Below are 57,671 nucleotides of genomic sequence, written 5' to 3'. Positions count from 1 at the left end.
TTGACAGAGCCTAACGCCGGGTCAGATGCAGGAGGGACACAAACGAGGGCGGTTCTGACTGGTGATGAATATGTAATTAACGGAGAGAAGTGCTGGATTACGAACGCAGAGTATGCCGGGACTGTTATTGTAACCGCTGACAGCGGTGTAGACGAACGAGGGAAAAAACGGATTTCCGCCTTTATTGTGCCCACGGATAGCAAAGGATTAAAGATCTCAAGTCCGTACGACAAAATGGGAGTTCGCGCTTCTAATACTTGCGAAATTATTCTCGACAATGTACATGTGCCGAAGGAAAACATACTGGGAGATCCGTTAAAGGGCTTTAACCAATTTTTGTATACACTAGATGGCGGACGTATTTCAATTGCCGCATTGGCCGTCGGTATTGCGCAGTCTTCTTTTGATAGGGCACTTCAATATTCGAAGGAGCGAAAACAGTTCGGAAAAAGCATTTCAACATTTCAAGCGATTCAGTTTAAGCTGGCGGACATGGCAATGGAGATTGAACTTGCACGGAATATGGTATATAAGGCAGCTTGGCTGAAGGACCATAATAAGCCGTTTGGAAAAGAAGCGGCAATGGCGAAGCTTTTTGCATCAGAAACTGCAAGCCGGGCTGCGAATCAAGCGGTGCAAATTCATGGAGGATATGGCTACATGAAGGAATATGAGGTAGAACGCCATATGCGCGATGCTAAGCTATTGGAAATTGGAGAAGGGACGTCGGAAATTCAACGCTTGGTTATTGCAAGGCATCTCGGGTGTCGATAGGAGGGATGGAGATGTTTTCTAAGCTTCTCATTGCGAATCGGGGTGAAATTGCTGTTCGGATTATCAAAACATGCAAGCGTCTTGGGATTACCACCGTGGCTGTGTATTCAGAAGCAGATGTATCCGCTATGCATGTGAAGCTGGCAGATGAAGCGTATGAAGTTGGAGGGGCGCGTGTACATGAGAGTTATTTAAATCTGGAAAAAATCATTGAGATTGCCAAAAAAACGAGGGCCGAGGCGATTCACCCTGGTTATGGATTACTGTCGGAAAATCCAATCTTAGCCGAGCGCTGTGAGGAAGAGGGAATCGTCTTTATTGGTCCTGCTGCTGATGTGATAGCACAGATGGGAAGCAAAATTGAATCACGTAAAACGATGATACAGGCGGGCGTTCCTGTCGTACCAGGTATCGTTGCTCCTATTCCTACAGCGGAGGAAGCGAAAGAAATTGCAAAATCGATAGGGTATCCCCTTATGCTAAAGGCATCTGCCGGCGGGGGAGGGATTGGAATGCAGGTTGTAGACAATGAACAAATGCTTATCCAAGCGTTTAGAAATAATCAAACACGCGCAAAAAATTTCTTTGGAAACGATGAAATGTACATGGAAAAGCTTGTGACAAATGCGCATCATATTGAGATACAGGTGTTAGCAGATTCATTTGGAAATACTGTATACCTATGGGAGCGCGAATGCTCGGTGCAACGCCGGAACCAAAAGGTGATAGAGGAAGCTCCATCTCCGTTTGTCAGCGAGCAAACGCGGCGTAAGATGGGAGAGATCGCTGTCAAGGCCGCAAAGGCAATCGGCTATAAAAATGCAGGAACAATTGAATTTTTAGTCGATGAGCAGGAAAACTTTTATTTTCTTGAGATGAATACGCGTCTGCAGGTGGAGCACCCCGTTACGGAAGCAATTACAGGTTTAGATCTTGTGGAGCATCAGCTTCGCGTTGCATATGGAGAAGCCTTATCCTTTACGCAGGGGGAAGTAGACAGAAACGGTCATGCGATTGAGGCGCGCATATATGCGGAGGATCCAAAGACGTTTTTTCCTTCACCTGGTGAAATTCAGTTTCTTCAACTGCCGTCATCCCTTCGTATTGACCATTTCCTAGAAGAAGGACTAAGAATTACACCATTTTACGACCCGATGATGGCGAAAGTGATTGCACATGGCGCAAATCGAGAAGAGGCAATGCAGCAGCTGCGAGCGGCTCTTGAAGAAATAAAAATAGAAGGAATTAAAACAAATATTCCGATGCTTTTGCAAGTCTTGCAGGACGAGGTGTTTAAAAGCGGAATATATACAACAAGCTTTGTTTCGAAGCGACTTATCCAAAAATGAATCTATTGAACCGCCCCATTGATAGATGGGGTGGTAAAGCCTATTTTGATTTGAAGAGGGGGTACAGTATGGCAAAGGTATATGCACCAATGGCAGGGAGTGTATGGAAAATTGTTGTAAGTATCGGAGATAGGGTCGAAGAAGGTGAGGATATTGTCATTCTGGAATCTATGAAAATGGAAATCCCGATTACTGCGGAGCAATCTGGCAGATTGGTTACATTATTTGTAGCCGAAGGGGATTTTGTGAATGAAGGCGATGTGTTAGCAGAGCTCGAATAGGCAGGTGATAGAATGCTTGGATGGCAGAATATTCGTTTAGACTACATTGCGCCGCATATCGCAACGATTACTCTGAACCGGCCGCAACAGGCAAATGCGTTGTCGATCTCCCTGCTAGAAGAACTGCAGGCTGCCTTGGGACAGGTGAAAGAAGAACGGAAAATTCGTGCTGTTATTATAACAGGGGCCGGAGAGAAGGTATTTTGTGCCGGCGCAGATTTAAAAGAAAGAGCTAGAATGAATGAAGAACAGGTACGTCAGGCAGTTTCGATGATCCGCTCGTCTATTAATATGATAGCTTCGCTTCCGCAGCCTGTGATTTCGTCAATTAATGGGATTGCATTAGGCGGGGGATTGGAATTAAGCCTCGCGTGTGATATTCGCATTGCCTCCGACACTGCAATTCTCGGACTTACTGAAACTTCATTAGCCATTATTCCAGGAGCTGGGGGCACACAGCGTTTGCCGCGTTTAATCGGACTTGGCCGTGCAAAGGAGCTTATTTATACTGCAAGACGGATATCGGCAGAAGAAGCTTATCAATACGGATTAATAGAGCATGTTGTATCTTTGGCAGAACTCGAGCAGAAAGCAATGGAAATCGCCGAAAAAATTGTCATTAACGGCCCGATTGCTGTCAAAATGGCGAAACGTGCCATTTCCCAAGGAATCGAAACGGACTTACAATCTGGATTGGAGCTGGAGCGAGAGGCGTATGAAGAAGTAATTGGGACAAAAGATCGGGTAGAGGGACTGCGAGCGTTTAAAGAAAAGCGAAAACCGTTGTATAAGGGGGAGTAGCACATGCTAGAGCAGCAAAAACAGATGACGCTGAAAGAACGAATAGAGAAAACGAAGCAAGGCGGTGCAAGTAAGTACCATGAACAAAATAAGGAAAAGGGAAAACTATTTGTTCGTGATCGGCTTGTATTATTGTTTGATGATCAGGATTTTACAGAAGATGCGATGTTTGCAAACTGCGATAGTGAAGATCTTCCAGCGGACGGTGTTATTACGGCAATTGGAAAGATTCATGGTCGTACTGTTTGCGTAATGGCAAATGACTCTACTGTCAAGGCGGGTTCTTGGGGATCTCGTACAGTGGAAAAAATCTTGCGTATTCAAGAAACAGCAGAGAAGTTGCGTGTTCCTCTTCTTTATTTAGTTGATTCTGCTGGGGCGCGTATTACAGATCAAGTCGAAATGTTTCCAGGTCGACGAGGTGCAGGACGTATTTTCTATAACCAAGTAAAGTTATCAGGTAAAGTGCCGCAAGTTTGTTTGTTATTCGGCCCGTCTGCAGCAGGAGGCGCATATATCCCTGCGTTTTGCGATGTCGTCATGATGGTCGAGGGCAATGCATCAATGTACCTTGGATCTCCGCGTATGGCAGAGATGGTTATCGGCGAAAAAGTAACACTTGAAGAAATGGGAGGCGCACGTATGCATTGCTCCGTATCTGGTTGCGGTGATGTATTATGCAAAACGGAAGAAGAAGCGCTATCACTCGCCCGCCAGTATATTGCGTATTTCCCAAGTAATTATTTGGAAACAGCACCGTCAGTAGCTCCCCAAGATTCGAAAATATTTGAAAAAAACCTTGAGCAGATCATTCCACAAAATCAAAATGCTCCTTTCAATATGATGGACCTCATTCACCGTATTATAGATGAAGATACATTTTTTGAAATTAAAAAGCTGTTTGCGCAGGAACTTATTACAGGCTTAGCACGAATTGATGGAAAACCAATTGGAATTGTAGCGAATCAATCTCGCATAAAGGGTGGTGTACTGTTTCAAGATTCTGCGGATAAAGCTGCTAAATTTATTGCGCTTTGTGATGCATTTCATATCCCTCTTTTGTTTTTGGCTGATGTACCAGGATTTATGATTGGTACGAAAGTAGAGCGAGCGGGTATTATTCGACATGGTGCCAAAATGATTGCCGCTATGAGCGAGGCAACCGTGCCGAAGATCTCAATCATTGTCCGTAAAGCGTATGGAGCCGGGTTATATGCGATGGCCGGTCCTGCATTTGAGCCAGATTGCTGTTTAGCTCTTCCGACAGCATCGATTGCCGTGATGGGGCCAGAAGCAGCTGTAAACGCTGTGTATGCAAACAAAATTGCTGCTCTTGGAGAGGAAGAACGAGCAGCTTTTGTAAAGGAAAAACGAGAAGAATATAAAAAAGATATTGATATTTATCATCTTGCATCTGAGATGATTGTTGATGGCATTGTCCACCCCAACCAACTGCGAGAAGAGCTTATTCGCCGTTTTGATGTATATAGGAGCAAATATCAAATATTTACAGAACGTAAGCACCCAGTATATCCAGTATAAGCAAGTCCTCTCTCCGGACTTGCTTTTTCACACTATAGGAAAGTTTAAATTTCAAGCTAGAAGTCATTCGACATAGTCGGAAATTTTAGAAATACAGTGTAAGTGCGACTATGATCTAATGGCTCGCTAATTGGCAAGTTGTCTTTAAAGGAGATGGGGAAATATGAATAAGGCTGTTTGGTTTCCGACAGAAGAATACAAGTCATCCACTCGCTTACATCAATGGATGACATCACTTGGGTTTACTGATTATGAGACGTTTTATAAAAAATCGATTGAAGATATTTCTTGGTTTTGGGGGGAAGCGGAGCGAGCCATTGGTTATCGTTGGATGAAAGCATATACTGAAGTGCTGGAGTTAGAAAATGGTATTCCTTTTCCAAAATGGTATGTAAACGGTACGTGCAATGTTGTGGAATCCGCGCTAGACCGCTGGATAAAAGACAATGGAGTAAGAACAGAACCTGCACTCATTTGGGAAGGAGAAGGCGGAGTAAGTAGAACCTTTACCTATGAAGAGCTGGATGAGTGGGTGAGTCGTGTTGCTGGCGGCCTGCAGCAGCAAGGAATTCAAAAGGGTGACCGTATTACAATTTATATGCCGATGATTCCAGAAACGGCTGTTGTGATGCTGGCTGCTATGAAGATTGGAGCGATTGTGTCTCCCATCTTCTCGGGGTTTGCGGCAGCGGCAGCGGCAGCACGCGTACAGGCAGCAAAGTCAAAGATGATTGTAACAGTGGATGGCTTTATGCGCCGGGGAAAAGTAATACCATTAAAGGCTGAAGTGGATCGTGTTTGTGAGCAGTGCGCAACAGTAGAAAAGGTTGTTGTTGTCCGGTATGCAGGAAATGTGTGTCCGCCCAAAAAATATGATCTATTATGGAATCAATTAGAGAACGCAAAGCCCTTGCGCCAGTCACTTGAGATGAAAAGTGATGATCCGCTTATGCTGATTTATACATCCGGTACAACTGGGAAACCGAAGGGGACGGTGCATACACATACTGGCTTCCCTCTAAAGGCGTCCTTCGATGCTGCATTTGGCATGAACGTGCAAACAAGAGACCGTCTTATGTGGGTAACAGATATGGGATGGATGATGGGCCCTTTCCTGCTGTTTGGTGCGCTTATAAATGGAGCGACAATGGTGATGTATGATGGAGTGCCAGATGCTCCTGCAGACCGTCTGTGGGAAATGACGGATCGCCATCGAATTACGCATTTAGGCATTTCACCGACCTTAATCCGTTCTCTTATGGCAAAGGGAGATGAGTGGGTCATGAAGTATTCTCTAGCAAGCTTACAGGTAATTGCTTCTACCGGTGAACCGTGGAACTTGGATCCTTGGATTTGGTTATTTTCTACTGTTGGAAAAGGAAGACTTCCGATTTTTAATTACTCAGGTGGAACGGAAATCTCTGGTGGTATTTTCGGCAATGTTCTTGTAAAACCGATTGCACCGATGGGATTTAACTCACCACTCCCAGGAATGGCAGCTGTAGTATTAGATGGAGAGGGTCGCCCGCTTGTTGGCGAGGTAGGGGAGCTTTGTATTGAAAAGCCATGGGTGGGCATGACAAAGAGTTTTTGGGAGGATAATGAGCGGTACATCCACACGTATTGGTCCCGGTACAAAAATAAATGGGTGCACGGTGATTGGGTGAAATTTGACGGAGAACAGTACGTTATTACCGGTCGTTCTGATGATACGCTAAACATCGCTGGAAAGCGGATCGGACCAGCGGAATACGAATCTGTTCTCGTGCAGCATGCCGACGTAGTGGAGGCAGCGGCAATTGGGGTACCAGATGAAAGGAAGGGAGAGGTGAGTCATTGTTTTGTCGTACTGAGCGAAGGAGCCATTTATACAAAGAAGTTACAAGAAGAGCTGCTGTTTCTTGTCAGCACGCACATTGGTAAGGCGCTTTGTCCGAAGGTGATCCATTGCATTGCTGATCTGCCAAAAACACGCAATGGAAAAGTAATGCGCCGCGTTATTAAAGCAGCATTTTTAGGAGAGGCTCTTGGGGATTTGTCCGCCCTTGTGAACCCTGAAATTGTTATAGCTATTCAAGCTTTAGCAGTGCAAAGAAAGAAATAGCGGGCAAATGGGATAGCAATCCGGCATTTCTGGACTTTTGTATTCATAAATTTATCCAAAGATATTTGCAAAAAGATATTTCCGTCAGTGTAATGATATGAGATGATAAGAATAAGATAGGAGTAAGAAATAAGAGGGGGATTCTTAATTGGGACTTTGGGATAGGTGGTTTGGCAGTAGAATGTCTAACACCGTTATTGTGCACACGCTTCATCTTTGTCACGGGTATAAACAGCGGATTTGGGAAATTGGTAAGGACGTTGATGCAAACGCTATTAGCAGCAAGGCTGATAATAACGAGTTGTACGTGCTTTATTCCTATATAGACGGTGAAGAAGTGGAACACATTACAACAAAGGAATTATTTAAGGCCGCGCTCGATCAGTATGAAGAGATTGAACAAGGTGTGGAAGAATCGATTCAACAAGCTTTTCACTAAATAGATGCTGACCTTTGGAAATAAACCCTTGCATAAGCAGGGTTTTTTGTTTTGCACTGTAGGAAAGGATAAATTTCCAGCTAGAAGTGAATGTGCCGCAGATGGAAATTTTAGGAATGCAGTATAAGTGTAATTACGCCTTTGTCTTTGCCCAAGTGCAGGGCTCGCCAGTCAGCGAGTTTTCTTGAATGCTTACAAGCTGTAAAAAGCCTGTTGCAAACATTTGTACAAGCACCTAACAAATAGTGATTTTCTCTAAAGAAATAAGAATTTATTGTTTTTGCGCATGAATTGGATTTTATATGGAAACATATGTTGGTATGCATACGGTTTGGAACACTGTATCTTTCTGCTGTGAAAGGAGAATATTGTATGGAAAAAATTGAAGTAGGCGAAATTTTTACTCTTAGCGATGAGGATGATCAGGAGCAGGAATTTGAGGTTCTGGGAATTATGAATGTCGAAGGAATGGAATACGTGGCTGTTGGTCTTGTGGAAGACATTCAACAGGAAACAGGTGAAGACATTGATATCTTCTTTTTTAGAGTAGAAGAAGATGGGAATTTGTCACATATTGAGAGTGACGAGGAGTTTGAACAGGTGTCTGCTGCGTTTGAGGGGAGTATGGATGAGTAAGATGCCTACATGTTATACATTACACCTAAAAAACCTTGCTGCGTAGCAGCAAGGTTTTTTAGGTTATCTAATCAGGAACATTTGAATGACTTTCCCAATAAATCTCCTATTGTAGCACTCCGTCAAGGCTTCCTTGTTAGATAGAAATGTTAACTTATTGTATAATCCACCAACAAACGTCAACATAGAATCATTTTTGCTTTGAGAGTATGTAATTTTTTTAGGTTGATGGTCTAATTTTTAACTTAGCCTATAGGATTATCAAAGATTTTCTTATGAATTGCACTATGTAAAAGTTCATTTTTGTTGTAACACAAAAAAAATAAAATTAATTTATAAAAAAGTTAGCAAGAAGCTGACGATAAGTTTTTGGGAGGTGGCTATAGCAAGATGAGCAAGGAACAGGGGGATGCATCAGTGAACTTAATTGCACAGAATTATACTTCGTTATTTTGAGCAAGCAGAAGCTGAAAACAAGAAATTCCAATCAGCATAGTAAGCTTTTATAAAGTGAAATAATAGAGAATGGAAAGGTGTGTTTCTTTATATGCAAAGGATGAAAGCGTTATAAAAAATTACGTTGCCCTAAACCTATATATTACTCAGTATTTTGAAAATAGCTAAATTTGAAGAAGTATAAAGAGAGAATACTATATTATAAACTTTTCTTATATAATTTTTTGTTTCAGTTTATGAATAAATTACATTGTTTACAAATCGTAATGAACCCGGAGAAACATTGATATTAAGGTATTGTAAATCGTAATGAACATAATAGATAGAATATTGACAATATTTTTTACCTTTGCTAAATTATCCATGTGTTTAACGTTATGTCCCAGTAATGACACTATAAGGTACTGGTTTTTGGCATTCTCATATTGTTATAAAACTAATATCTTTTGGTTGTTATAATAAAATAATTAAAATCAAGGGGGACTTGTTATGAAAGAGGTTCGCACCGTATTAGAGAGCTTGAATAACGTTGGAATCGATTCGGTCAAGGCTGTAATTGGATCTGTTTCTGACGTATTTCAATGGGAGGAACAAAAAGTAAACGAAATGAAGGGTTACTTGCTGTCAGAGAACTTCAGATATCATTACGAACACAATGCGTATTATCGAATGCTTTGTGACGACAACAATATTACCCCAGCAGACATTCAAGACTTCAAAGACCTACATAAGATTCCTCTGATTCCAGTCACCAGTTTTAAAAGACCAGATTCTCATCTTTTATTATCTACTTCATTAACCAACATTGAATTTGAAATGCGCAGTACAGGCACAAGCGGTATTCCTAGTATTTCTCGCCGTGACCGTGAGACAGTTGACCGAAGTATATTCAGCCTCTATGCGATGTACAGGGACATCTTTATGTTTTCCAGGGGCGCTGCTTTATTTTTGTTCCCTTCACCAGAGGAAATGCCAGAGATGGGAATGGTGAAGGCTTTAAACATGCTTTCGGGTCTATTCGATGCGACAAAATGTCTAGTAAAGCGTGCTTCATTTAAGCCGCAAGAAGCTATTGAAGTACTGGAACGATGGGAGAATATGCATACCCGTCATATCATTGGCCCTCCTTTCCTTGTGTATAAACTTGTTAAGTATTTGAAGACAAATGCTATCCGCTTAAAGCTTGATAAAAGAACCATGGTAATAAATCTTGGAGGGTGGAAGAAGTTCTCTGGTATGGAAATTCCTCGTTCACAGTTTAATGAAGACTGTGCCGAGTATCTAGGCATCCCTAAGGAAAATGTCCGTGATATGTACGGTCTTGTTGAAGCCAACTTATTAGCAATTGAGTGTGATAAGCAATCTAAACATGTACCGCCATGGGTTCATTTTTCTCTTCGTGATCCAAAGGATTTAAGCAAAGAAGTTCCGCAAGGCCGACGCGGTGTTCTGGCAATTATGGATCCAACATCTTTGTCATATCCGGGGTTCATTCTAACGGAAGATCTCGTTTATTTAGAAAAAGAAAATACATGTGAGTGCGGTCGGAATGGACAAAAGGTTGTCTACATTACCCGTGTGCCAGGTGCTGAAATTGGTTGCTGTGCCATTAACCTAGAGAAGCACATGGATGAAGTAGAAGCTCAAAAAACTACAGTTGCACCTTAGGAGGTGAAAGAGGATGTATAACCCAACCATTGTAGCTCATTTCAGTAATCCTAAACATTCAGGTGAGTTGCCAAATGCGAACCAGGAATTAAAAATTGGCAATTCAGTTTGTGGAGATACGATTTTTTTAAAGTTACGCATTGTCCAGGAAAAAGTGAAGGATGCAAAATTCACTGCATACGGCTGTGCTACATCTCTTGCCACAGCAGATATTTTTGCTCATTATATCATCGGAAAGCAACTATCAGAGATTATAGCCACACCTATTGATATACGTGAAGCAATGCTAGGGGAACTAGAGCCTCCGCAAATGCATTGCCTGTACATTCTGCACGAATTGTTTACTCAACTTGAACAAGTGGCTGTGTAGGAGGCTCTCGTTATGATTGGCAAATACTTTGATTACAATGCCACCACTCCTCTTCGTGAGGAAGTGGTGGATGTTTTAAAAGAGCATATTGGTACATTTGGGAACCCCTCTAGCATTCATTCTCTTGGCCGAATAGCTAAAAGCAAAGTGCAAGAAGCGAAATTACAAGCTTGCAAGCTAATTGGTGCAGGGGAAGACAATCAAATTATTTTCACATCAAGTGGAACAGAGGCGGTTAACTTTGCTTTGAAGGGATATTTGCATGCTTTTGAAGAGGAAAATGTCCATATTATTACTACGCAAATTGAGCATCCAGCTACTTTAGAAGTGTGCCGCTTCTACGAGAATAGAGGAGTAGAGGTCACATATTTACCTGTTAACCAAGAAGGTATTGTTCAAATTGAAAGCTTGGAGCAAGCAATGCGTCCGAATACGGTGCTGGTCTCAGTTATGATGGCAAATAATGAAACGGGGACTATTCAACCTATTAAGCAAATGCTTCAAACGATAAAGGCTATCAATCCCCATGTTTTCTTTCATGTAGATGCGGTGCAAGCTGTTGGGAAAGTTCCTGTACATGTAACGGATTTAGGAGTTGATGCGCTATCCTTTTCTTCTCACAAGTTATATGGACCGAAGGGGGTCGGTGCTTTATATATGAAAGACTCGACATCCTTGCAGCCTTTAGTACATGGGGGAGGTCAGGAGAATGGCTGGCGTGGCGGAACGGAAAATGTGCTGGGGGCCATAGGATTTGGAGTTGCTTGCAGCTTAGCGTATGCGGAACTGCCTGTACAATACGATAAGATGATAGAATTGAAGGCTTATTTGTTGGAGAGGTTGCAGACGTCAATAGCAGATTTCGATGTAAATGGAACAATAGACACCGGCCATAGCTTACCAGGAACGTTGAATGTGGCATTTGCTCATATCCGTTCCGAAGCATTGGCGGCAATTTTGAATGAGATATACGGCATAGCAGTTTCTGTAGGATCCGCTTGCAGTTCAGAGAAAGTAAAGCTGTCCCATGTTTTGCAGGCATTAGGACATTCTGAAGATAGAATTAAATCATCGCTGCGAATCAGTTTTGGAAAGTACACAACACGAGAAGATATAGACTACCTAATTCGAAGTTTATCTCAGTCTGTATATACGCTGCGACAGATGCTTCCGCAAGTAAAGGAGAAGGTGTAGATGTTAGACCAATTAAAGCTTGTTGCGCCTGTACGATCCAAGTTTATGCTGCAGGAAATGTTAGAAGCTGGAGTTGATGAAATTTATGTCGGTGTTCGACATCCATTGCTCCAGCAGCTTTCTTTTGATAATCGTTTCCAAACCGTTGCTGGATATCCAGCGCACTTTGAAAACTGGGAATCGCTTCAAGAAGTGATGGATCTTGCCAAGAGGAAAAGCGTTCAGGTTATCTTTATGGCGAATGCATCCTATATTCCACGGGAACTTGAGCAGCTATACATAGGGCACGTGGCCCAAGCTGTTGAATTGGGAGTGGATTTTGTGACTGTCTCTTCGTTTCAAACGCTGGAACTTTTAAAGGGCTTTCAAAAGCGTGTAGCCTTCATTTCTGGATCAACGATTGCTCCCGTAAATAAGTACGCAGTCCGTATGCTTCGCGAAAAGGGGATTGCTCGTATTACAGTAGGGCATAGTACAACGCTTGAAGAAATAAAGCGCTGGAAACAAGAAGGTCTTGAGATGATGATAACCGGGAACTTTGGTACCGGCAGCGTGCCGGCAGCATGCCGGCTGTGGGAGAGTCCTAATAATGCTGAAATAGGCGAAGGGATACGATCTGGTTATCGTGTAGAGTTTCCAGACGGCAGTATAGTGAGTCAGATGACGTTACTTGATAGTGCAACAGACTGCAGTTTGTGCAATTTGGAAGAACTTGTGGAGGCTGGTGTACGCGCCATTAAATTTATAGGCAGAGAAGCCCCAAACCCTGTTTCTCTTTCTCTTGTAGTCGATGTATTCCGGCAATGGAAAGAGCTTGGACTTGAGAGCGTTTCTATTGCAGTCAAGAAGGAAATCATGGAGCAGGAACAATTAATGTGGGTTATGAAGTGGGTACCGAGGTTTTGTGAAAAGTGCCGCTGCACATATCTTCCTACGCGCACCAATCAAATGTATGTATAGGAGGGCGAAGCTTGAATACTTCCAAAAAAGAACTCAGAGTTCATCATGATCAGCTGTATACATTATCGAGTCTTTTCCTTGAGGATTATGACACTATTTGCTTGGGACATTCGGGTTGTATTCATAAGATGGCGGGATTGAACGAAGAGCATATTCAATATATTTTACAACAAGGGAAGAACGCTAAAATTGAACTCCCTATCTTGTTTGAAGCCCATTTTGGGCGTGTAATGGAAAAGGTTCAGCAACTCTTTCATCTTCCTCTTAACATTGTAGTCAATGACTGGGGAACACTTCATTATTTGGTGTCACAACAAAATCCGTCGCATGTTTCTTTTTCATTGGGAAGACAGCTTGTATATAGCTTTATAAATTGCCCATGGTACGAGGATATTTTACAAAACGAAACTGCTGACATTAGGCAAATGTATTTTCAAGTAAATGTGGACTCTGATTCAATTATAGTGTTGCTCCAGCAATATGGAGTGCAGGAAATTGATCTGGATATAGGACCGGGAATGCAGGAGTCTATTCAATCGCTTCGCAAGGAAGGCATTGCTGTTAATGCTTTTTTAGGCTATGCGATGGCATCGATGTCCCGTTCTTGTCATACAGCCCGCGCTTATAATGAAACTGTCGGAAATTGCGGTCATTTATGCAATGAAGCGATTTACATTGAGCCTCGTCAACGGTGGAATAGATTTGAAGATACTATGATACGAATTGCAAAAGAGAATCGCCAAAGGTTGGGTGAACTGATTGTATACGGCAATATCGTGGTACAAAACAAAGAATGGGCTGGAGAGGAGTCGTTTGAAGTTGACTCCATTTGCGATGATTTTCGCTTTTCTCCAAAACAAATTAGACAGGAGACCGTAAAGTGAAGACACAGGAATTGCAACAGTCACTCTCGGATATTCTGGAAAAAGTGGACGATGTTGTAGTGGATTACCTCATCCCTAATGCGAAAAAGTGGGATACGGAACGAGCATTTCCAAGAGAAAATCTGGCTGCGTTGGGAGAAGAGGGGCTTTTAGGTCTTATGATTCCAAAAGAGCTTGGAGGAATGGGAGGGACTCCTCGTATATACAAAGAAGTTGTAGTAAAGCTAGCACAAGCATGTGCATCGACAGCCCTTGTTTATGTGCAGCATACATCAGCCGCGTCTATCATGTTATATGGTAAGCAGCAGCTATATATATCAGAGCAGCTAGGGCTTATGGCACAAGGGAAACGTTTGGCAACCATCGCTTTAAGTGAAGCGGGTTCTGGATGTTATTTTTTCCTACCAGTCAGTCAGGCAGAAAAGATAGATAAGAATTTCCGGCTAAATACGAATAAAATAATGGTAACAAGTGCGGGAGAGGCTGATATATACGTAACGAATTCCAAAGCCACTTTCGCAAAGAATTCTATGCAAAGCAATTTTTATGTGATTCCTAAGGAACATCCTGGTATTACCTTAGGGGGAATTTGGGAAGGGATGGGATTGCGCGGAAATCAAAGTGCTCCGATGACTATTGATTGTCAGCTTGATGAAGAGATGCTCATTGGAAAAGAGGGAGAAGGATTTAAAATCGTAAGGGAATCTCTGCTTCCGATGGGACAAATCGGTATTTCTGCGTTAAACATCGGAATTGCGAAAGCGATTTATGAAGAGTCCGTATCCTATGTCAAGAAACGTTTTTATGCGCATATTAACACGAATCTATCAAATTTTCAAAGTATCCAGCAAATCGTGGGAGAAATGAAAATTATCTGTGATCAGGCGGAAAAAGCGTTAGATACAGTAGTGCTGAAATTAGAACTAAATCAATTGGATATGGTAAGTACATTGGAAATCAAGGTGATGGCTTGTCAAGCTGCCATGCAATTGGCTGATTTAGGGCTAAAGGTATGTGGTGGGTACGCGTACTCAGCGCACTCTCCGATTGAACGCTATATTAGGGACAGCAAAGCAGGTTCTGTAATGGGCCCTACACCTGAAGTGTTAAAGGAGCTTATCGGTAAGATTGTATTGGATGTTCCAACGCAATTGTAAAATGGAGGGGAAAGGCTATGACAAATCAACCGACAGTACAATACGGTGGTTTGAAACAGGTATTCGCAGTCAGTCTTGGCTTATTTCTTGTGTTCTTGGACAGCACAGTCGTAAATATAGCGTTGCCAACCATTATTGAAGATTATGGTATCACTCTAAGTGTGGCATCTTGGATCATCAATGCGTTTGTTCTTACATTAGCAGTTTTACTGGTTACCTTTGGGAAGCTTGCGGATATGTTTGGAAGGTCGCGTTTCTTTTTGATAGGGCTTGTCATTTTCACGATCAGTTCCTTTTTTTGCGGAATTGCACCAAACGAAGAAGTTTTAATTGTCGCCCGGGTGCTTCAGGGAATTGGAGGGGCTATGATAATTCCTGCTAGTATGATGCTTGTGCGTACAGCGGTGCCGCCAGAAAAAACAGGCTTGGCAATGGGGATTTGGGGAGCGGTAGGAGCATTGGCAGTCGCTGTTGGACCGAGTCTAGGCGGAGTAGTAACTGAATATATCAACTGGAGATGGGTTTTCTACATTAATGTTCCGGTTGTCGTTCTATCATATCCTTTCATACGGATAGCATTTAAGGGGCATCACGATGTGCGGACACCGTTTAGCCTTGATTTTTGGGGAATAGCGACACTTAGTGCAGGCTTATATTTTCTTACTTATGCGATTCTCCAAGGCGAAGAATTAGGATGGACTTCTCAAGTAATTTATCTGTATTTTGGGATAAGTTTAGTGTCGGCACTATTATTTGTATTAATAGAAAGAAAAGTGCGTCAGCCCCTGGTAGACTTCACGATTTTTCAAAATCGGCATTATGTCGGAGGAATTCTGTCTAACTTTTTGGGTGGTGTACTCTTGATGGGAACACTTATCCTGCTGCCAATTTATTTTACGCAAGTCAAAGGATACGACACTTTACAGTCTTCCTTTCTGATTACACCACTCTCGGCCGTTATGCTTGTGGTAGCACCTATGATTGGCCGTTTGATTGATCGTATTGGTTATTTTATGCCAATGGTTTTGGGATACATATTTACAGTTGCAGGCTTTGCATTGTTAGTTAATTTGGATGCGAATGTATCCCTGAAACATCTTGTTTTTGTAATGATAATGCTCGGTACTGGGTTAGGTATTATCATGGTTACGAGTGTGACAGTTTGTACGGCGTCTGTATCAGACAAACACGTATCGTTAGGTTCGGGCATTTTTGCAACATCACGAAATATGGGAGGCGCAATCGGGGTATCGTTATTTGTATCTCTCACCCTGAGCTTTTTAAATACTTACTCTTCTGAAATAGTAGATAAGGGGATAACACGTTTCCAAAAAGCAGAGTTACCTTCTCAAGTGACAGAGCAAGCCATTGCAAGACTGGAGAAACAAAGAAGCAACTTCTTTGAAGAAGCGAAAAAGCTGGGGGAATTTAAAATATCAGCTGAATTGCGTCAACAGACTATTGTAAAGAAAAAACAAGAAGTTCTGCAAACATTGCCACAAGGAGCTCAGCTGCCACCACAAGCGGAAAAGGAAATTGAAACAAAAGTGGACGCGGAGCTGCAGAGTACTGAAAAGGAAGTAAATGATATTCAAGGTGACATAAGAGATGATGCGGAAACATATTTAGTAAAAGCAATGACGAAGGCCTTTTGGAGCGGCTTAGTATTGGCTGTTGTATGCAGTGGAAGTTTGTTGTTTTTACGGAAGCGTGCTGTAGATGCAGCGCTAGATACAGCAGTAACAGAATAATCCATCAAAGATCGGTGAAAGCCGATCTTTTTTTACAGGATAAGAGAGTATAACTTTTCGGGGAGGTGTCTAGCTCCCAAGGCCCAAAATGGCAGCGTAGGACTGAACCTCCACAAAAGGCAAAAAGCGCCTTTTACTCCGGCCCACCCCTACGCTGCCATAAAAGGCGGACCTTGTCTTCTTTTCTTACACTTTAAGAAAGTATAAATTTCTAGCAGGAAGACAGTTCGGCGTAGTTAGAAATTTTAGGAACAAAGTATAAGTGCAACTACGCCTCTATCTTCGCCCAAGGGCAGGGCTCGCCAATCGGTGAGTTTTCTTTAGCGGTCTCGTACAGCTGCATTAGTTATTGAAACCCTAATTTTTGGTCGAAGGAAGTCCTTTTGAAGAAAATGAAGCTAGATAAGCGAGTTCGAGTATTCTGGGAACAGTGAAATTAAATGCATGTCACAAGTATCCCTCACATATATTGGGATAAGCATAGGATTAGGAGGATGTTATGGAAGATGTATACATAGGAATCATTGTATCTTCTATATGTACTATATTAGGGGCTGTTCCTGCCGTGTTTTTACAAAACATTTCGCATCGTCATAAAGATAACTTGCTAGCTTATACAGCTGGAATTATGGTGGCTGCCGCTACGTATGGATTAATTCCTTCTACACTAAAAATTTCTAATTTATTGGTACTTTCAATCGGGATTATTTTAGGAACACTAGTGTTGACACTTTTAGATTATTATCTTCCTCATATAGATTTAGATCACTCATCTACTGTATCATTTCAAACAAGTGCACCCTTGTTATTTATCGCCATAGCTCTTCATAACGTACCTGAGGGTCTTTCCGTTGGTGTAAGTTACGCCAGTGATTATCAAGATTTAGGGCCGGTTGTTTCCTTTGCAATTGCACTGCAAAACATTCCGGAAGGGTTTTTAATAGCTTTATTTCTTATATCAAATTATGAGAGTCGCTTTAAAGCCTTTTTATATACTGCTATCACCGGGTTAATTGAACTTATTTCGTCAATGATAGGCTTTCACTTTACTGGTGCGTTTTTATTCATTGTTCCTTATGGACTAGCTTTTGCTGCAGGTGCAATGCTATTTATTGTATATAAAGAGCTGATTCCAGAAAGCCATGGGGATGGAAATGAAACAACTGCAACCTTTTCCTTTATTTTTGGCTTACTTTCTATGATAACATTAACAAATTGGTTTCGATAATATCTGAAGTGAAATTATTTTGTTAGGTACTCTTGTCAGATTTTCCTGAGGAGCACTTTTACTTGTCTGTAACAAAACCAGCCTCTCTCATTCCTGATAAAGGGGCTTGGCATAATCGAAAAAGAACATAGAAAGGTTTCCTATGCTCTCTTTTCCCCCGCCTCTTTGTCATTGTTCTGTTGAGAAGGCTGCTTATTGTTCTGTTGAGAAGGCTGCTTATTGTTCTGTTTAATCGGTTTTTCGCGCTTGTCGGTTTGAGAAGGTTGTTCATGGTTCTGTTTTATTTGTTTTTCAGCTTTGTTCGTTTGAGAAAGCTGTCCATTGTTCTGTTTAATCGGTTTTTCGTACTTGTCAGTTTGAGAAGATTGCTCATGGTTCTGTTTTATTTGTTTTTCAGCTTTGTTTGTTTGAGGAAGCTGTCCATTATTCTGTTTAATCGGTTCTTTGTGATTGTCAGTTTGAGAAGATGATTCATGGTTTTGTTTTATTTGTTCTTCAGCTTTGTTCGTTTGAGAAAGCTGTTCTTTATTCCGCTTAATTGGTTCTCCATGCTTGTTATCTTGGTACGATGATTCTTTTTCCTTTTTCACCTGTTCTTTTTCTGTTTCTTCTGGGGTATCGGAATCGTGCCGTTCTTCTGAAGGAGAAGGTGCTTTCGGGATGAGCAAAGGAGATTTCTCAGTTTTCTCTTTTTTCATATAAGTGCCGGTGCTCATGTTTGATTCCTTGGCGTTTTCCCTCATTTGAATAGTCCCCTCTTGGTGCACTATCGATACACTTTCCTTCGCATACTTTGTTCTTACCGTTTGTAAAACGGGTTCCAGCTTTTGTTGAAATGCTTTATTATTGTCGGCTACAACAGAGGTAAGGGCAACCTGTGTCCCTTTTCTTAGATATCCATCTAGTTGGCATTGATTTATAACCTGTTCAATAACATCAGATAGAGGTTGCTTTTTCCAATTTGTAAGCTCTTTTAGAATTTGTTTACCCTCTGCATTATAAGCCTCTAAGCGGAGTACGCGAAGGTTGCTATCCACGCTTACTTCCACACTTGGATTTATATCGACAGATACGTAAGCCATAACTTTATCATGCTCCCCGTCATAGAAAAACAAAGATGAAGTAAGGAAGCAACAAATTAATATAAATATGGGTTTCAAAAAGGGGGAGCTGAATAAATGTGTTCTGTTTGGCAGCAATTCTTCCTCGGTAAATATAATTTCTTGCCCAATTGCATAGCTTCCTTGCTTTTTTGTGCATTTCACAAACCTTCCGTCGCGAGTAAGGAGCAAAATATTTTTCTTTTGAATCTCTAGCACAGTTCCTTTATTCACTATTCATCCCCCCTTTTACATACTCCTTAATGTGCGTGTAATCGCTGCTGGAAATAATACATATAGCAATGATATATTTCCTATGTCGTTCCAGCGTTTTTCGGCTGGCTCGTACCCGACTTTCTAGTTGTTTTAACGGGAGCCTTTTTTTTTGAAAGAGTTCTTGTAGCATTTGTTCATCCTGTACAATTGTTTGAGCAATTTCTATTAAATGTTCCCTTGTATCGCTGTGCTTCGGCGAAACGCTTACAAGATCTGTAAAGGAAATGCGGAATTCCTCCAATACCTTTTGAAAATGAAAAATTTCTTCTTTCCGGGTCTCGTTCTCTAAGTTATTCAAATATTCGGAAAAAGAAAATTTTGTATCTATCAAATTCTGCTCTTGCTGATCTTCTTTTAAAAAGACAAGATTTTGACGCAATTCTTTTCGTATGTAGTCAATCACATCTCTTTTTATAAGAAGCCCAGCAAATGCAAGAAATGATTTTCCCTTCTTATAGGAATATTTCTCTATAGCTTGATGGAATGCAAACAAACCAATACTATATGCATCATCCTGTTCCGTTATGTAACGCTTGCAAACATTAGAAACGACTTTTCGAACGAAAGGCTGGTACTGAGCTATAAATGCGTTGCTGTCACCTTCTCCTGTTTGAAGGCGAAGTACAACTTCCTCTATTCTTTCCTTGGGCTTAATAGCTTTTAATAGTAGGGTTAGCACAAACTCTCTCCTCCTTTCTTTGCTTTATATAAAATGAAAAAATAATCTCAGTGCTGATTTTCTTTATATTGTATGACTATGGCACTTGTGCGTTAGATTAAGAAGATGAACCACTAAACATAATATCAGTTACTTAGATTGGATTTCAAGGTTAATAGCGGATTGTTAGGAATGAAACAATAGTGTCACAATAGATGAAGGACAATTTACATAGATTGATAGCCTAGCTATGTGTCAGTGCCCCATGTCTAGAGATAGTTGTACTCGATAAACATGCTGTACACACACGCTGCATATACTGTACAAGCAAGGAGAGAGAATCGCGGAGGAAGGGAGTGCTATATGAACTGGCTAGAAGCTTTTTTGCTTGGGATCATTCAGGGATTAACGGAATTTTTACCCATTAGCAGCACGGGTCATTTATATTTAGGTCGCCATCTGTTTGGGTTGGATGAAGCTGGTCTATTTTTAGATACAATGCTTCACATTGGGACATTAATAGCTGTGTTTGCTTATTATAAACACGAATTTATCAAGATTTTACGAAATCCTTTTAGTAGGATGACCTATTTATTAATAGTTGGGACGATTCCGGCGATAATTATAGGCTTGTTGTTCAAGGACTTTTTTGAGGAGATTTCTAAAACGGGCATTACAATCGGATGGGAGTTTATAGCGACAGGCCTTTTTTTATATTTAGCGGAAAGAGGGAAAAGTGGAAAAAAGAAAATGGAAGATCTTACATATCAGGATGCTTTGTTTATTGGTGTTTTTCAAGCTTTTGCAATTTTTCCAGCAATTTCTCGTTCCGGTATGACAATTACGGCAGCTCTTTGGAGAAAGCTTGACAGGGAAACGGCAGCTTATTTTTCTTTTCTTTTGTCAACACCAGCGATTGTTGGAGGGATCATGTTGCAGTCCGTTGATGTACTTAAAGGAAAGGCTGAGACAATTTCAAGCACATCTCTCGCTGTCGGCGCAATCTCTGCAGCTTTTTTCGGTTATATCGCAGTTTCGTGGATGATTTCATATTTAAAGCATCATTCTTTAAAAATATTTGCGTATTATGCGTGTGGACTTGGGGTCATAATACTTATGTTGCAATTTGCAGGCATATTCTGAACGATATGCCTGTTCTCTATTTTTAAAATTTTTCTCATTTTATGTATGTGCCGTATATAAAGGTTGTCATGGCGGCTTTTACCATGATACTCTTGGTTATATGCTATAAAAGAGCAGAGGATGGATAGAGAGTTGAAGAAAGTGATAAGAGAGGCGTGGAGTTGGATTAGTTCTTTTGCGGTCGCTTTGGCGCTCGCTATCGTAGTAAGTGTTTTTGTTGTTCAACCCTATAAGGTGGAGGGACATTCTATGGACCCTACTTTGGCGGATCAGGAACGAATTATTGTCTCTAAATTACCGCACACCTTCTCACGTGAGCCTGATTACGGTGATATCGTGATTATTGATAGTCGTGTCGACAGGGAGCGCACAGTTAAGGATGATTTTCTAGAAAACCCGCTGTTGCAGTTTTTAGCTTCAGAAGATGAAGGGCACGCTCTTTATGTGAAACGGGTGATCGGAAAGCCGGGCGATGAACTGGAAATTAGGCAAAATAAGCTGTATCGAAACGGACAAGAGCTGCATGAATCGTATATTAAAGAGGCTATGTATGTTGGAGTTAACGAAAAATGGGTAGTGCCAAAGGACAGTGTGTTCGTGATGGGAGATAACCGAAATAATAGCCGTGATAGTCGACAGATTGGATATGTTCCTTTAGATCATGTGCTTGGGAAAAAGGTTTTTGAAATTTCCTGGACAAAATAACTATGCTGTTTTCATTTTGTATTTATTCCAAGTTGAAAAGGGTGTTTCAAAGTCGTCTTTTGAAACACCCTTTTTAACATTGTAGGAAAGTATAAATTTTCAGCTGGAAATCATTCGACGTGGCCGGGAATTTTAGGAATAGTAAATGCAACTGTAGAGAATCTTCTCATTGCGGTCATAAACCAAAATGTGTGGAGAAAAGGAAAAAGCTTGAGTATAAGCTGGAGTTGCTGTATGATGACAAACAATATAGGATAGTTTCATTAAGATATTTGTACATCAAACTATCACGGTGCAGATAAGCGAGATGTAATAAGGAAAGCTACATATCAAAGAGGTGGAGAAATGAAAGCAATCGCATGTAAAGAGAGTAGAGCAGTTAAGACAAGTCGTGTATTCCCAAACGACACAAACAACCATCAAACGTTGTTTGGCGGTAAGTTAATGAGTTGGATAGATGATATAGCTTCTATCTCAGCTGCTCGCCATTCTCGAAAATCAACTGTGACAGCCTCAACGGATTCTGTCGATTTTCTGCATCCGATTACGCAGTCTGATTCGGTATGTTTAGAATCATATGTCACGTACACGGGAAGAACATCTATGGAGGTGTTCGTTAAGGTAACAGCAGAGAATTTGCTTTCAGGAGAGAGAAAGATTGCGGCTACTGCATTTTTAACCTTTGTTGCCTTAGATGAACAAGGGAGGCCGGTAACGATTCCTTCAGTTTTACCTGAAACAGAAGAAGAGGTGTATTTGCACCGAACGGCCCCAGAACGGACAAAAATGCGCAAGGAACGAAAAAAACATAGTAAAGAATTAGCTGCTTTTATGACAACAACCAAACCGTGGGAAGCGTAAAAGGTTTGCAATAGACGCCGGGCACAATGCATGGCGTCTATTGCTGCGGGTTTACATTGACTAAAATGGGGAGCCTAGCTTATTTCACACTAAAACAGAAAGTATAGAAGCCGGTACGTATGGTCTTTGAGACTAACTTAAAAATTGATGCTAAGCAAGCCCTCAAAATAGCCTTTAACAAAGTCGTAAAACAGCTTTTCAGAAGGGGCAAGCTCTCGGTGCTGCGGGGAAATTAAACCTACCTTCCGTGTCACCTCTGGATCGCGGATTTGTATCCTTACCGTATTTTTCGGGAGCGTCTCATAAAGCGTAACCTCAGGAAGCAGGGTAACACCAATCCCTGCAGAAACCAAGCCTTTAATGGCATCCAAATCTTCTCCCTCAAATGGAACAGATGGATGGAAACCCGCTTGCAAACAAGCGTCTACTGCCAGCTTGCGGAGGATAAATCCGTTTGGGAAAAAGATAAAGGAATCATTTGCAAGCATTCGAAGAGAGATATGTGTTTGTGCTGCTAAAGGATGTGTATCTGGGAGCAGGGCAACGATTTTCTCTTTGAAAAGAACATCCACGCGCAAATCAGGATCACGTGTCGGTGCCGGCCCGATAAAGGCTAAATCAATGTCGCTTTGTTTAATAGCATCCATGAGGAAATGGTTCGAACCCTGCCTCAAATGAAAGCTAACATTTGGATATGCTTTTTTAAAGGCTGAAATGACTTCAGGAAGTATGTGACTAGCTAGGCTAGAAGGAAACCCCACTCGGACTGTTCCTCGTTCCGGGTCTAAGTACTCATCAATTTTCTGCTTAGCATTGTCGATAGCTTGTAAGGCGATTATTGCATGCTCCGCAAATAACTTTCCAACAGGTGTGAGCTTAATATTGCGGCCTTCCCTCTTAAGTAGAGGGATCCCCAGTTCCTCCTCTAAATTAGAAATTTGTCGACTTACGGCGGATTGTGCAATATGCAACGCATCTGCAGCCTCGGATATATGCTCTCGTTTTGCTACCTCTACAAAATACTTTAATTGCCGTAATTCCAATGTTGGTTCCCCTTTCATATCAAAATGAGATGAATATTATCTTAATTATATATTGTTTATATCGATAAGGGAAATTACAATGTAGATATTCAGTGCGATAAATAGAGAATAGAGCGGTAGAGAAGGGGGACATCGGAATGGAGAGAAACTTCCAACCACAAGGACTATATCATCCGGATTTCGAGCATGATGCTTGCGGAATCGGTATGTATGCTCATATAAAAGGTAAAGCAACACATGAAATTGTTGAAAAAGGACTACACATGCTTTGTCAAATGGAGCATCGTGGCGGGCAAGGCAGCGACCCGGAAACTGGAGACGGTGCCGGTATCATGCTGCAAATTCCTCATGAATACTTAAAAGCAGTATGTGCTGACATTACTTTCCCTGAAAAAGGACGCTACGGCGTAGGGATGATTTTCTTCCCGCAGGACGAAACAGCGCGTCAATTTTATCAAAACACACTACAAGAAATCATTACGGCAGAAGGCCAAACTTTGCTTGGATGGAGAACGGTTCCTGTTAACCCTAATGCAATCGGTAAAGCAGGAAGAGAAAGCCAACCATACATCCAACAAGTAATCATTGGCGCAAGTGATGATGTAGTAGATGCAGCAGCATTTGAGCGGAAGCTTTATATCATTCGTAAACAACTTGAAAACATTGCGAGCAATGAAGAAATTGGCCTTTATATCCCAAGCTTTTCAAGTCGCACAATTGTTTATAAAGGACTTTTAACACCAGAGCAGCTTCGTGCTTTCTATTTAGACCTACAGGATGAGCGTTTTGAGTCAGCATTCTCATTAGTGCATTCTCGTTTTAGTACAAACACATTCCCAAGCTGGGAGCGCGCGCATCCAAACCGCTATCTAATCCATAACGGTGAAATTAACACAGTTCGTGGAAATGTAAACTGGATGAAGGCAAGAGAAAAACAGTTTGTTTCCGAAGTGTTTGGTGAAGAATTGAGCAAAGTCGTTCCTGTAGTCGATACAAACGGAAGCGACTCCTCTATGCTGGATAACAGCTTCGAATTTTTTGTGCTAGCTGGCAGAACGCCTGTGCAAGCAGCAATGATGATGGTTCCAGAGCCTTGGATTCATGATGAGCAAATGAATGAAGATAAAAAAGGCTTTTATGAGTACCACAGCAGCTTAATGGAGCCATGGGATGGTCCTACTGCGATTTCCTTTACAGACGGAAAACAAATCGGTGCGCTTCTTGACCGAAACGGACTTCGCCCGGCACGTTACTACGTAACGAAGGACGATTATATTATCTTGTCCTCTGAGGTAGGCGTTATCGATGTAGAACCAGAGAACGTAGCATACAAAGATCGTTTAAGCCCAGGCAAGATGTTGTTGGTTGACTTAGAAGAAGGCCGCATCATTTCTGACGAAGAAATTAAGATGCAAATGGCAACAGAAAAGCCTTACCGTCAGTGGGTAGAAGAACAGATGGTAACGGTTGAACAATTGCCTGCAGTACAAAAAGAAAAAGCATCTGACCTAGACTTATTAAAACTTCAAGTTGCTTTTGGCTATACGTATGAAGAAGTAACGAAAAATATCGTGCCTATGGTCCAAGAAGGAAAAGATCCGATTATTTCCATGGGTAATGATGCACCGCTTGCTGTATTGTCCAATCAATCGCAATTATTGTTCAATTACTTCAAGCAATCCTTTGCGCAAGTTACGAATCCGCCAATCGATGCGATTCGTGAGCATGCAGTAACAGCATCTTTAACGTTCTTAGGAGCAGAGGGTAACTTATTGCATCCGGATGAAAAAGTAGCGAGACGTATTCGTTTAGAAAGCCCGATTTTATCTAAGGGAGATTTCGAACGTATCTGCAATAACTCATATCCGGAATTCCAATCAGCTACACTATCTATTCTATTCCAAGGTAATTTAGAACAGGCGATGCAAAACCTATTTGCTGCAGCGGACGAAGCGATTGAATCTGGTGCAAGCCTACTTGTACTATCTGACCGTGGTCTAGACAAAGATAATGCAGCAATTCCATCACTTCTTGCTGTAAGTGGATTACACCATTATTTAGTAGACAAAGGTACGCGTACAAAGGTAAGTTTAATTGTTGAAACGGGCGAAGCGAGAGAGGTTCACCATTTTGCGATGCTAATCGGCTATGGAGTGGATGCAATTTATCCATACCTAGTATTTGAAACAATCAAGCATTTAATTCAAGACGAGGTTCTTTCCGGTAGCCAAGAACAAGCAGAGAAGAGCTTCCTTGTTGCTGCGACAGAAGGCGTTATAAAAGTAATGTCCAAAATGGGTATTTCTACTGTACAAAGCTATCGTGGTGCGCAAATCTTTGAAGCAATTGGTATTGGGAAATCTGTAATTAATAAATACTTCAAAGGAACAGCTTCTCAAATCGATGGTATTGACCTAGATGTAATTGAGAAAGAGACGTTTATGCGTCATGAAAAAGCGTTCCAAGAGTCTGTGTATGAAGAACAAACATTAGAAGCAGGAAGCGACTTCCAATGGCGTAAAAATGGGGAGCACCATGCTTTCAATCCTGGAACGATTCATTTGCTGCAAAAAGCATGTCGTACGGGTGATTATGAGTTATTCAAGAAATATTCTGAATTAGCTAATGAAGAACAAATGGCGTTCTTACGCAACTTGTTCACATTCAAAGAAGGACAAAAAGCAATTCCGTTAGAAGAAGTTGAATCGGCTGAATCTATTGTACGCCGCTTTAAAACAGGAGCAATGTCATACGGTGCTCTAAGTGAAGAGTCTCATGAAGCTCTTGCAATTGCGATGAACAGACTTGGTGCGCGCAGCAACAGTGGAGAGGGTGGAGAAAATCCAGCTCGTTATACTCCTGATGCAAATGGTGATTTCCGCCGCAGCGCAATCAAGCAAATTGCTTCTGGTCGTTTTGGTGTAACAAGCCACTATTTAGTAAATGCAGACGAAATTCAGTTGAAGATGGCACAAGGTGCGAAACCGGGTGAAGGCGGACAGCTTCCAGGACAAAAAGTATATCCTTGGATTGCTGATGTTCGTGGCGCAACACCAGGTGTAGGCTTAATTTCACCTCCACCTCACCATGATATTTATTCAATTGAAGACTTAGCGCAGTTGATTCATGATGCGAAAAACGCAAACCCTGCAGCACGTATCAGCGTAAAGCTTGTATCAAAAGCAGGTGTTGGAACAATTGCTGCCGGCGTAGCAAAAGGTGTAGCTGATGTTATTGTAATCAGCGGTTTTGAGGGCGGAACAGGTGCTTCTCCGCGTACAAGTGTTAAGCACGCAGGTATGCCATGGGAGCTTGGATTAGCAGAAACACATCAAACATTATTGATCAACGAATTACGTGATCGTGTAGTTGTGGAAACAGACGGAAAATTAATGACAGGCCGTGACGTAGTACTTGCAGCGCTTCTTGGAGCAGAAGAGTTTGGCTTTGCAACGGCTCCTCTAGTTGTATTAGGATGTATTATGATGCGTGTATGTCATAAGGATACATGTCCAGTCGGCGTAGCGACGCAAAATCCAGAGCTTCGTAAAAAGTTTGCAGGAAACCCTGATGATGTAGTGAACTACATGATGTTTGTTGCAGAAGAGGTACGTGAGCTAATGGCTGAGCTTGGATTCAGAACACTTGATGAAATGGTAGGAAGAACAGACGTGTTAACAGTAAGCGAGCGTGCTGCTTCCCACTGGAAAGCGAAGCATTTAGACCTATCTCCAATGCTTTACCAACCGGAAGTTGCAGAAGGTGCATCACGTACATTCAAGCATCCGCAACAGCATAAGTTAGAGCAATCGCTTGATATGCTTCAAATTCTTCCGTTAGCTGAAAAAGCATTGAACGAGAAGGAACCTGTTGAGATTTCTGTCTCCATTGGCAATACAAACCGTGTTGCTGGAACAATTCTTGGCAGCGAAGTAACGAAGCGCTACGGCGAAGAAGGTCTATCAGAAGATACGATTACATTGAACTTTACAGGCTCTGCAGGTCAAAGCTTTGGTGCATTCGTTCCGAAGGGGATTACGCTTCATTTAGAAGGCGATGCAAATGACTATGTAGGAAAAGGTTTGTCTGGCGGTAAAATTATCGTTCGTCCACATGCAGAGGCAAGCTTTGCTGCGGAAGATAATGTTATTGCAGGTAACGTAGCATTTTATGGTGCTACATCCGGAGAAGCTTATATTAACGGAAAAGCAGGGGAACGTTTCGCGGTTCGTAACAGCGGTGTGAATGTTGTTGTTGAAGGTGTCGGCGACCATGGCTGTGAATATATGACAGGCGGACGTGTTGTAATCATTGGTTCTGTTGGTAAAAACTTCGCGGCGGGTATGTCTGGCGGTATCGCATATGTGTTAACAGAAGACAAAGAAGCATTTATTGCTTCTTGCAACAAAGAAATGGTGCTTCTTGAGGACGTAGTAAGCGAAGCAGACGTAAAAGAATTAAAAGATTTAATTGTAAATCATTACGAATATACAGCAAGTTCTAAGGCTGCATATGTATTGGCAAATTGGAACGAAGCGGTGACTTCCTTCGTGAAGGTCATTCCGAGCGATTACAAACGTGTAATTGAAACAATCGAAGAACTAAAGGCTACAGGAATGAGCGAAGAAGAAGCAGTCCAAGCAGCGTTTGAAGTTAACACCGGTCAAACGAAAACTGCGAAACAAACAAAGAAAACGGTTTTGGTGTAAGGAGGAGCGGTCATGGGAAAAGCAACCGGATTTATAGAATACGCACGGGAAGAAGCACAAGAACGTGATCCTCTTGCCCGTCTTCAAGACTGGAAAGAATTTTCTGTCAGATTATCTGACGAATCATTAAAAGTACAAGGAGCCCGCTGTATGGATTGCGGGACTCCTTTCTGCCAGATGGGTACGGAGATTCGTGGATTAACGTCCGGATGTCCGGTACACAACCTTATTCCAGAGTGGAATGATCTTGTGTATCGCGGCCGCTGGAAAGAAGCGTTGGATCGTTTGCTGAAAACAAATAACTTCCCTGAGTTTACAGGACGTGTATGTCCTGCACCTTGTGAAGGATCATGTACAGTATCAATTGCAGATCCAGCGGTAGGAATTAAGAACATTGAGCGTGCTATTATCGATAAGGGCTTTGAAGAAGGCTGGATGACGCCGCGTATTCCAAAAAGCCGCACAGGGAAAAAGATAGCAATCGTTGGTTCTGGTCCGGCTGGTCTTGCGGCTGCTGACCAATTGAATCAAGCAGGTCATTCTGTTACAGTATTCGAGCGTGCAGATCGAATTGGCGGCTTGTTGATGTATGGAATTCCAAGCATGAAATTAGAAAAAGAAGTTATTGAACGCCGTGTGAAACTGCTTGCAGAAGAAGGCATTCAATTTGTGACAAATACAGAAATCGGAAAAGATATTACAGCTGAGCAATTAAAAGCAGATTTTGATTCCGTTATCCTTTGTACAGGAGCACAAAAGCAACGTGACCTTGTAATGGAGGGACGTGAGTTTGAGGGAATTCATTTTGCAATGGATTATTTAACGCTTGCTACAAAAAGCTTGCTTGATTCCAATTTTGCAGATGGACAGTTCATTGATGCAGAAGGAAAAGACGTTATCGTAATCGGTGGCGGTGACACAGGAGCTGACTGTGTTGCGACAGCACTTAGACAAAATTGCCGCAGCGTAGTACAATTCGGTAAGCACCCAGAGCTTCCAGAGGATCGTGCTTATGATAATCCGTGGCCAGAATATCCGTTAACATTTACTGTGGAATATGCATATGAAGAAGCAGAAGCAAAGTTCGGATCTGACCCACGCATCTATTGCATCCAAACGAAAAAAATCGTTGGTGATGAGCAAGGTCGCGTGAAGGAACTTCACACAATCCAAATGGAAAAAACAAAAGACGAGAACGGAAAAGTTGTATTTAAAGAAATTCCTGGAACTGAGAAAGTTTGGCCAGCACAGCTAGTATTTATTGCAATCGGTTTTGAAGGAACAGAGCAAAAAGTGCTTGACCAATTTGCAGTTGAGAAAAACGGAAACAAAGTAAAAGCAGCTTATGGCAAATATACGACATCTGTTGATGGTGTATTTGCTGCTGGAGACGCAAGAAGAGGCCAAAGCTTAATCGTTTGGGCTATTCATGAAGGCCGTGAAGCTGCACGTGAAGTAGATCGTTATTTAATGGGAGCTTCTAACTTACCATAATGTCAGAAATATAGATAAAAAAAGCTAATCGTCTTATATATAGAGATGATTAGCTTTTTTTTGGTTATTTATCCTTCAAAATACTAGTTTTTGTTCCTTTCTTTCGGTACACTAAAAAAGAATTATACATCCAAAGAGGGTTTATTATGAAAGACATAGGATTGGTTTTAGAAGGCGGAGGAATGAGAGGACTATATACTGCAGGCGTATTAGAATATTTTATGGAGCGAAATCTCTTTTTTCCATATGTAGTTGGTGTTTCCGCAGGCGCTTGTATGGCAGCTTCCTATTTATCTAGACAACAAGGCAGGAATAAGAAGGTCAACACCGGGCTTGTAAAAGATCCTCGTTACTTGTCGCTACGCAATTTATTTCTGAAGCGACAGTTGTTTGGCATGGATTTTTTATTTGACGAAATTCCAAATAAAATCATTCCGTTTGACTTTAAGACATTTTTAAGTGAGAGTGAACAGTTCATCGTAGGTACGACTGATTGTGAGACTGGGGAAGCAGTATATTATAATAAACAGGAGCATGGAGCTGATATGCTTACTATTATTCGGGCTTCTAGCTCGCTTCCCTTTATTGCCCCTCCTGTTGAATACGATGGCAGACAATTGCTTGATGGAGCGATTGTAGATCCAATTCCGCTTCAAAAAGCAAAGCAGGATGGATTTCATAGAAATATTGTCATTATGACAAGACCGTCTGGTTATCAAAAGCCAGCTAGTAAGCTGTCTTCTCTTGTGCGGATGATGTATCGAAAATATCCACAGGTGGCTTCCCTGTTAGGCGAACAGTATGAGTTGTATAATAAAACGCTATCGTTTCTCAATTCTGAGCAGACGGCAGGGAACTGCTATCTCATTCAGCCGAGCGTCACCTTACCTGTCAGTCGAATTGAGCGAAATGAGAAAAGGCTAGTCGATTTGTATGAATTAGGCTATCAGGATGCCAAAAGGCATGAAGATGACATACAACGTTGGGTATACCGATAATATTTAGTCGTTGCAACACTCCTGTTAACAGGAGTGTTCTTTTTTGTATAAAAAAGGAACCAAAGGGCTCCTTGAAAATTGGGGTATATCTTTTAGTAATCGTCGGTTGAATCAGAGCGTTGAAGCAAGATAAATCCACTTACACTAGTAGAGCTTCCTTTACACTCCACTTCAAAACCATATTTCAGCAAACAGTTCACCGCTTGTCGAAGTGAGCCTCCCGGTTTAATTACTCCGAAGCAAGGCTGTGTACTTCCAATTACACGTGCATCTGTGATTGTAAAGCCTGAGCTTGAATCTAAAGGATTTTTTTCAAAAGTAAGAAGCACTAAATCTGTCGATCTTGGAATAGATACGTCCAATGTTCATTTCTCCCTTTTTTTTATATTACTTATATATAATGCCTGTCCGGTGAAATCGCTTGTTTCTTTGTCATGGTTTTTAGAAAATGGGAAAACTATCTATGTACAACAAGATAGCAGGAGGCTAATGTATGAAACACATTCCAATAGGAGTATCAAACCGCCATATTCATTTGAAAAAGGAGCATGTAGAACAGTTATTTGGAGAAGGCTATGAACTAAAGGTTTTCAAGGAACTATCGCAGCCTGGGGAGTTCGCGGCAGAGGAAACTGTGACGATCCGTACACAAAAATCAGAAATTCAGCACGTCCGTATTTTAGGTCCGATTCGCAGTTTGACGCAGGTTGAAATCTCAAAGACGGATTCGTTTGCTCTTGGTGTGAAGGCTCCAATCCGTTCATCCGGTAATATTGAAGGAACACCGGGCATTACAATTATCGGTCCAAGGGGAGAAATGAATGTTGACCACGGTGTCATTATAGCAGAGCGTCATATTCATATGACAACTGATGACGCAGCAGCCTTTGGTGTGAGAGATGGGCAATATGTAAGTGTGAAGGTCCTAGGAGAAAGGGGACTTATTTTTAATCAGGTATTGATTCGAGTAAAGGATACATATGCTCTAGATATGCATATTGATACGGATGAAGCGAATGCTGCCGGCTTAAAGTCTGGCGATACAGTAGAATTACTCCTATAGTTACGATGCAGGGGCCTTTTGCCAAACAAGCCAATAGGCCCTTTTTTGCACTGTAGGAAAGTATAAATCTCCAGTTAGAAGCAAACGCGGTTTTTCACCATTAACTGTAGTTGACAAATACATACTTATATAGATTACAATAGGGGACATTTTCAATGGTTAAACTTTTATGAAATGAAAATGATACCTACCGTGAAGAAATGATCAGATGAACCGTAAACTCAACGCAGCAGGAAATTTTATCAACAAAGTGTAAGTGCAGCTATGTTTCTGTCTTCGTAAATTGGTGAGTTTTCTTTATTAATGGTAACAAAAAGGGAGCGATGCTATGTGTTACAAATAGTTAGATGTTGTATACTCTGTTTTACTGTTATTTTTACCTTACCTAATCTAGACAAAGCTGCAGAGTTATATGAAAATCAACAAATTCCAGCCTATGCAAAATGGGGACTTCTGGCTATGCAAAAAACAAAAGAACGATATCCAAAGGCAAACATCATTGATTATCTTCATATCGGACGGGAAACAAAAACTGCTAATGTAGCAGTGGAAAGATTTAAATTATGGTTACAAGAGAATGGGAGGGAATATGGTGTATTGATTGAGATTGAATTTGAGCTTCAAACAGAAAAAGTTCTATATATTACCTTTACAGAAACAGACAGATAGTGCTTAGCTGTTTGTTTTCTTTTCTAAAAATTTCATTTACTGTAATAAGTGATAAAAAATACTTTTCATGGATTTTTCTTCATTCTTTACATAAAACAACATTCTTTACAAAAAAATAGTTATAAAACATTGATGTTCCTAGGGAGGTTTCTATATGTTCGCTAAAGCTTTCTTCAAGCCGCAGCTTATATGTTCGTTTTTCCTTGCTTTTGTTTTAGTAAGCAGCGTTCATGAAAAGGAAGCAAAGGCTTTCTCAAGTCAAGTGATTCAAAGAGGTGCGGTTGGGGATGATGTGATTGAATTGCAGGCTCGTCTGCAATATATCGGATTCTACAGCGGTAGGATTGACGGTGCATTTGGCTGGAATACGTATTGGGCCGTTCGCAATTTTCAATCGAAATTTGGGTTACCTGTTGATGGGATGGCAGGAGCAACAACAAAGCAAAAGCTGACAAACGCATCCAAGTATAATGAGCAATTTGTAAAAGAACAAATACAGAAAGGAAATGAATTTACGCATTACGGCGGGAAGCCTCTGGAGCAGCAGGTAAAAAGCAGTGGAGGGCAAGCAAATGGTAATGCAAGTCAATCTCAAAGTGCCAATAATCAGCCAGTGAAGACGACTGCTTCTAATGTGCCGAGTGGATTCTCACAAAATGATATTCAATGGCTTGCAAACGCAGTATATGGGGAGTCGCGCGGTGAACCGTATATCGGACAGGTCGCGGTAGCCGCAGTCATTTTGAACCGGGTGAGCAGTCCATCCTTCCCGAATACAGTTTATGGCGTCATTTTTGAACCGCTTGCCTTTACAGCGGTGGCTGATGGACAAATTTGGTTAACACCGAATGAAAATGCAAAAAAAGCGGTACTGGATGCGATTAATGGATGGGATCCAACTGACGGAGCGGTATATTATTTTAATCCGGAGACCGCAACAAGTAAGTGGATTTGGGGGCGTCCTCAGATTAAAAAGATTGGCAAACATATCTTTTGCCGATAGGATGGAGGGGATAAAATGTTCAGAGCATTACTTATTACGATTTTATCAATCGGTGCTATTAGTACTGCTTATTGGGGGTATCGAGAGCATCAAGAAAAAAATGCTGTACTGATTCGTGCCGAGAATAACTACCAGCGAGCGTTTAATGATTTGACGTATGAAATTGATTTGTTACATGACAAAATCGGTGCTACTCTTGCTATGAGCACGCGTACGTCACTTTCTCCCGCTCTTGCAGAAGTATGGCGGCTCACTTCAAATGCTCATAATGATGTTGGTCAGCTGCCACTTACATTGCTGCCATTCAATAAAACAGAGGATTTTTTAGCGCAAATTGGTGATTTTAGTTATCAAACAGCTATTCGTGATTTGGAGAAAGAACCGCTTAATGAAAAAGAGTATACATTACTTGAGCAGATGTATAAAAGGGCGGGAGACATCCAAAACGAGTTGCGCGGTGTCCAGCGTCTGGTATTAAAGAATAATTTACGATGGATGGATGTAGAGCTTGCACTTGCTGCGGATAAGAAGCCGCTTGATAATACCATTATCGATGGTTTAAAAACGGTGGAAAAAAATGTAGCGTCTTACGCTGAAACAGATTTCAGCCCAACGGCTACAAGTATGGAAAAGGACGAGAAAGGATTCTCTCGCTTAGAGGGCAGAGAGATTTCCAAAGAGGATGCCAAGAAAATTGCCAAGGAATTTCTTGGGCTTAAGGGAATGGAACAAATGTCTGTCGAGCAAAGCGGGAAAGGGGCAAATAATCGCTTTTATAGCGTCTCTATCCAGCAGCCAAAACCGAACAGCATAACATACATGGATATTACCAAAAAAGGAGGATATCCAATTTGGGTTATGAACAATAGGAAGATTCAGGGGCAAAAAATCAGCCTCAATGATGCGGGGGCAAAAGGTCTTCAGTTTTTAAAGGAACATAAGTTTGAAAATATGGAGCTATATGATAGCGCACAGTATGACTCTATTGGAATGTTTACATATGTGACAAACATCAATGGGGTTCGGATTTATCCAGAATCTATTCAAATGAAGGTTGCCCTTGATGATGGGGGGATTATCGGTTTTTCCGCAAAGGATTATTTATCGTCCTATAAGAAACGTACTATTGCAAAACCAGCTATAACTGTAGAAGAGGCAAGAAAACGCATTAGCAAAAATGTGAAGGTGATGGAGGAACGGCAGGCAATCATCGTGAGCAATCTTAAGAAAGAGGTATTATGCTATGAGTTTTTAGGTGTCTATGGTAAAGATACGTATCAAATTTTTATTAATGCACAAAGTGGTATTGAAGAAAAGGTAAAGAAATTGCAAAACGTGGAGCCAGTGTATGAGTGAGAAGGAGATGAAGAGCATGCGGAGCATTGTCTATCTATGTATGTTGCTTTTCTTTTTGACAGGCTGTGTAAAAGCTGATTATCGCGCTAGTAATGATAAGGAGAAGACGCAGGTTTCTGTACAAAATACGGCAGCTCGTAAAGAGAATTACCGCTCAAATGAAAAGGTGGCTAAGCATTTGGGCAGTTTAGCTGCAAGCATACCGAGTGTGAAAGATGCAACAGCTGTTGTTATCGGTCCATATGCAGTGGTAGGTATTGATGTAGATGCAAACTTAGATCGTTCAAGAGTAGAAACAATCAAGTATTCGGTAGCGGAAAGCCTGCAGCATGATCCAAACGGAGCAAAAGCAGTTGTTGTAGCAGATCCCGATCTGTATGAAAGATTACAGGGGATGAGAAGACAGCTTCAAAGTGGCAGGCCAGCAGGCGTAATGGAGGAGCTGGCAGCGATTGTTGGGCGTGTAATGCCGCAAGTTCCAAATGATACATTGGAAAATCAGAATATCCGTTCTACAAGACAAAATGATGACCAAATGCACAAGAATGAACAGCAAAAATTAAAGAACGAACAGAATGATCAATCTAATTCTCATATGAACACGAGGTAAAATGAGGAGTGAAATCTCCTCGTTTTATCCAAATTATATTGACGTTGAATAATATTTTAGATAGAATATATAAGTGTCGAGAGTAGAGTTTTTAAGTGAAAGATGCAATTAGGGAGCTAATTGCATTGGTAGATACTATCATGCGGTCGTGGCGGAATAGGTAGACGCACCATCTTGAGGGGGTGGCGGGCATAGCCCGTGCGAGTTCGAGTCTCGCCGACCGCATCCAATGCGCGGAAGTAGTTCAGTGGTAGAATACAACCTTGCCAAGGTTGGGGTCGCGGGTTCGAATCCCGTCTTCCGCTTTTTATCATACAGTCTTGAAATATATTTACTTTCGGTTAAAATTTCAAATAGTACTGTAGATAACGGGGCCTTAGCTCAGCTGGGAGAGCGCCTGCTTTGCACGCAGGAGGTCAGCGGTTCGATCCCGCTAGGCTCCATTTTTATTTTGTCTTCCTAGCCAGTATGAATCATATAATAAAAACCCTTTCCTATCGTGTGAAAGGGTTTTTATTATATGATTATATGATGGATCCGTTAGTTTATCTTGCAGATGGATATCATTTGGTATATAATGTAAATACATACGTACGATTTACTTTTATTCCAATTCACATATTATCAAGCGTCGAAGGGGGATATGCACTGCCTATGATGTTTTATAATGTGTGAATTCTTTATTTTTTTCTGGGAAAAATAAGAACAGCATATTATATTTATCTGTCAAGGAGGAACAATATAATGCAAGCAACAGGTAAAGTAAAATGGTTTAATGGCGAGAAGGGTTTTGGATTTATTGAAGTGCCGGACGGAAACGATGTATTTGTACATTTCTCTGCTATTCAAGGTGAAGGCTTTAAAACGCTTGAAGAAGGTCAAGAAGTAAGCTTTGAAATTGAGCAAGGCAATCGTGGACCGCAGGCAAAAAATGTTGTAAAGCTCTAATTGACATCCAAAAAAGGCTGTTAACAGGTAACGTTAGCAGCCTTTTTTGTTCCTGCTTCCTGCAGGATCGAGCAATAGTCTACTACATCTCTTAAAGGAGGCAGCAAACTATGAACTGGGGTAAAAAGAAAGAGGCTTTTCAACAGGAACGGGAGCAAGTACCTGTTGCTGTGTGGGAATGTGAATCAGACGATTGCATAGGATGGATGAGAAAAAATTTTTCCTTTGGTGATCATCCCGATTGTCCACTATGCGGAATGAAGATGAAAAGTGGAGAGCGCTTGCTATATACGTTACCTGACTAATATTTGATAAAAGGCTAAGCTATTTCTTCATTACAGCTTGGCTTTTTATTTTACTCAAGATTTTGGCAGAGTCTTTAGTTTATCCAAGAAGGTAAAAATGGCGATAATCCCAATGTTGAGCAATTAAACAGAATACGGGGTGAGATGATGGAAATAGAAAGAGTAGCAAAAAAGTTGCAAAACCGTGTTCCTGATATTTTAGGGAATGAAGATTTTTCAAAGTTTGCGGTTCTCTTACCGCTCATCAAAAAAGAAAATGAAATTCATATTCTATTTGAAGTGAGGTCTCTCCAATTACGAAGGCAGCCTGGGGAAATTTGTTTTCCTGGCGGGAAAATAGATCAAACCGACCGGGATGCGGAATATACGGCAATACGGGAAACATCGGAGGAACTTGGGATATCCTTGGCAAGTATTACAAATGTATTTCCTTTAAATTATATGGTTTCTCCTTTTGGGACCATCATTTATCCGTATATAGGGTTCCTTGAGAACATAGAACAAATGCAGCCTAATCCTTCAGAGGTTGAAGAGATTTTTACAGTTCCTTTAGACCATTTACGGAATATCCAACCCGAAATTTATAAGCTTCATTTTAAAATAGAGCCTGAGGAGAGTTTTCCTTTTGATTCAATTGTCGGTGGTAAAAATTATAACTGGCAGGTGCGAGGTCTGGATGAATATTTTTATTACTACGAGGATCGTGTAATTTGGGGGTTAACGGCTAGAATTCTTGCACATTTCTTGGAAATATTGGATGAGAAGTGAGTCCGAGTCGGTAATTTTGAAAACTTTTTAAATTATTTCTTGAAAACTTGACATATTTAATCTATGATAGGAATTATTAAATCATAAAATGTTAGAAAATTACATATTTTGTTATAACTCAATAGGATAAGATGCCAGAAGGCTTAAAAGGGAATTCGGTGAGAGTCCGAAGCTGTCCCCGCAACTGTAAGTGTGGACGAAATGAGCAGACCACTATATAAGAATGCTTCTGTAAAAGAGGGGCTTATATGGGAAGGTTCAAAGTAGAGTGATACACAAGTCAGGAGACCTGTCTTATCTTATAAAGTTTCAATTTCTTCGGGGATGGAGAATGGGAAGCGACGATGCAAGGGACTGGTCTCTATTTGCCTTTTTGTGTCCACTTCATCCGCTCAAATTCCATTGGGCGGATTTTTTGCATTTTGTTAGCTCCTAGTTCTTATCGTTCGAATTGTTTTCCTAAAATTGTATTTTGGGATGGAAAGAAAAATTATATATGACTCGAGTTAGGTGCACAGCATGTGTTGTGTTTAAAAGGGAAGCACGGTTAAAATCCGTCACGGTACCCGCCACTGTATAGGGGAGTTTTTTTGCATATATGTCACTGAGTTTGATTGGGAAGGCGCAAAAAAGCAAAGATCTGAAGTCAGGAGACCTGCCTAGCATGATTTGTTTCACGAAACCTACGGGCTTATAGGGGAAGTGCAATATCGCAGCATTTTTTCTTATGCGCATATTCTGCACCCCTATCTGATAGAGGTGCTTTTTTATTTTATTAGGATAAGAGGAGGCGTTAAGATGACAACTTGGAACTTACGGGGAACAAAGCATCATGTGCTGATTTGTAATGGAAGCAGTTGTATGAGAAAGGGCGGGGAGGAAGTTACAAATGCAGTTCGCGATGAGATTGCCCGTTTGGATTTAGATACGGTTGTACATACAACGAGAACACGCTGTAATGGGCGCTGCAAGGATGCTTGTGTGCTGATTGTATATCCAGAAGGGACTTGGTATCAGGCTGTTACGCCAGAGCTGGGGACGGAAATTGTAAGGCAGCATTTGGCTGGAGGACAGGTTATAGAAGATGCGATTATATATGAGTATAACGATGCTGGTTTTGTGGCACCAGAGCAAACAGACTGTATTGTTGGAGTATCAAAACCTGTAAAGGAGAAGGTCTAAATGGAATTTGCTATATTAGCGATTTTGATAGCGATCCGATATGGCATGGATAGGGATCAGGCGACTGAGATTGGAACTTTTATTTCCGCCATATTTATCATGTTTGGACTTTTGTGGAGACCTATAAAGGCTAGACTTTGTCCTGTAATGGATTCTATCACAGGGGTGTATGGTCTTAGGGTTTGAGGATGTTTATGTTACTGAAATGCCGGAGGGAGGCGCTTAATGATGAAAGGAAAATTACTTGTAATTGGCTTTGGTCCAGGAAGCTTTGAACATATTACCGAACGGGCAAGAGAGGCACTACAGGAAAGTGATGTTATTATCGGCTACAAAACCTATGTGGACTTGATTGCAGGGTTATTAACAGGACAACAAATTGTCAGTACTGGTATGACAGAAGAAGTAAGTCGTGCTCAAGAAGCGGTGAAGTTAGCTGAGCAAGGCAAGAAGGTTGCTGTTATCTCAAGCGGTGATTCCGGTGTATACGGAATGGCAGGTCTTGTGTATGAGGTGTTAATTGAACAGGGATGGAAAAGGGAAACAGGCGTCGAGGTTGAAGTTGTACCGGGGATTTCTGCTATTAATTCTTGCGCTTCTTTATTAGGCGCTCCTGTGATGCATGATGCATGTACCATTAGCTTAAGTGACCACTTAACACCGTGGAGCATAATTGAAAAACGAATTGAGGCTGCAGCTGCAGCAGATTTTGTAGTTGCACTCTACAATCCGAAAAGCGGAAGAAGAACGAGGCAAATTGTAGAAGCGCAAAGAATTTTACTTCAGCATCGTTCTCCACAAACTCCTGTTGGATTAGTGAAAAGTGCGTATCGCGACCGTCAAGAGGTTACGATTACAAATTTACAGGACATGCTAGAGCATGATATTGGGATGCTTACAACTGTTGTAATTGGGAACTCTTCCACGTTTTTATATGAAGATTTGATGATTACACCGCGCGGATACCAAAGGAAATATACGCTAGGAAAAACAGAGCAGCCTTTAAAACCGCATCAACGTTTACAAAGAGAAGCGGAGCCATGGGCGTTGGAACAAACAATCGCGATCAAGCAGGAGCAAAAACCGCAGGCAGTTTCATCAAGGGACATAGCTGAGCAGGCACTTCTGGCTGTTACGGGTGGAGAATATAAAAATGAAAAATCTATCCTTACACAAGCGGTTCTTTCTATTTTTGAGGTTGCAGTCAGCCCAGGGGTTGCTAATAAAACATTTACCCCAGCACAAATGATGGCAATTGCCGAAGCTGCGGGGGAGGAAGGTACCATTACATATACGCCTGATCACTATGTAAAGCTCCAGGTTCCAACCGATAACCCGCAGAATTTAGTAGAAAAGCTTACTGCTAGAGGTTTGGTGCTGTCTCCAATTGGTGAAGTAGCAACAGTGAAGGCGTGTGATTTTTGTGATGGGGAGAAGAAGGATTCCATTCCGTACGCTGAAGCGCTCCAAGAGAGCTTAGGTAGTATGGAGCTGCCAAAGGAACTGAAAATTGGTTTTAATGGTTGTGCGATGGCGTGCTACGGAGCAGTGCAGGAGGATATTGGAATTGTGTATCGTAAAGGAGCGTTTGACTTATTTTTAGGCGGAAAAACGATCGGACGAAATGCACATCCTGGTCAATTAGTTGCAGAGGGGATTCCAATGGATCAGCTTGTAGATGTAGTAGAAACTATTGTTCATGAATATAAAGAGACAGGGTACCCAAATGAGCGTTTCTTTAAATTCTTTAAGCGCAAAAAAACCCTGCAAGGATTTCAACATGAGGATGTCACGCCAAAGCTACAGATAGAGCCGGCTGCATGTGGGGATTAACAGAAACAAAATCTTTTCTATATAGGAGGAAATAAGATGCAAGCAGTTTTATTTGTCGGACATGGCAGCAGAGACCCGGAAGGAAATAAACAGGTAAGGCAGTTTATTGAAAATATGAGCTCCAGCCTAGATAATTCATTATTAATTGAAACATGCTTTTTAGAATTTGAGCGACCAACAATGAGTCAAGGAATTGATACATGTGTAGAGAAGGGCGCGGAGCATGTGATTCTGATTCCAATTATGCTGCTTCCGGCGGGACATTCGAAAATTCATATTCCAGCAGCAATTGATGAAGCAAAGAATAAGTATCCAAATATTCGATTTACGTACGGCAGACCGATCGGAATTCATGAGGAAACGTTTGAAATTTTAAAAACAAGGCTGCAGGAAATTGGAGAGAATATAGAAGAAGCGCCAGAGGATACGGCTGTTATGCTTCTTGGTCGAGGCGGCAGCGATCCGGATGCAAACAGTGAATTGTATAAGATCGCAAGATTGCTATGGGAAAAGACGAATTATAAATTAGTAGAGCCAGCCTTTATTGGTGTTACAAGCCCTCTTACAGATGAGGGAGTATCGCGCTGTATCAAGCTTGGAGCAAAGAAAATTATTATTCTTCCTTATTTTCTATTTACAGGCGTTTTAATCAAGCGTTTAGAAGAGATGACAGAGCAATTCCGCCTCGAATACCCAGAGGTTGAATTTCAATTAGCTGGATATTTTGGCTTCCATTCTAGATTGCAAACGATTTTAAAAGATCGTGCAGAAGAGGCGCTGCAGGATGAAGTGAAAATGAATTGTGATACATGTCAATATCGTCTTGGCGTGATGGAGCATATACATCATCATCATGATCATGATCATCACCATCATGATCACGATCATCACCATCATGATCACGATCATCACCATCATCATGACCACGACCACGACCACGACCACCATCATGATGCGGATGAAAAGGCGGGAGTGCGATGAAGATATTTTTGCTAGCAGGAACAAGTGATGCCCGTGCGCTTGCTTTAGAAATTCAGCAGACTGGTTACGATGTCCTTGCGACAGTGGTAACGGAAAATGCAGCCTTGGAGCTACGTAACTCAGGATTGAATGTACGTACGGGACGTTTAACTAGCGAAGAAATGGCAAGCTTTATTTGTGAAAATGAATTTTCTGTTGTGGTAGATGCAAGTCATCCATTTGCGGAAGAAGCTTCTAAAAATGCAATAGATGCCGCAAAGCAGTGCGGAGTGCCTTATATCCGTTACGAACGTGATTCTCAAACATTCGCATACGAAAACATGACGGTCGTAGATAGCTACGAGGAGGCAGCTGAAGTAGCAGCAAAGAAAAAAGGCGTTATTATGCTAACAACCGGCAGCAAGACACTTGATATTTTTACGAAGAGATTGCTAGAAGTGCCGGATACGAGATTGATTGCCCGTATGCTTCCACGTGTTGACAATATGGAAAAATGTGAACGGCTCGGACTTCCTCAAAAAAATATTGTTGCCATTCAAGGACCGTTTACGAAGGAATTTGATAAGGCACTTTATAGGCAATATGGCGTAACCGTTATGGTTACGAAGGAAAGTGGACGTGTTGGTTCGGTTGACGAAAAGGTGGAAGCAGCAAAGGAACTGGGAATCGATATTATTTTAATTGGACGTCCAGTAATTGATTACGGAACGGTGTATTCTGAGTTTTCAGATGTTATACAAGCTTTACAAAAAGCTAGCCTATGAGAATAAAAGAAGGAGTGAGGATAGATGGATTTTTTAACAGAATTTAAGCCTCTTACTGTACAGCCGGAGCAAATTGAAGAAAAAAGCTTTCAAATGATTGATGAGGAAATTGGAGAACATCCCTTTACGCCTGAGCAATATCGTGTTGCGCAGCGTGTTATTCACGCTTCCGCTGATTTTGAATTAGGGAAAAGCATGCTATTTCATCCAAAGGCGATTGAAGCAGGTATACAGGCGATTCGGAGCGGAAAAAAGGTTGTAGCAGATGTGCAAATGATTCAAAGCGGTGCAAATAAAACAAGAATTGAGAAATATGGTGGAGAAATTAAGGTTTATATTTCTGATCCAGATGTTATGAAGGAAGCAAAGCGCTTAAATACAACACGTGCGATTATTTCTATGCGAAAAGCAATTAAAGAAGCTGATGGCGGCATTTATGCAATTGGAAATGCACCGACTGCATTGTTAGAATTAATCCGTTTGATTAAGGAAGGGGAAGCAAAGCCTGGATTAATCATTGGAATGCCTGTAGGGTTTGTATCAGCTGCCGAGTCTAAGGAGGAACTAGCCAAGCTCGACGTTCCGTTTATCACCAATATCGGAAGGAAGGGCGGCAGTACCGTTACAGTTGCAGCGTTAAATGCGATTTCTATTCTTGCAGATCGGGTGTAACAAATGGAAAAGGAAACCAAGCTGAGGGAAGGGTATACGACAGGTGCATGTGCTACTGCTGCCACAAAGGCTGCGCTGACTGCGCTAATTACTGGAGAAATACAAACAGAGTCTACCATTTATTTACCTGTTGGCAGGTTTGCAACCTTTTCGATTGAAAGCTGTGATACCACTGGCGGCTCTGTAACGGCAAAAGTGATAAAGGATGGCGGTGATGATCCGGATGCTACGCACGGAGCCGCCATTCTTGCAACTGTTACATGGCAGGAGCAAAGCGGTATTGTGCTAGATGGTGGAATTGGTGTCGGGCGCGTCACGAAGGAGGGGCTTCCTGTTGCTGTTGGGGAAGCGGCCATTAATCCCGTGCCGCGTCAAATGATACATGAAGCGGCAGAAGAAGTGTTACGGCATTATCATGTAGACAAAGGAATACAAATTATCATTTCTGTGCCAGATGGCGAAGAAATCGCAAAAAAAACATTAAATGGACGCCTTGGCATACTTGGCGGTATTTCTATTTTAGGAACACGCGGCATTGTTGTTCCCTTCTCTACAGCTGCTTATAAGGCAAGCATTGTGCAGGCTATTCGCGTAGCACGGGCGAGCGGCTGTGAGCATGTTGTGATTACAACCGGCGGAAGAAGTGAAAAGTGCGCGATGAAGCAATTTCCTTCTTTACCAGAGGAAGCGTTTATTGAGATGGGAGATTTCGTAGGATTTACGTTAAAGCAATGTAAAAAGCAGGGTGTGAAGAAGATTTCCATGGTCGGAATGATGGGGAAGTTTTCAAAGGTTGCACAAGGCATTATGATGGTACATTCGAAAAGTGCGCCTGTTGATTTTTCGTTTTTAGCCCAGATGGCGAGGGAGTCAGGCGCTTCTGACGAATTAGTAGAGAATGTTCGGCAAGCGAACACTGCTTCACATGTTGGAGAAATGATGCAAGCGCAAGGAAACCTGAAGTTTTTCGAAACGCTTTGTACGTATTGCTGTCATGCAGCTTTAGAGGAAATAGGCGGAGGCGCAGAAGTAGATACCTCTTTATATACAATGAAGGGGGAATTTTTAGGAAAGGCGGTGCAGAGCAGATGGGATTGAAATTGATTGGAATCGGTGACGATGGAATTCAAAGTTTGCTGCCGATGTATGAAACATGGATTCAGGAGAGCGAAGTGCTAGTAGGAGGAAAACGCCAACTTGCGTTTTTTCCGGATTACGAAGGAGAAAAGGTTGTAATCGAGGGAAAGCTTTCCGCTCTTGTTGAGCGTTTGAAGGAGGAAAAGAGAGAAGCTGTCGTATTAGCATCAGGAGATCCTCTATTCTATGGCATTGGCAGTTATTTAGCGCGAGAGTTGGAGATTGAGGTATATCCGTATGTAAGCTCTATTCAACTTGCATTTGCGAAAATAGGAGAACGGTGGCACGATGCGTATGTAACGAGTGTACACGGAAGAAGCATGAAAGGGTTGGCGCAAAAAATTGATGGCAAAGAGAAAATTGCGCTCTTAACTGATGCAGAACATTCTCCAAATCGGATTGCATCATATTTGTTGTCATTTGGAATGACAGAATATAAGGCATTTGTTGGAGAAAATCTTGGCGGGGAGCAGGAGCGGTGCCGTTGGTTTTCTCTTGAAGAAATGGAGAAGGAAGAGTTTTCTCCATTGAATGTTGTCATATTGAAAAAAACAGCAGAGGGCCCATCATGGTCAATTGGCATTGAGGATGAAGAATTTGCTCAGCGGAAACCGGATAAGGGCTTAATTACAAAGAAAGAAATTCGGACTTTGAGCTTGAGTGCAATGCGATTAAAGGAAAACAGCATTGTTTGGGATATTGGTACATGTACTGGATCTATGGCGATTGAAGCAGCAAAAATTGCCTGTGAAGGCCAGATATTTGCCATTGAAAAAAATGAAGCGGATTTAGAAAATTGCTTAGCAAATATGAAGAAATTTCGCACGGATTTTATAGCCGTTCATGGTAAAGCGCCGGAGCGGCTCGAGGAATTTCCAGATCCTGATGCAGTTTTCATTGGCGGTACGGCAGGAGGGATGGAGGATATTCTCTCTATTTGCTGCAGTCGGCTAAGAGTGAATGGAACGATTGTTTTAAATGCAGTAACGATTGAAAATTTAGCGGAGGCAGCAGCAATTTTTAAAAAGCTCGGGTTTCAAACAGATATTACACTTGCGCAAGTTTCAAGAAGTAAGCCAATTTTGAATCTAACGCGCTTTGATGCGCTCAATCCCATTTATATTATTGCTGCAAAGCATAAAGAAGGAGAATAACTATGCTCGGTACATTATATGGTCTCGGTGTTGGTCCGGGAGATCCAGAATTATTAACAGTAAAGGCATTTCGGAAATTAAAGGAATCCCATGTCATTGCATATCCAAAAAAGCAAAAAGGAAGTAAAAGCTACGCTCAAAAAATTATTGATGTATACGTACAGCCAGGAGAGAAGGAAATGCTCGGGCTTGTGTTTCCGATGACAAAGGATCCTGTCATCTTGGAACAAAAATGGAGCGAAACGGTTGAGAGTGTTTGGGAAAGGTTGCAAGAGGGGAAGGATGTTGCATTTGTGACAGAAGGAGATCCTCTTTTATATAGTACTTTCATTCATATGATGCGTCTCATGCAGGAGCGTCATCCAGCAGCAGCCATTGAGGTTGTGCCAGGAATTTCATCCATGAACGGGGCGGCTTCTAGGCTCGGACTGCCACTGGCGGACGGCGATGATCATGTCGCTATTATTCCAGCTCGTGATGACTACGATGCGATGAAGCGAGCGATTGAGGAGCATGATTGTGTGATTTTTATTAAGGTTGCAAAGGTCATCGACTTAATGCTTGCTGTGCTCAAGGAGCTAAACTTGCTGTCAAAAGCATCCGTTGTAACAAAGGTCACATCAGATGAAGAAATTATTTGGAAAGCAGATGAGTTGCAAGGAGCAGAGTTAGAATATTTAACATTAATGGTGGTGAGAAAATGAAGCTTTATATTATTGGCGCTGGTCCGGGAGATCCGGATTTAATTACCGTAAAAGGATTAAAGCTGCTAGAAGAAGCAGACGTTGTTTTGTATGCAGATTCCCTTGTGAGCGAAGCATTAATTCAAAAATCAAAGGAAAGCGCAGAGATATTAAAAACTGCCGGGATGCATTTAGAAGAGATGGTAGACATTATGGTCGACCGAATTCGCCAAGGGAAGAAAGTTGTACGTGTACATACAGGAGATCCAGCTGTGTATGGAGCTATTATGGAGCAAATGGTTTTATTAAAACAGCAGGGTATTGAGGTTGAAATTGTACCAGGCGTAAGCTCTGTATTTGCGGCAGCGGCAGCGGCACAGGCAGAGCTGACGATTCCAGATTTAACGCAAACGGTTATTTTGACAAGAGCTGAGGGACGCACACCGGTTCCAGAATTTGAGAAGTTAAAGGATTTGGCAAAGCACCATTGTACGATTGCTCTTTTCCTAAGTGCTACCTTAACAAAAAAGGTCGTAAAAGAGCTAATAGATGCGGGCTGGGCTCCAAGTACACCTGTTGCGGTTGTCTATAAGGCAACATGGCCTGATCAAAAAATTGTTCGTACGACAATTGAGAATTTAGATGAAGCAATGCGTCAAAACGGTATTCGTAAGCAAGCGATGATTCTAGCTGGCTGGGCGCTTGATGAAAATATTCATGATAAAAACTACCGTTCTAAACTGTATGATCAAACATTTACACACGGATTCCGCCGGGGGGTGAAGGGGTGATTATCACTTTGCAGGAAGGACAGCTGTCTGACGTTCAGCAGCGCGGTGACTATGCGATTGTTGCTATTACAAAACATGGGGTACAAGTTGCAAGAGAGCTCGAACGTTCTTTCCAAAATGCGGATTTGTATTATATGAGCAAGTTTGAGCAAGGTGATGAACAGGAGAAGGGGATTCAACTGTTCACCGGAAGTGTGCGATTGTTGCTGCCATCTCTATTCAAATCCTATAAGGGACTTATTATTATTATTTCCCTTGGCGCAGTTGTTCGGATGATTGCACCTCTCCTGCAAGATAAAAAGACAGACCCTGCTGTAGTGGTGATTGATGATAAAGCTGAGCACGTGATTAGCGTATTGTCCGGACATATAGGTGGAGCAAATGAGTTGACGAAGGAAGTTGCAGCTATATTAGGAGCGCGTCCTGTTGTAACAACAGCCTCTGATGTACAGCAAACGATTGCGGTTGATTTATTTGGGAAACGATTTGGCTGGACGTGGGAATCAGCTGAAAAACTGACTCCTGTTAGTGCTGCGGTTGTCAATGAGGAAGCTGTTGCTGTTGTGCAGGAATCAGGTGAGAAGTCATGGTGGCAGTATGATAGATCTTTGCCGACACATATTCGCACGTATTCCTCAATTGATGAGGCGCTTGCTCAAGCTCCAGCTGCTGCACTGGTTGTCACACATCGAAATCTATCAAACGAAGAATCCCAAATTTTACATAATGGCGTATTATATCGACCAAAGGTCATTGTCCTCGGAATGGGTTGTAATCGCGGTACATCATCGGAGGAAATTGAGGAAGTCATTCAGACAACGCTAGACGAACTAAATTTTTCTATGAAAAGCGTAAAAGCTATTTGTACAATCGATTTGAAGAAGGATGAGCAGGGGCTGCTGGCTGTTGTAAAGAAATACGGCTGGGAGTTTATCTACTACTCTCCTGAACAATTAAATGCTGTTCCAATGCAGCAGCCCTCACAAACAGTGTTTCAATATACAGGGGCGTATGGTGTTAGTGAACCGGCTGCTCTTTTATATAGCGGAGCGGAAAAGCTTGAGCTTGTGAAGAAGAAATCAGGAAATGTTACGATTTCTGTTGCGGTAGTGCCACATTAAGCGGAGGGAGGAGAGAGCGTATGGAACATCGCAGACTTGTAATTGCAGGAACCGGGAGCGGCGTCGGAAAAACGACGCTTACAATCGGGCTTATGGCAGCATTTCAAAAAAAGGGTTTCACAGTACAAGGATTTAAATGTGGACCAGACTATATTGATCCTACCTACCATACCGCTGTGACTGGAAGGCCGTCCCGGAATGTGGATAGTTGGATGTTATCACATGAAATGGTACAAGAAATTGTACAAAGAGGCAGTGAAGGAGCAGATGTTTCTATTATTGAGGGAGTAATGGGGTTTTTTGATGGAAAAAGCCCAACGAGCAATGCGGGAACAACAGCGGAAATTAGCATGATTACGAAAAGCCCGGTTATCCTTGTTGTGAATTGTGCCAGTATGGCGCGTAGTGCTGCTGCAATTGTGAAGGGGTTTCAATGCTTTGCAGAAGGACCAAATATTGTTGGGGTTATTGCAAATCGCGTTGGCAGCGAGGGGCATTTTCGACTGGTCCAAGCAGCAATTGAGCAGGAATGCGGCATTCCAGTTGTCGGTTATTTAAAAAGGGATGAAGAGCTTGCAATTCCAGAGCGGCATCTCGGACTTGTTCCATCGATCGAACGCGGGGAACTAGATTCATTTTTTCAACGATTAGGAGATCTCGTATTAGAAACAATTGATATAGAAAAGCTATATGAACTAGCGAAAGCACCTCAGTTGTCTGTTTCACATTCGCAATTTCAAAGAGGGGAAACCAAAAGCAACAGCGTACGTATTGCGATTGCAAAGGATGCATCCTTTAATTTCTACTATAAGGAAAATCTGGAACTCTTGCAATCATATGGAGCAGAGTTGGTGGAATTTTCACCGCTTAAGGGAGATGTTCTTCCTTCCAATATACATGGCTTGTATATTGGGGGTGGGTTTCCAGAAGAGTTTGCAGAGGAGTTAGCAGGACAAGAGGCAGTGAAGCAGTCGATACGGATAGCGATCGAAAATGGTCTTCCCACTTTAGCCGAATGCGGCGGTTTTATGTTTTTAACAGAAGCCATTGAGGAAACAAACGGCAGAAAACATGAAATGGTCGGTATAATTCCCGGAAGTGTGAAAATGCAAAATAAATTAGCTGCTCTTGGGTATCGTGAAATTACAGGAGCAGAAGGAAACTTTTTACTTGAGCAAGGTGTGAATGCCAAAGGGCATGAGTTTCACTACTCTGTGTTTCAGCCAAAAGGAGAGATTCCATATGCATATGAAACAAAGGGAATGCGCGGTAAGAAGAGGGAAGGGTATATGAAGGAGAATCTAATTGCGGGATATACGCATTTTCATTTCGGATCCTGTCCGCAAATGGTTGAAAGCTGGATTCGGCAATGTAAGGAGATAAACTATGAGTAAAGCCCTTCCGGTTATGTTTCAAGGAACGCATTCGGATGCGGGAAAAAGTGCAATTGTCACAGCATTTTGCCGCATTTTTTATCAGGATGGATTTAAAACCGTTCCGTTTAAATCACAAAATATGGCCTTGAATTCCTATATAACGGTAGATGGAAAAGAAATTGGAAGAGCGCAGGGCGTGCAGGCTGAAGCAGCTGGAATTATGGCAACGACGTATATGAATCCGATTTTAATTAAACCGACCCGTGATAATGAATCACAGATTGTTGTACATGGAAAGCCTTATAAAAACATGAAAGCTACTAGTTATAGATCGGAATTTTTTGAAACTGGACTACAGCTTATTCAGGAATCTCTGTCAGTTCTTTCTCATTCTTACGAGAGAATAGTGATTGAAGGTGCAGGCAGTCCTGCAGAAGTCAATTTGAATGATAGAGAAATGGTAAATATGCGCATTGCTCGCATGGCGAACGCTCCTGTTGTGTTAATTGGGGATATCGAAAAGGGAGGGGTTTTTGCCAGTTTAGTAGGAACACTTCAACTGCTTGAGCCGCAAGATCGTGACCGTGTCATCGGCGTCATTATCAATAAATTCCGGGGAGATATGAGTCTGTTAGAGCCAGGACTTAAGTGGTTTGAGGCATATACAGGGAAGCCGGTACTTGGTGTTGTTCCATATTTGCATCATTTAAATATAGATGCAGAGGATTCGGTTATTTTACATCAATATACAGCGCTGCGTAATACTGATAAGGAGCTGGATATTGTAGTCATTCAATATCCGAAAATCTCAAATTTCACGGATATTGACCCGTTTTTTGTAGAGTCGGATTGTGATGTTCGCTTTGTAACAAGAGCAGATCAACTAGGAGAACCCGATCTTATCATTTTGCCGGGGAGCAAAAATACAATCGAGGACTTTTTGTTTATGCAAGAGAGCGGAATCGCGGATAAGGTAGTATCCTTATATGATAGAGGGAAATCTCTAATCTTCGGTATTTGCGGCGGGTATCAAATGCTAGGACAGCATATTCATGATCCGTTTGCTGTAGAATCACCGGAATTATACACAAAAGGTCTGGGATTGCTGCCTCTCTCGACAACTATTACGCAAGAAAAAACAACTGTATTATCAGAAGGTATCTTGAAGCTTTTCAATAAAGATATAAGTGTAACAGGCTATGAGATTCATATGGGAGAGTCGGAAGTCCATGATATGTTTGAAGCTCTTATTCAAACAGAAAATGGCAAGGAAGGCTGTAAAAGTCCTGATGAACAAGTAATAGGTACATATTTTCATGGCATATTTCATAATGATGCATTTCGTGAACTGCTGTTAAACCGTATTCGCGAGAAAAAAGGTTTATCGCCGATACATGACCGTGTTTCGTTTAATAGGCTGCGCGAAGAAGCGTTTGACCGATTAGCTGAACATGTCAGAAACCATGTTCAAATCGATGTGATTGAACAAAAAATGGAGGAATTTCAAAGAAGGGGGATAGAAGTACAATGAACGTTACAGCTCACATCCAACCTGTAGATAAGGAAAAGGGCTGCCGTGCGAGGGCTTATATTGACACATTAACAAAGCCCCAGGGAAGCCTTGGCAGATTAGAAGAACTAGCAGTGCAACTTGCTGAAATAACAGGCGAGGATTTCCCTCTTGTTACGCCCCCGGGAGTTATTATATTTGCTGCAGATCATGGTGTTGTAAAAGAAGGTGTTTCTGCTTTTCCACAAGAGGTGACTGCGCAGATGGTAATGAACTTTGTAAACGGTGGTGCGGCTATCAATGTGTTCAGCAGACAAATCGGTGCGATGCTTGAAGTTGTAGATGTTGGAGTTGCTGCAGATATAGCTGCTGACGGTATTGTTCATAAAAAGGTACGATATGGAACTAGGAATTTTTGTGAAATAGATGCGATGGCACGTGAAGAAGCAAAGCAGGCACTTCATATCGGGTATGAACGCGGAGAAGCGATGATTCATCGTGGCGCTAAATGCCTCATTTTAGGGGAGATGGGGATTGGAAACACGACGGCAAGTAGTGCGATTGTGGCTGTACTAAGCGGAAAGGATGTTGCCGACCTGGTTGGTCGCGGGACAGGCATTGGTCAAGAGACGATTGCTCATAAACAGAAGGTTATTCAACGAGCAATTGAAGCGCGAAAGCCGGACCGAAATGATCCAATCGATATACTCGCGAAGCTTGGAGGACTAGAAATTGCTGCTATCACAGGTGCGATACTGGCGGCGGCAACGCATCGTGTTCCGATTTTGATTGATGGTTTTATTTGTACGACAGCTGCTTTATTAGCAAAGGAAATGTGTCCGGATGCAGTGGATTATATGGTGATTGGACATCGTTCTGCTGAAATTGGACATGAAACAGCGGTACATTTGCTGGGAAAAAAGCCGATTTTAGACTTAGGATTTCGCCTAGGAGAAGCCAGTGGTGCGGCTGTTGCGTTTCCTATTCTGCAGTCGGCATCTCTCATGCTTAAAGAGATGGCAACATTTGATTCAGCAGGGGTATCCAATCGAAAATAAAGATAAAGAGCGGTGATATATAGTGGAAAAAGGTATGGTATATCTTGTCGGAGCGGGACCTGGCGATCCTAAGCTTATTACAGTGTATGGGATGGAATGTATTCAAAAAGCTGATGTCATCTTATATGACAGACTAAGCAATGAAAAGCTTTTACAGTATGCAAAGAAGGATGCAGAGTTGATTTTTTGCGGCAAGATGCCAGGAAAGCACGAGGTTGTGCAGGAGAAAATCAATCAATTACTTGTCGAAAAGGCATTGGAGGGGAAGGCTGTTACACGTTTGAAGGGCGGAGATCCATGTGTGTTCGGACGTGTTGGCGAAGAAGCGGAGGTATTGGTGCAGGAAGGGATTCCATATGAAATTGTCCCTGGGATTACGTCAGGAATTGCAGCCCCTGCGTATGCTGGTATTCCTGTTACACATCGAGATTATGCTTCCTCCTTCGCGATTGTAACGGGACACGGTCGGTCTGAAAAGGGAGAAGACTATATTAATTGGGCAGCTCTTGCGCAGGGAATCGATACCATCGCCTTTTATATGGGAGTCGGCAATTTAAAGTATATTTGTCGAAAGTTAATTGAACATGGTAAACGTCCAGATACAGGGGCTGCGCTCATTGAATGGGGAACAACGGAAAAACAAAGGACTGTCACAGGGACACTGGAGACAATTGAGAGTAAAGCGGAAGCTGCGCAGATCACGCATCCTGCTATTGTTCTTGTGGGGGACGTTGTGAAGCTAAGACCAAGATTACAATGGTTTAAAGAAGGCTGTGCAAATACCGGCGATTTGTTTATAGATGCTCTTGAGGAAGCAGCAATAAAAAATTAGGAAAGCATTTGCACAAGCCTCCTTTGTGAGGGAAATCTGGTGCATGTATAAGGGGGAGGAAAAATGGGGGCTCAAAAGCAACGTGGGCTGACGCTTATATATACAGGCGATGGAAAAGGCAAAACAACTGCGGCTCTTGGACTTGCTATTCGTGCAACCGGACAAGGAAAGCGGGTATTAATGATTCAATTCATTAAATCTCCTGACAGGATGTCTGGTGAAAAAAAGATGTTTCAGCAAATTGGTATCGAGATGCATCAAACAGGGATTGGTTTTACTTGGACAAAAACACCTGAGGAGCATCGGGAGGCATTGCGGCAGGCGTGGGAGTTTACGAAGGAAAAAGTTTTTTCAGGTGTGTATGATGTTGTAATTTTAGATGAATTAAACAATGCCCTTGCGATTACAGGATTTCCAGTCGAAGACGTGCTCCCGTTGGCGGAGGTAATGCATCTCATTCAAACTCGCCCGGCCTCTATGCACCTTGTGATAACGGGACGCTCTGCTAAGGATGAAATTGTGGAAATTGCCGACCTAGTAACAGAAATGAAGCCGATTAAGCACTACTATGATGAAGGTGTTCCGGCTGTGAAAGGGATTGAATTTTAGTGGCCTGGATTGAAGCTCATGGACATGGCGGAGATATGCTTACCGCAGCAAGCGTATTCGGGCTGGAAGATAGGGCGTTTCTTGATTTTAGTGCAAACATTAATCCGCTTGGACCACCGCCGCGGGTGATGGAGCTGCTGCGCGACCAGCTTTCAGCAATTGTACACTATCCAGATCCATCTCAAAGGCTGCTAAAAGAGAAGCTTGCTGAGAAGCTGCATATTTCATCTGAACATCTTGTAATTGGCAACGGTGCTGCAGAATGCATGGCTGTTATTCTTCTTGCCCTGCAGCCGAAAAAGGTTGGAATTGTAAATCCATGTTTTTCTGAATATGCCCAGCTGGCAACGGCATTTGGTGCACAGGTTGTTTCGTGTGAGGGGAGATGGGAGCGTCATTATCAGCCTCATTTACCTGATTTATTTCAGCTGCTTAGTGAAGCTGATCTTGTATTTATTGGCCATCCGAACAATCCGACCGGTGTTGTATATACGAAGGAAGAGCTGACTCAAATCGCTGAGCAGGCAGCGAAAACAAATACATACTTGGTTGTGGATGAGGCATTTCTTGATTTTCTGCCCCGCAGTGAACAAGTCACGTTGCTGCCGAATTTAAATATGCACAGGCATGTGATTCTCGTTCGCTCTATGACAAAGTTTTATGCCATTCCTGGACTTAGGCTCGGTTATGCAATCGCGCACCCGGAGCTAATCGGGCAAATGAAGAGCAAACAAGTGACGTGGAGTGTGAATCAATTAGCCCTTGTGGCTGGTGAAGCTTGCTTAGAAGAGCATGGATACGAAGAAAAAACGATTGGGCTTGTACGTAAGCAAAGGGAGTATTTGAAACAACAGCTTGAGGAGCTGGGGTTATTTGTATTTCCAGGACAAGCAAATTTTTTGCTAGTGCGTCTTCAAAATGGAAGAACCGCCGCTGATGTGCAGTGGGATATGGGAAGAAGAGGGGTCTTAATCCGGTCTTGCGCCATGTATCCCGGTTTAACAGTGGATGATTTTCGGATTGCTGTTCGTACGAAGGAAGAAAATGATCAGCTTTTGCACGTTTTGAAAGAAATTTTGTAGGGGGAACAATATATGAGCTTCGTCTTGATTACAGGGGGCGTGCGCTGTGGAAAAAGTGCATTTGCTGAGCAGCTTGCTGCTATGCAATCAGATTCTGTTCTCTATGCGGCATTCGGGGTAGTAACAGACGAGGAAATGAAGAGTCGTATCGATGCGCATAAAGAGCGACGCCCTAAGCATTGGGGGGTATGGGAAGACACGGATAGTCTAATCATTCCGAACAATATTTTTTCTGGGTATCATGTAGTTTTAGTAGATTGTTTATCAACTTGGCTCGCCAATCGCTGCATGCAAATCCCTGAATCAGAATATAAGCAGCCATTCCATAGAGAATGTATACGAGAGGAAGTTCGGGAATGGCTGAAATGTATAAAGCAGTCCAATCAGCATATTATTGCAGTATCGAGTGAGGTTGGACTAGGCGGGGTTGCAATGTCACCGCTAGGACGTTTGTTTCAAGATCTGCTTGGGGAAGTCAATCAGTTGGCCGCAGAGCAGGCAGATGAGGTGTATGCTGTATTATCGGGTATTCCATTGAGGTTAAAAGGATGAAGGCATTTTTAAGCGCACTTATGTTTTTAACAAGAATCCCTGTTCCTTATATAAGTGTGACGGATCGGGACTGGAAGCGGAGTTCTATTCATTTTCCGTTCATCGGTTTGATCATTGGAGGCTTGTTATATGCTGAAGCAATGGTGTTAAAGCAAGTATTTTCCCCTTCTGTTTCGGTCTTTTTTATTATACTTACGTGGATTTGGATTACTGGGGGACTGCATATAGATGGATGGATGGATTTAGCGGATGGGCTTGGTAGCAATCGAAGCAAAGAGCGGATGCTTGAAATTATGAAGGATAGCCGCGTCGGTGCAATGGGGGTCATTGCCGCTATTTGTTTGATTGGCGGAAAATTTATAGCTGCGCATGACCTTTTTCAGGAGAATCTTTTTTTTGTTTTGATTGTTTCTCCGTTATATGCGCGATTGTTTCTCATTGGTGCGATTAAACTTTGGTCATATCGCAAGGAAGGCGGTTTAGGAGCAGGATTGCGAGAGGCGATTACGCTGCCCATTCTTTTGTTTCATTTCGTATGGATTGCAGGTATTACCTATGTCATGCTAGGCGCAAAAGGAATTCTGTTATTTCTAAGCACCATCGTACTTGGCAGCGGATTTACGGCGAGTATTTATCGGAGATTGCAGGTGCTCACGGGAGATTGCTACGGAGCCATCGTCGAGTGGTGTGAAGTAACATCTCTTTTTCTTGCTATTGCGATATGGAGGTTATTTTCATGAAAATCATATTTGCGAGACATGGAGAAACTGATGAAAATGCAGCCCGTCGCTATCTTGGCCATTTTGATGCACGTTTAAATGAAACAGGCCGTCAGCAAATCCATCGTTTGGCGAAGCATGTCAGACAGGTGTACGGTAAGGAAATCACTCGTATTTACTGCAGTGACCTGTCTAGGACAAGGGAAAGCGCAGAAATTATCGGAAGTTACTTGCAGCTGCAGCCTGTTTCTATACATGCGTTACGCGAGCTGCACTTTGGAGATTGGGAATGTGAAACATACGATAGCATTCGCGAACGGGAATTATTGCAAGAATGGATACAAAATCCCTTTCAGATTGCTCCTCCACACGGTGAAACATTGCAGCAACTCGGGAATCGAGTCGATACTTGGTTGTCCCATATATTGCTTCATGAGAAGGACGATGAAACCATTCTCGTTATGAGCCATGGAGGACCAATCCGCTGGGTTTTGGCGAAATGGATTTTGAGAGATCTGCAGGAATTTTGGAATGCAGAAGGAGTCAAACATGGCAGTAGTCTTGTAATAAAGCTTGGACGTGACGGCAATTCCTGTGCCATAATAGATAGAATGACATGGAATGAATGATGGAGGACAACAGGTGCAGCCGTTTCAACATAATAATTACTATACTTCAAGTGTGTGGCCGGAATTATATATATACAAAAAAGGGGATCATTTGTTGATTCCTTTTCCATTTTTATTAGAAACAATTAGCAGTGCAGTACATAGAGGGGGCTTCGGACAAGCAAGCCATTTTATAAACTGGCAAGTTCCGCTTGATTATAGCGCTGTTGACCCAATCGGGCATATGGGGCAGCAAGTAGAAGAATGGGGATATAATCCGGAGGAAGCAGTGGCATTGCAAACAGCAGCGAGAATTGATCTTGCTTCTGTGCAGGAGGAGAGCGGAGACGGATTTCGGATGGTTTGCTGCGTCACAGCAGGGATTGGAAACCGTGCTAGAGCAGGGAAACGGAGGCGAACGTTTCCGGCATATCAATGCGGGACGATTAATACATTTTTATTTATCGACAGCTGTTTAACTCCCTCTGCGATGGTAAATGCAATCATTACAGCGACAGAAGCAAAGGCTGCTGCGCTGCAGGATTTACATGTTAGGGATGAATCAGGCGAGTTTGCAACGGGCACGACAACTGATGCGGTTGTGATAGCTGTTAGTCAAAACAGACAGGAGTACCCAGTCCATCAGTTTGCTGGAACTGCTACTACAATCGGAAATGCAATCGGTCGTCTCGTATATGATGCACTTTATGAGACAGTGCATAACTTAGGAAGGGGATAGAGAGTGTTTACAAATTGTATATGTATTGGGCTTGCGTATATTGTGGACCGTCTTATTGGAGATCCACGTGTGCTTCCTCACCCAGTTATTATGATTGGGAAGTGTATAGCCCTATTAGAAAAGATTATAAGAAGGCTGGTTGTACAAGAACGAATGCTCAAATTAGCTGGAATTTTGTTCCCCCTTCTTATTGGTGGAGGAGCTTTTTTTGTCGTTACATTATTACTCGACATTCTCCGTCTATGGAGCGGTTGGCTTGGGTTTGCGGCAGAGGTTTGGATCGTGTCTACGACGATTGCTGTGAAGGGGCTGGGAGATGCGGCAATGGAAGTTTATCGTCATTTGCAAAATGGTGATTTCCAAAAAGCGCGGCATAGCTTGGGGATGATTGTTGGACGAGACACAGCTGATTTGGATGAAAGTGAAATTTCACGCGGTGCTGTAGAAACAGTGGCCGAAAATATTGTAGATGCTATTATTTCTCCGTTATTTTTCGCACTCATTGGTGGAGCGCCTCTTGCGATGGCATACAGAGCTGTAAACACGCTCGATTCTATGGTCGGATATAAAAATGAAGCATATCGTAACCTTGGCTGGGCTTCGGCGAGAATGGATGATGTGATGAATTATATACCTGCTCGTTTAACAGGTGTACTCATTATGGTAACCTGTTTCTTTATGAGGTTAAATGTGCGGCGCGCATGGACAGCGATTCGTCGGGATGCGAAACTTCATCCAAGTCCAAATAGCGGGATTCCAGAGGCGGCTGTTGCAGGAGCGCTTGGCATTCAGCTTGGAGGTACAAACTTTTATCAAGGAATCCCATCCCATCGAGCAAAAATGGGGGAGCCTCTTAGATTGATACAAAAGCAAGATATTATCCTGACTGTTAGGATTATGAATATAGCGGCAACAATATGTGTCGCTGTTTTATGTGTGATTGGCGTACTATTTGTAATCTGAGT

56 protein-coding genes, 3 tRNA genes and 2 riboswitches (1 of these 61 running past the window's edge) are annotated in these 57,671 nt (G+C 42.1%); of the genes, 55 read left to right on the top strand and 4 right to left on the bottom strand.

Features of this window, described 5'->3' with window-relative positions:
* From EP737_RS03170 to EP737_RS03095, 16 genes are all read left to right on the top strand, one after another.
* A protein-coding gene (locus EP737_RS03170; RefSeq protein WP_129726453.1) for an acyl-CoA dehydrogenase crosses the window boundary here: on the top strand, positions 1–774 show its 3' portion. The gene continues 372 nt to the left of window position 1, outside the view; 774 of the gene's 1,146 nt are visible here — the last part of the coding sequence; its start codon lies off the left edge, out of view; its stop codon occupies positions 772–774.
* An 11-nt stretch (positions 775–785) separates the two neighbouring features.
* Positions 786–2,123: an acetyl-CoA carboxylase biotin carboxylase subunit gene (locus EP737_RS03165; RefSeq protein ID WP_129726452.1), complete on the top strand. Its 1,338-nt coding sequence runs from the start codon at positions 786–788 to the stop codon at positions 2,121–2,123.
* Positions 2,124–2,191: 68 nt separating this feature from the next.
* The gene (locus EP737_RS03160; protein WP_129726451.1) at positions 2,192–2,404 is read left to right on the top strand and encodes an acetyl-CoA carboxylase biotin carboxyl carrier protein subunit; all 213 of its coding nucleotides are present in this window, start codon (positions 2,192–2,194) and stop codon (positions 2,402–2,404) included.
* A gap of 12 nt (positions 2,405–2,416) precedes the next feature.
* Positions 2,417–3,205, top strand: coding sequence for an enoyl-CoA hydratase (locus EP737_RS03155; RefSeq protein WP_129726450.1), 789 nt, complete (start codon positions 2,417–2,419; stop codon positions 3,203–3,205).
* A 3-nt stretch (positions 3,206–3,208) separates the two neighbouring features.
* Positions 3,209–4,747: an acyl-CoA carboxylase subunit beta gene (locus EP737_RS03150; protein WP_129726449.1), complete on the top strand. Its 1,539-nt coding sequence runs from the start codon at positions 3,209–3,211 to the stop codon at positions 4,745–4,747.
* A 163-nt stretch (positions 4,748–4,910) separates the two neighbouring features.
* A complete protein-coding gene (locus tag EP737_RS03145) occupies positions 4,911–6,851 on the top strand; it encodes an AMP-binding protein (RefSeq protein ID WP_129726448.1) in 1,941 nt (646 codons plus the stop codon).
* Positions 6,852–6,999: 148 nt separating this feature from the next.
* Positions 7,000–7,290 (top strand): hypothetical protein, encoded by a 291-nt coding sequence (locus EP737_RS03140; RefSeq protein WP_129726447.1) that lies wholly within the window; start codon positions 7,000–7,002, stop codon positions 7,288–7,290.
* A 372-nt stretch (positions 7,291–7,662) separates the two neighbouring features.
* Complete coding sequence (locus EP737_RS03135) at positions 7,663–7,926, top strand: DUF1292 domain-containing protein (RefSeq protein ID WP_129726446.1); 264 nt, start codon at positions 7,663–7,665, stop codon at positions 7,924–7,926.
* A 945-nt stretch (positions 7,927–8,871) separates the two neighbouring features.
* A complete protein-coding gene (locus EP737_RS03130; RefSeq protein ID WP_129726445.1) occupies positions 8,872–10,050 on the top strand; it encodes a LuxE/PaaK family acyltransferase in 1,179 nt (392 codons plus the stop codon).
* Between the two features lie 13 nt (positions 10,051–10,063).
* Positions 10,064–10,420 (top strand): iron-sulfur cluster assembly scaffold protein, encoded by a 357-nt coding sequence (locus tag EP737_RS03125; RefSeq protein WP_129726444.1) that lies wholly within the window; start codon positions 10,064–10,066, stop codon positions 10,418–10,420.
* Between the two features lie 12 nt (positions 10,421–10,432).
* Entirely contained in the window at positions 10,433–11,614 is a 1,182-nt protein-coding gene (locus EP737_RS03120) for a cysteine desulfurase family protein (protein WP_129726443.1), read from the top strand.
* On the top strand, positions 11,615–12,574 hold the full coding sequence (locus tag EP737_RS03115; protein ID WP_129726442.1) for a U32 family peptidase: 960 nt from the start codon (positions 11,615–11,617) through the stop codon (positions 12,572–12,574).
* A gap of 11 nt (positions 12,575–12,585) precedes the next feature.
* Positions 12,586–13,458 (top strand): hypothetical protein, encoded by an 873-nt coding sequence (locus EP737_RS03110; RefSeq protein WP_129726441.1) that lies wholly within the window; start codon positions 12,586–12,588, stop codon positions 13,456–13,458.
* Entirely contained in the window at positions 13,455–14,615 is a 1,161-nt protein-coding gene (locus EP737_RS03105; protein ID WP_129726440.1) for an acyl-CoA dehydrogenase family protein, read from the top strand. Before EP737_RS03110 ends, EP737_RS03105 begins: the two co-directional genes overlap by 4 nt.
* A gap of 17 nt (positions 14,616–14,632) precedes the next feature.
* Positions 14,633–16,366, top strand: a complete 1,734-nt coding sequence (locus EP737_RS03100) for an MFS transporter (protein WP_129726439.1) — start codon at positions 14,633–14,635, stop codon at positions 16,364–16,366.
* Between the two features lie 499 nt (positions 16,367–16,865).
* Complete coding sequence (locus EP737_RS03095) at positions 16,866–17,594, top strand: ZIP family metal transporter (RefSeq protein WP_129726438.1); 729 nt, start codon at positions 16,866–16,868, stop codon at positions 17,592–17,594.
* A gap of 140 nt (positions 17,595–17,734) precedes the next feature.
* Here the strand turns inward: EP737_RS03095 and EP737_RS03090 are convergent, their stop codons facing one another.
* The gene (locus EP737_RS03090; protein ID WP_165350686.1) at positions 17,735–18,928 is read right to left on the bottom strand and encodes an anti-sigma-I factor RsgI family protein; all 1,194 of its coding nucleotides are present in this window, start codon (positions 18,926–18,928) and stop codon (positions 17,735–17,737) included.
* Complete coding sequence (gene sigI / locus EP737_RS03085; protein ID WP_129726436.1) at positions 18,921–19,649, bottom strand: RNA polymerase sigma-I factor; 729 nt, start codon at positions 19,647–19,649, stop codon at positions 18,921–18,923. Before sigI ends, EP737_RS03090 begins: the two co-directional genes overlap by 8 nt.
* 342 nt (positions 19,650–19,991) lie before the next feature.
* Here sigI and EP737_RS03080 point away from each other — a divergent pair, with 342 nt between their 5' ends.
* From EP737_RS03080 to EP737_RS03070, 3 genes are all read left to right on the top strand, one after another.
* Positions 19,992–20,771 (top strand): undecaprenyl-diphosphate phosphatase, encoded by a 780-nt coding sequence (locus tag EP737_RS03080; protein WP_129726435.1) that lies wholly within the window; start codon positions 19,992–19,994, stop codon positions 20,769–20,771.
* A 132-nt stretch (positions 20,772–20,903) separates the two neighbouring features.
* Positions 20,904–21,476, top strand: coding sequence for a signal peptidase I (lepB, locus tag EP737_RS03075; RefSeq protein WP_379948326.1), 573 nt, complete (start codon positions 20,904–20,906; stop codon positions 21,474–21,476).
* 345 nt (positions 21,477–21,821) lie between these two features.
* Positions 21,822–22,337, top strand: a complete 516-nt coding sequence (locus EP737_RS03070) for an acyl-CoA thioesterase (RefSeq protein WP_129726433.1) — start codon at positions 21,822–21,824, stop codon at positions 22,335–22,337.
* Between the two features lie 137 nt (positions 22,338–22,474).
* Here EP737_RS03070 and gltC read toward each other — a convergent pair whose 3' ends face one another.
* Entirely contained in the window at positions 22,475–23,380 is a 906-nt protein-coding gene (gltC, locus tag EP737_RS03065) for a glutamate biosynthesis transcriptional regulator GltC (protein ID WP_129726432.1), read from the bottom strand.
* Positions 23,381–23,517: 137 nt separating this feature from the next.
* Here gltC and gltB point away from each other — a divergent pair, with 137 nt between their 5' ends.
* The 3 genes from gltB (at position 23,518) to EP737_RS03050 (ending at position 30,581) form a co-directional block, all read left to right on the top strand.
* Positions 23,518–28,089: a glutamate synthase large subunit gene (gltB, locus tag EP737_RS03060; protein ID WP_129726431.1), complete on the top strand. Its 4,572-nt coding sequence runs from the start codon at positions 23,518–23,520 to the stop codon at positions 28,087–28,089.
* A gap of 12 nt (positions 28,090–28,101) precedes the next feature.
* Entirely contained in the window at positions 28,102–29,583 is a 1,482-nt protein-coding gene (gltD, locus tag EP737_RS03055; protein ID WP_129726430.1) for a glutamate synthase small subunit, read from the top strand.
* A gap of 146 nt (positions 29,584–29,729) precedes the next feature.
* On the top strand, positions 29,730–30,581 hold the full coding sequence (locus tag EP737_RS03050; RefSeq protein WP_129726429.1) for a patatin-like phospholipase family protein: 852 nt from the start codon (positions 29,730–29,732) through the stop codon (positions 30,579–30,581).
* 92 nt (positions 30,582–30,673) lie between these two features.
* On the opposite strand, the gene EP737_RS03045 is transcribed toward EP737_RS03050, so the two are convergent.
* Positions 30,674–30,943: a hypothetical protein gene (locus EP737_RS03045; protein ID WP_129726428.1), complete on the bottom strand. Its 270-nt coding sequence runs from the start codon at positions 30,941–30,943 to the stop codon at positions 30,674–30,676.
* Between the two features lie 131 nt (positions 30,944–31,074).
* Between EP737_RS03045 and pduL the strand changes: the two genes are divergently transcribed.
* The 33 genes from pduL to cbiB all read left to right on the top strand — a co-directional run bounded on the left by pduL (position 31,075) and on the right by cbiB (position 57,669).
* On the top strand, positions 31,075–31,644 hold the full coding sequence (pduL, locus tag EP737_RS03040) for a phosphate propanoyltransferase (RefSeq protein WP_129726427.1): 570 nt from the start codon (positions 31,075–31,077) through the stop codon (positions 31,642–31,644).
* A 330-nt stretch (positions 31,645–31,974) separates the two neighbouring features.
* Positions 31,975–32,313, top strand: a complete 339-nt coding sequence (locus EP737_RS03035; RefSeq protein WP_425455830.1) for a DUF3889 domain-containing protein — start codon at positions 31,975–31,977, stop codon at positions 32,311–32,313.
* A 154-nt stretch (positions 32,314–32,467) separates the two neighbouring features.
* The gene (gene sleB / locus EP737_RS03030) at positions 32,468–33,316 is read left to right on the top strand and encodes a spore cortex-lytic enzyme (RefSeq protein WP_129726425.1); all 849 of its coding nucleotides are present in this window, start codon (positions 32,468–32,470) and stop codon (positions 33,314–33,316) included.
* 15 nt (positions 33,317–33,331) lie between these two features.
* Positions 33,332–34,672, top strand: a complete 1,341-nt coding sequence (gene ypeB / locus EP737_RS03025; protein ID WP_129726424.1) for a germination protein YpeB — start codon at positions 33,332–33,334, stop codon at positions 34,670–34,672.
* Positions 34,673–34,688: 16 nt separating this feature from the next.
* A complete protein-coding gene (locus EP737_RS03020; protein ID WP_129726687.1) occupies positions 34,689–35,282 on the top strand; it encodes a YhcN/YlaJ family sporulation lipoprotein in 594 nt (197 codons plus the stop codon).
* A gap of 142 nt (positions 35,283–35,424) precedes the next feature.
* A tRNA-Leu gene (locus EP737_RS03015) sits at positions 35,425–35,507 on the top strand.
* Between the two features lie 8 nt (positions 35,508–35,515).
* A tRNA-Gly gene (locus tag EP737_RS03010) sits at positions 35,516–35,587 on the top strand.
* Positions 35,588–35,652: 65 nt separating this feature from the next.
* Positions 35,653–35,725, top strand: a tRNA-Ala gene (locus tag EP737_RS03005).
* A gap of 25 nt (positions 35,726–35,750) precedes the next feature.
* Entirely contained in the window at positions 35,751–35,957 is a 207-nt protein-coding gene (locus tag EP737_RS25935) for a hypothetical protein (RefSeq protein WP_205650868.1), read from the top strand.
* 69 nt (positions 35,958–36,026) lie between these two features.
* A complete protein-coding gene (gene cspD / locus EP737_RS03000; protein WP_129726423.1) occupies positions 36,027–36,230 on the top strand; it encodes a cold-shock protein CspD in 204 nt (67 codons plus the stop codon).
* Positions 36,231–36,340: 110 nt separating this feature from the next.
* Complete coding sequence (locus EP737_RS02995) at positions 36,341–36,535, top strand: cold-inducible protein YdjO-related protein (protein ID WP_129726422.1); 195 nt, start codon at positions 36,341–36,343, stop codon at positions 36,533–36,535.
* A gap of 147 nt (positions 36,536–36,682) precedes the next feature.
* Positions 36,683–37,303, top strand: a complete 621-nt coding sequence (locus EP737_RS02990) for an NUDIX hydrolase (protein WP_129726421.1) — start codon at positions 36,683–36,685, stop codon at positions 37,301–37,303.
* Positions 37,304–37,415: 112 nt separating this feature from the next.
* Positions 37,416–37,614, top strand: a riboswitch (cobalamin riboswitch).
* 180 nt (positions 37,615–37,794) lie between these two features.
* Positions 37,795–37,980, top strand: a riboswitch (cobalamin riboswitch).
* Positions 37,981–38,101: 121 nt separating this feature from the next.
* Positions 38,102–38,485 (top strand): (2Fe-2S) ferredoxin domain-containing protein, encoded by a 384-nt coding sequence (locus EP737_RS02985; RefSeq protein ID WP_129726420.1) that lies wholly within the window; start codon positions 38,102–38,104, stop codon positions 38,483–38,485.
* A gap of 228 nt (positions 38,486–38,713) precedes the next feature.
* Entirely contained in the window at positions 38,714–40,318 is a 1,605-nt protein-coding gene (gene cobJ / locus EP737_RS02980; protein WP_129726686.1) for a precorrin-3B C(17)-methyltransferase, read from the top strand.
* 36 nt (positions 40,319–40,354) lie between these two features.
* On the top strand, positions 40,355–41,299 hold the full coding sequence (locus EP737_RS02975) for a sirohydrochlorin chelatase (RefSeq protein WP_129726419.1): 945 nt from the start codon (positions 40,355–40,357) through the stop codon (positions 41,297–41,299).
* Positions 41,296–42,063, top strand: a complete 768-nt coding sequence (cobK, locus tag EP737_RS02970; protein WP_129726418.1) for a precorrin-6A reductase — start codon at positions 41,296–41,298, stop codon at positions 42,061–42,063. The genes EP737_RS02975 and cobK overlap by 4 nt, the downstream gene beginning before the upstream one ends.
* A 24-nt stretch (positions 42,064–42,087) precedes the next feature.
* Positions 42,088–42,735, top strand: a complete 648-nt coding sequence (locus tag EP737_RS02965) for a precorrin-8X methylmutase (protein ID WP_129726417.1) — start codon at positions 42,088–42,090, stop codon at positions 42,733–42,735.
* A 3-nt stretch (positions 42,736–42,738) separates the two neighbouring features.
* Complete coding sequence (locus EP737_RS02960) at positions 42,739–43,833, top strand: cobalt-precorrin-5B (C(1))-methyltransferase (protein WP_129726416.1); 1,095 nt, start codon at positions 42,739–42,741, stop codon at positions 43,831–43,833.
* Entirely contained in the window at positions 43,824–45,026 is a 1,203-nt protein-coding gene (gene cbiE / locus EP737_RS02955) for a precorrin-6y C5,15-methyltransferase (decarboxylating) subunit CbiE (protein WP_129726415.1), read from the top strand. The genes EP737_RS02960 and cbiE overlap by 10 nt, the downstream gene beginning before the upstream one ends.
* 2 nt (positions 45,027–45,028) lie before the next feature.
* Positions 45,029–45,730, top strand: coding sequence for a precorrin-2 C(20)-methyltransferase (cobI, locus tag EP737_RS02950; RefSeq protein WP_129726414.1), 702 nt, complete (start codon positions 45,029–45,031; stop codon positions 45,728–45,730).
* Positions 45,727–46,500: a precorrin-4 C(11)-methyltransferase gene (gene cobM, locus EP737_RS02945; protein ID WP_129726413.1), complete on the top strand. Its 774-nt coding sequence runs from the start codon at positions 45,727–45,729 to the stop codon at positions 46,498–46,500. The genes cobI and cobM overlap by 4 nt, the downstream gene beginning before the upstream one ends.
* The gene (locus EP737_RS02940) at positions 46,500–47,621 is read left to right on the top strand and encodes a cobalt-precorrin 5A hydrolase (protein WP_205650877.1); all 1,122 of its coding nucleotides are present in this window, start codon (positions 46,500–46,502) and stop codon (positions 47,619–47,621) included. The genes cobM and EP737_RS02940 overlap by 1 nt, the downstream gene beginning before the upstream one ends.
* 20 nt (positions 47,622–47,641) lie before the next feature.
* Complete coding sequence (locus EP737_RS02935) at positions 47,642–49,015, top strand: cobyrinic acid a,c-diamide synthase CobB (protein ID WP_129726412.1); 1,374 nt, start codon at positions 47,642–47,644, stop codon at positions 49,013–49,015.
* Positions 49,008–50,528: a cobyric acid synthase gene (locus EP737_RS02930; protein WP_129726411.1), complete on the top strand. Its 1,521-nt coding sequence runs from the start codon at positions 49,008–49,010 to the stop codon at positions 50,526–50,528. Before EP737_RS02935 ends, EP737_RS02930 begins: the two co-directional genes overlap by 8 nt.
* Entirely contained in the window at positions 50,525–51,565 is a 1,041-nt protein-coding gene (gene cobT, locus EP737_RS02925) for a nicotinate-nucleotide--dimethylbenzimidazole phosphoribosyltransferase (RefSeq protein ID WP_129726410.1), read from the top strand. Before EP737_RS02930 ends, cobT begins: the two co-directional genes overlap by 4 nt.
* Before the next feature lie 22 nt (positions 51,566–51,587).
* Positions 51,588–52,397 (top strand): uroporphyrinogen-III C-methyltransferase, encoded by an 810-nt coding sequence (gene cobA / locus EP737_RS02920; RefSeq protein ID WP_129726409.1) that lies wholly within the window; start codon positions 51,588–51,590, stop codon positions 52,395–52,397.
* A 63-nt stretch (positions 52,398–52,460) separates the two neighbouring features.
* Positions 52,461–53,006, top strand: coding sequence for a cob(I)yrinic acid a,c-diamide adenosyltransferase (cobO, locus tag EP737_RS02915; protein ID WP_129726408.1), 546 nt, complete (start codon positions 52,461–52,463; stop codon positions 53,004–53,006).
* Positions 53,007–53,041: 35 nt separating this feature from the next.
* Positions 53,042–54,088, top strand: coding sequence for a threonine-phosphate decarboxylase CobD (gene cobD, locus EP737_RS02910; RefSeq protein WP_129726684.1), 1,047 nt, complete (start codon positions 53,042–53,044; stop codon positions 54,086–54,088).
* Between the two features lie 12 nt (positions 54,089–54,100).
* The gene (gene cobU, locus EP737_RS02905) at positions 54,101–54,640 is read left to right on the top strand and encodes a bifunctional adenosylcobinamide kinase/adenosylcobinamide-phosphate guanylyltransferase (RefSeq protein ID WP_129726407.1); all 540 of its coding nucleotides are present in this window, start codon (positions 54,101–54,103) and stop codon (positions 54,638–54,640) included.
* Positions 54,637–55,380: an adenosylcobinamide-GDP ribazoletransferase gene (gene cobS / locus EP737_RS02900; RefSeq protein ID WP_129726406.1), complete on the top strand. Its 744-nt coding sequence runs from the start codon at positions 54,637–54,639 to the stop codon at positions 55,378–55,380. The genes cobU and cobS overlap by 4 nt, the downstream gene beginning before the upstream one ends.
* Entirely contained in the window at positions 55,377–55,988 is a 612-nt protein-coding gene (locus tag EP737_RS02895; RefSeq protein WP_165350685.1) for a histidine phosphatase family protein, read from the top strand. The genes cobS and EP737_RS02895 overlap by 4 nt, the downstream gene beginning before the upstream one ends.
* A complete protein-coding gene (locus tag EP737_RS02890; protein ID WP_129726404.1) occupies positions 55,981–56,706 on the top strand; it encodes an adenosylcobinamide amidohydrolase in 726 nt (241 codons plus the stop codon). Before EP737_RS02895 ends, EP737_RS02890 begins: the two co-directional genes overlap by 8 nt.
* Before the next feature lie 3 nt (positions 56,707–56,709).
* Positions 56,710–57,669, top strand: coding sequence for an adenosylcobinamide-phosphate synthase CbiB (cbiB, locus tag EP737_RS02885; protein WP_129726403.1), 960 nt, complete (start codon positions 56,710–56,712; stop codon positions 57,667–57,669).
* The last annotated feature ends 2 nt before the right edge of the window (positions 57,670–57,671 follow it).

Origin of the sequence: Ectobacillus funiculus (assembly GCF_004138295.1) — a bacterium.
Classification (GTDB): domain Bacteria; phylum Bacillota; class Bacilli; order Bacillales; family Bacillaceae_G; genus Ectobacillus; species Ectobacillus funiculus.
This window is presented reverse-complemented; position numbering and strand designations above follow the sequence as displayed.

Coding starts and splice junctions, on each gene's coding strand:
- EP737_RS03165 (WP_129726452.1), top strand. CDS start 786: ATGTTTTCTAAGCTTCTCATTGCGAATCGGGGTGAAATTGCTGTTCGG.
- pduL (WP_129726427.1), top strand. CDS start 31,075: ATGAAACACATTCCAATAGGAGTATCAAACCGCCATATTCATTTGAAA.
- EP737_RS03080 (WP_129726435.1), top strand. CDS start 19,992: ATGAACTGGCTAGAAGCTTTTTTGCTTGGGATCATTCAGGGATTAACG.
- EP737_RS03095 (WP_129726438.1), top strand. CDS start 16,866: ATGGAAGATGTATACATAGGAATCATTGTATCTTCTATATGTACTATA.
- EP737_RS03120 (WP_129726443.1), top strand. CDS start 10,433: ATGATTGGCAAATACTTTGATTACAATGCCACCACTCCTCTTCGTGAG.
- EP737_RS03150 (WP_129726449.1), top strand. CDS start 3,209: ATGCTAGAGCAGCAAAAACAGATGACGCTGAAAGAACGAATAGAGAAA.
- EP737_RS02995 (WP_129726422.1), top strand. CDS start 36,341: ATGAACTGGGGTAAAAAGAAAGAGGCTTTTCAACAGGAACGGGAGCAA.
- ypeB (WP_129726424.1), top strand. CDS start 33,332: ATGTTCAGAGCATTACTTATTACGATTTTATCAATCGGTGCTATTAGT.
- EP737_RS02960 (WP_129726416.1), top strand. CDS start 42,739: ATGGAAAAGGAAACCAAGCTGAGGGAAGGGTATACGACAGGTGCATGT.
- EP737_RS03050 (WP_129726429.1), top strand. CDS start 29,730: ATGAAAGACATAGGATTGGTTTTAGAAGGCGGAGGAATGAGAGGACTA.
- cobU (WP_129726407.1), top strand. CDS start 54,101: ATGAGCTTCGTCTTGATTACAGGGGGCGTGCGCTGTGGAAAAAGTGCA.
- cobK (WP_129726418.1), top strand. CDS start 41,296: ATGAAGATATTTTTGCTAGCAGGAACAAGTGATGCCCGTGCGCTTGCT.
- EP737_RS03020 (WP_129726687.1), top strand. CDS start 34,689: ATGCGGAGCATTGTCTATCTATGTATGTTGCTTTTCTTTTTGACAGGC.
- EP737_RS02930 (WP_129726411.1), top strand. CDS start 49,008: ATGAGTAAAGCCCTTCCGGTTATGTTTCAAGGAACGCATTCGGATGCG.
- EP737_RS02890 (WP_129726404.1), top strand. CDS start 55,981: ATGAATGATGGAGGACAACAGGTGCAGCCGTTTCAACATAATAATTAC.
- cspD (WP_129726423.1), top strand. CDS start 36,027: ATGCAAGCAACAGGTAAAGTAAAATGGTTTAATGGCGAGAAGGGTTTT.
- EP737_RS02985 (WP_129726420.1), top strand. CDS start 38,102: ATGACAACTTGGAACTTACGGGGAACAAAGCATCATGTGCTGATTTGT.
- EP737_RS03160 (WP_129726451.1), top strand. CDS start 2,192: ATGGCAAAGGTATATGCACCAATGGCAGGGAGTGTATGGAAAATTGTT.
- cobM (WP_129726413.1), top strand. CDS start 45,727: ATGAAGCTTTATATTATTGGCGCTGGTCCGGGAGATCCGGATTTAATT.
- cobD (WP_129726684.1), top strand. CDS start 53,042: ATGCTTACCGCAGCAAGCGTATTCGGGCTGGAAGATAGGGCGTTTCTT.
- gltB (WP_129726431.1), top strand. CDS start 23,518: ATGGAGAGAAACTTCCAACCACAAGGACTATATCATCCGGATTTCGAG.
- EP737_RS02975 (WP_129726419.1), top strand. CDS start 40,355: ATGCAAGCAGTTTTATTTGTCGGACATGGCAGCAGAGACCCGGAAGGA.
- EP737_RS03135 (WP_129726446.1), top strand. CDS start 7,663: ATGGAAAAAATTGAAGTAGGCGAAATTTTTACTCTTAGCGATGAGGAT.
- gltD (WP_129726430.1), top strand. CDS start 28,102: ATGGGAAAAGCAACCGGATTTATAGAATACGCACGGGAAGAAGCACAA.
- cobS (WP_129726406.1), top strand. CDS start 54,637: ATGAAGGCATTTTTAAGCGCACTTATGTTTTTAACAAGAATCCCTGTT.
- cobO (WP_129726408.1), top strand. CDS start 52,461: ATGGGGGCTCAAAAGCAACGTGGGCTGACGCTTATATATACAGGCGAT.
- EP737_RS03125 (WP_129726444.1), top strand. CDS start 10,064: ATGTATAACCCAACCATTGTAGCTCATTTCAGTAATCCTAAACATTCA.
- EP737_RS02895 (WP_165350685.1), top strand. CDS start 55,377: ATGAAAATCATATTTGCGAGACATGGAGAAACTGATGAAAATGCAGCC.
- EP737_RS25935 (WP_205650868.1), top strand. CDS start 35,751: ATGAATCATATAATAAAAACCCTTTCCTATCGTGTGAAAGGGTTTTTA.
- cbiE (WP_129726415.1), top strand. CDS start 43,824: ATGGGATTGAAATTGATTGGAATCGGTGACGATGGAATTCAAAGTTTG.
- sleB (WP_129726425.1), top strand. CDS start 32,468: ATGTTCGCTAAAGCTTTCTTCAAGCCGCAGCTTATATGTTCGTTTTTC.
- EP737_RS03115 (WP_129726442.1), top strand. CDS start 11,615: ATGTTAGACCAATTAAAGCTTGTTGCGCCTGTACGATCCAAGTTTATG.
- EP737_RS03145 (WP_129726448.1), top strand. CDS start 4,911: ATGAATAAGGCTGTTTGGTTTCCGACAGAAGAATACAAGTCATCCACT.
- EP737_RS03070 (WP_129726433.1), top strand. CDS start 21,822: ATGAAAGCAATCGCATGTAAAGAGAGTAGAGCAGTTAAGACAAGTCGT.
- EP737_RS03100 (WP_129726439.1), top strand. CDS start 14,633: ATGACAAATCAACCGACAGTACAATACGGTGGTTTGAAACAGGTATTC.
- EP737_RS02990 (WP_129726421.1), top strand. CDS start 36,683: ATGGAAATAGAAAGAGTAGCAAAAAAGTTGCAAAACCGTGTTCCTGAT.
- EP737_RS02965 (WP_129726417.1), top strand. CDS start 42,088: ATGGATTTTTTAACAGAATTTAAGCCTCTTACTGTACAGCCGGAGCAA.
- EP737_RS03155 (WP_129726450.1), top strand. CDS start 2,417: ATGCTTGGATGGCAGAATATTCGTTTAGACTACATTGCGCCGCATATC.
- cobI (WP_129726414.1), top strand. CDS start 45,029: ATGCTCGGTACATTATATGGTCTCGGTGTTGGTCCGGGAGATCCAGAA.
- cobJ (WP_129726686.1), top strand. CDS start 38,714: ATGAAAGGAAAATTACTTGTAATTGGCTTTGGTCCAGGAAGCTTTGAA.
- EP737_RS03130 (WP_129726445.1), top strand. CDS start 8,872: ATGAAAGAGGTTCGCACCGTATTAGAGAGCTTGAATAACGTTGGAATC.
- EP737_RS02935 (WP_129726412.1), top strand. CDS start 47,642: ATGGAACATCGCAGACTTGTAATTGCAGGAACCGGGAGCGGCGTCGGA.
- cobT (WP_129726410.1), top strand. CDS start 50,525: ATGAACGTTACAGCTCACATCCAACCTGTAGATAAGGAAAAGGGCTGC.